General features: G+C 68.2%; 56 protein-coding genes (2 of these 56 cut by a window edge). 27 read left to right on the plus strand and 29 right to left on the minus strand.

Going from position 1 to position 55409, the window contains the following annotated elements; all coding sequences use genetic code 11:
• Both A3ES_RS0124515 and A3ES_RS51500 read right to left on the minus strand, forming a co-directional pair.
• Nucleotides 1-3, minus strand: partial view of a Crp/Fnr family transcriptional regulator gene (locus tag A3ES_RS0124515; RefSeq protein ID WP_020389490.1) — the 5' end (the start) only. The gene continues 645 nt to the left of window position 1, outside the view; 3 of the gene's 648 nt are visible here — the first part of the coding sequence; the start codon lies at nucleotides 1-3; the stop codon falls past the left edge of the window.
• 4 nt (nucleotides 4-7) lie between these two features.
• Nucleotides 8-2071, minus strand: a complete 2064-nt coding sequence (locus tag A3ES_RS51500; protein ID WP_051084791.1) for an adenylate/guanylate cyclase domain-containing protein — start codon at nucleotides 2069-2071, stop codon at nucleotides 8-10.
• A gap of 102 nt (nucleotides 2072-2173) precedes the next feature.
• On the opposite strand from A3ES_RS51500, the gene A3ES_RS0124530 reads away from it, so the two are divergent.
• The 3 genes from A3ES_RS0124530 to A3ES_RS0124545 all read left to right on the plus strand — a co-directional run bounded on the left by A3ES_RS0124530 (nucleotide 2174) and on the right by A3ES_RS0124545 (nucleotide 5485).
• Nucleotides 2174-3670, plus strand: coding sequence for a flavin monoamine oxidase family protein (locus tag A3ES_RS0124530; RefSeq protein WP_020389492.1), 1497 nt, complete (start codon nucleotides 2174-2176; stop codon nucleotides 3668-3670).
• A 437-nt stretch (nucleotides 3671-4107) separates the two neighbouring features.
• Nucleotides 4108-4890 (plus strand): alpha/beta hydrolase, encoded by a 783-nt coding sequence (locus A3ES_RS0124540; RefSeq protein WP_020389494.1) that lies wholly within the window; start codon nucleotides 4108-4110, stop codon nucleotides 4888-4890.
• 7 nt (nucleotides 4891-4897) lie between these two features.
• Nucleotides 4898-5485, plus strand: a complete 588-nt coding sequence (locus A3ES_RS0124545; RefSeq protein WP_020389495.1) for a dihydrofolate reductase family protein — start codon at nucleotides 4898-4900, stop codon at nucleotides 5483-5485.
• Between the two features lie 57 nt (nucleotides 5486-5542).
• Here the strand turns inward: A3ES_RS0124545 and A3ES_RS0124550 are convergent, their stop codons facing one another.
• From A3ES_RS0124550 to A3ES_RS0124560, 3 genes are all read right to left on the minus strand, one after another.
• Nucleotides 5543-6754, minus strand: a complete 1212-nt coding sequence (locus A3ES_RS0124550; protein WP_020389496.1) for an alpha/beta hydrolase fold domain-containing protein — start codon at nucleotides 6752-6754, stop codon at nucleotides 5543-5545.
• Nucleotides 6755-6929: 175 nt separating this feature from the next.
• Nucleotides 6930-7316, minus strand: coding sequence for a hypothetical protein (locus tag A3ES_RS0124555; RefSeq protein ID WP_020389497.1), 387 nt, complete (start codon nucleotides 7314-7316; stop codon nucleotides 6930-6932).
• Between the two features lie 49 nt (nucleotides 7317-7365).
• Nucleotides 7366-7779, minus strand: a complete 414-nt coding sequence (locus A3ES_RS0124560) for a discoidin domain-containing protein (protein ID WP_083933653.1) — start codon at nucleotides 7777-7779, stop codon at nucleotides 7366-7368.
• A 26-nt stretch (nucleotides 7780-7805) separates the two neighbouring features.
• On the opposite strand from A3ES_RS0124560, the gene A3ES_RS57150 reads away from it, so the two are divergent.
• On the plus strand, nucleotides 7806-7946 hold the full coding sequence (locus A3ES_RS57150) for an FCD domain-containing protein (RefSeq protein WP_420323151.1): 141 nt from the start codon (nucleotides 7806-7808) through the stop codon (nucleotides 7944-7946).
• A gap of 53 nt (nucleotides 7947-7999) precedes the next feature.
• On the opposite strand, the gene A3ES_RS0124565 is transcribed toward A3ES_RS57150, so the two are convergent.
• From A3ES_RS0124565 to A3ES_RS0124575, 3 genes are all read right to left on the minus strand, one after another.
• Entirely contained in the window at nucleotides 8000-8275 is a 276-nt protein-coding gene (locus A3ES_RS0124565) for a DUF1876 domain-containing protein (protein WP_026163164.1), read from the minus strand.
• 273 nt (nucleotides 8276-8548) lie between these two features.
• Complete coding sequence (locus A3ES_RS0124570) at nucleotides 8549-9349, minus strand: SOS response-associated peptidase (protein ID WP_026163165.1); 801 nt, start codon at nucleotides 9347-9349, stop codon at nucleotides 8549-8551.
• Between the two features lie 179 nt (nucleotides 9350-9528).
• Entirely contained in the window at nucleotides 9529-10344 is an 816-nt protein-coding gene (locus A3ES_RS0124575; RefSeq protein WP_020389501.1) for a hypothetical protein, read from the minus strand.
• Between the two features lie 237 nt (nucleotides 10345-10581).
• On the opposite strand from A3ES_RS0124575, the gene A3ES_RS51505 reads away from it, so the two are divergent.
• The 8 genes from A3ES_RS51505 to rsgA all read left to right on the plus strand — a co-directional run bounded on the left by A3ES_RS51505 (nucleotide 10582) and on the right by rsgA (nucleotide 21069).
• Nucleotides 10582-12837 carry a sigma-70 family RNA polymerase sigma factor gene (locus A3ES_RS51505; RefSeq protein ID WP_051084792.1) on the plus strand — a complete coding sequence of 752 codons (2256 nt, stop codon included), beginning with the start codon at nucleotides 10582-10584 and terminating at the stop codon, nucleotides 12835-12837.
• 827 nt (nucleotides 12838-13664) lie between these two features.
• On the plus strand, nucleotides 13665-14954 hold the full coding sequence (gene aspS / locus A3ES_RS0124590; protein ID WP_020389503.1) for an aspartate--tRNA(Asn) ligase: 1290 nt from the start codon (nucleotides 13665-13667) through the stop codon (nucleotides 14952-14954).
• A gap of 4 nt (nucleotides 14955-14958) precedes the next feature.
• A complete protein-coding gene (locus A3ES_RS0124595; protein WP_020389504.1) occupies nucleotides 14959-15831 on the plus strand; it encodes an aminoglycoside phosphotransferase family protein in 873 nt (290 codons plus the stop codon).
• Between the two features lie 37 nt (nucleotides 15832-15868).
• Complete coding sequence (locus tag A3ES_RS0124600; protein ID WP_020389505.1) at nucleotides 15869-17128, plus strand: ArgE/DapE family deacylase; 1260 nt, start codon at nucleotides 15869-15871, stop codon at nucleotides 17126-17128.
• A gap of 103 nt (nucleotides 17129-17231) precedes the next feature.
• Nucleotides 17232-17957 carry a DsbA family oxidoreductase gene (locus A3ES_RS0124605; protein WP_020389506.1) on the plus strand — a complete coding sequence of 242 codons (726 nt, stop codon included), beginning with the start codon at nucleotides 17232-17234 and terminating at the stop codon, nucleotides 17955-17957.
• A 67-nt stretch (nucleotides 17958-18024) separates the two neighbouring features.
• Nucleotides 18025-18615 carry a DoxX family protein gene (locus tag A3ES_RS0124610; RefSeq protein WP_020389507.1) on the plus strand — a complete coding sequence of 197 codons (591 nt, stop codon included), beginning with the start codon at nucleotides 18025-18027 and terminating at the stop codon, nucleotides 18613-18615.
• Nucleotides 18616-18805: 190 nt separating this feature from the next.
• Entirely contained in the window at nucleotides 18806-20077 is a 1272-nt protein-coding gene (aroA, locus tag A3ES_RS0124615) for a 3-phosphoshikimate 1-carboxyvinyltransferase (RefSeq protein ID WP_020389508.1), read from the plus strand.
• A complete protein-coding gene (gene rsgA, locus A3ES_RS0124620; RefSeq protein ID WP_020389509.1) occupies nucleotides 20077-21069 on the plus strand; it encodes a ribosome small subunit-dependent GTPase A in 993 nt (330 codons plus the stop codon). Before aroA ends, rsgA begins: the two co-directional genes overlap by 1 nt.
• Before the next feature lie 113 nt (nucleotides 21070-21182).
• On the opposite strand, the gene A3ES_RS0124625 is transcribed toward rsgA, so the two are convergent.
• On the minus strand, nucleotides 21183-21677 hold the full coding sequence (locus A3ES_RS0124625) for a DUF2231 domain-containing protein (protein WP_020389510.1): 495 nt from the start codon (nucleotides 21675-21677) through the stop codon (nucleotides 21183-21185).
• A gap of 150 nt (nucleotides 21678-21827) precedes the next feature.
• Here A3ES_RS0124625 and hisN point away from each other — a divergent pair, with 150 nt between their 5' ends.
• The gene (gene hisN, locus A3ES_RS0124630) at nucleotides 21828-22610 is read left to right on the plus strand and encodes a histidinol-phosphatase (RefSeq protein WP_020389511.1); all 783 of its coding nucleotides are present in this window, start codon (nucleotides 21828-21830) and stop codon (nucleotides 22608-22610) included.
• A gap of 49 nt (nucleotides 22611-22659) precedes the next feature.
• Nucleotides 22660-23466, plus strand: coding sequence for an SAM-dependent methyltransferase (locus A3ES_RS0124635; protein WP_020389512.1), 807 nt, complete (start codon nucleotides 22660-22662; stop codon nucleotides 23464-23466).
• Here A3ES_RS0124635 and A3ES_RS48265 read toward each other — a convergent pair.
• Complete coding sequence (locus tag A3ES_RS48265) at nucleotides 23456-24685, minus strand: MFS transporter (RefSeq protein WP_020389513.1); 1230 nt, start codon at nucleotides 24683-24685, stop codon at nucleotides 23456-23458. The genes A3ES_RS0124635 and A3ES_RS48265 overlap by 11 nt on opposite strands.
• Before the next feature lie 147 nt (nucleotides 24686-24832).
• On the opposite strand from A3ES_RS48265, the gene A3ES_RS0124645 reads away from it, so the two are divergent.
• From A3ES_RS0124645 to A3ES_RS0124655, 3 genes are read left to right on the plus strand one after another with little or no spacing between them, the layout of a single operon-like run.
• Complete coding sequence (locus tag A3ES_RS0124645) at nucleotides 24833-25258, plus strand: CBS domain-containing protein (protein WP_020389514.1); 426 nt, start codon at nucleotides 24833-24835, stop codon at nucleotides 25256-25258.
• A gap of 40 nt (nucleotides 25259-25298) precedes the next feature.
• The gene (locus A3ES_RS0124650) at nucleotides 25299-26111 is read left to right on the plus strand and encodes a DUF4190 domain-containing protein (protein WP_085955577.1); all 813 of its coding nucleotides are present in this window, start codon (nucleotides 25299-25301) and stop codon (nucleotides 26109-26111) included.
• A gap of 4 nt (nucleotides 26112-26115) precedes the next feature.
• Nucleotides 26116-27096, plus strand: a complete 981-nt coding sequence (locus A3ES_RS0124655) for a serine hydrolase domain-containing protein (RefSeq protein ID WP_020389516.1) — start codon at nucleotides 26116-26118, stop codon at nucleotides 27094-27096.
• Between the two features lie 52 nt (nucleotides 27097-27148).
• Here A3ES_RS0124655 and A3ES_RS0124660 read toward each other — a convergent pair whose 3' ends face one another.
• The 4 genes from A3ES_RS0124660 to A3ES_RS0124675 form a co-directional block, all read right to left on the minus strand.
• Entirely contained in the window at nucleotides 27149-28861 is a 1713-nt protein-coding gene (locus A3ES_RS0124660) for a S8 family serine peptidase (RefSeq protein WP_051084794.1), read from the minus strand.
• A 126-nt stretch (nucleotides 28862-28987) separates the two neighbouring features.
• A complete protein-coding gene (locus A3ES_RS0124665) occupies nucleotides 28988-29380 on the minus strand; it encodes a DUF4190 domain-containing protein (protein ID WP_020389518.1) in 393 nt (130 codons plus the stop codon).
• A 64-nt stretch (nucleotides 29381-29444) separates the two neighbouring features.
• The gene (locus A3ES_RS0124670) at nucleotides 29445-30797 is read right to left on the minus strand and encodes a M16 family metallopeptidase (protein ID WP_020389519.1); all 1353 of its coding nucleotides are present in this window, start codon (nucleotides 30795-30797) and stop codon (nucleotides 29445-29447) included.
• The gene (locus tag A3ES_RS0124675) at nucleotides 30794-32113 is read right to left on the minus strand and encodes a M16 family metallopeptidase (RefSeq protein ID WP_020389520.1); all 1320 of its coding nucleotides are present in this window, start codon (nucleotides 32111-32113) and stop codon (nucleotides 30794-30796) included. The genes A3ES_RS0124670 and A3ES_RS0124675 overlap by 4 nt, the downstream gene beginning before the upstream one ends.
• Before the next feature lie 29 nt (nucleotides 32114-32142).
• Here A3ES_RS0124675 and A3ES_RS51510 point away from each other — a divergent pair, with 29 nt between their 5' ends.
• A complete protein-coding gene (locus tag A3ES_RS51510; protein WP_020389521.1) occupies nucleotides 32143-33183 on the plus strand; it encodes a DUF1398 family protein in 1041 nt (346 codons plus the stop codon).
• 69 nt (nucleotides 33184-33252) lie between these two features.
• Here the strand turns inward: A3ES_RS51510 and A3ES_RS0124685 are convergent, their stop codons facing one another.
• From A3ES_RS0124685 to A3ES_RS0124700, 4 genes are all read right to left on the minus strand, one after another.
• Complete coding sequence (locus tag A3ES_RS0124685; protein WP_020389522.1) at nucleotides 33253-34080, minus strand: carbohydrate ABC transporter permease; 828 nt, start codon at nucleotides 34078-34080, stop codon at nucleotides 33253-33255.
• Complete coding sequence (locus tag A3ES_RS0124690; RefSeq protein ID WP_157630729.1) at nucleotides 34077-35009, minus strand: carbohydrate ABC transporter permease; 933 nt, start codon at nucleotides 35007-35009, stop codon at nucleotides 34077-34079. The genes A3ES_RS0124685 and A3ES_RS0124690 overlap by 4 nt, the downstream gene beginning before the upstream one ends.
• A 26-nt stretch (nucleotides 35010-35035) precedes the next feature.
• Nucleotides 35036-36430 carry an extracellular solute-binding protein gene (locus A3ES_RS0124695; RefSeq protein WP_040455422.1) on the minus strand — a complete coding sequence of 465 codons (1395 nt, stop codon included), beginning with the start codon at nucleotides 36428-36430 and terminating at the stop codon, nucleotides 35036-35038.
• Nucleotides 36431-36610: 180 nt separating this feature from the next.
• On the minus strand, nucleotides 36611-37630 hold the full coding sequence (locus tag A3ES_RS0124700) for a hypothetical protein (protein WP_020389525.1): 1020 nt from the start codon (nucleotides 37628-37630) through the stop codon (nucleotides 36611-36613).
• Between the two features lie 109 nt (nucleotides 37631-37739).
• Here A3ES_RS0124700 and A3ES_RS0124705 point away from each other — a divergent pair, with 109 nt between their 5' ends.
• From A3ES_RS0124705 to A3ES_RS0124720, 4 genes are all read left to right on the plus strand, one after another.
• Complete coding sequence (locus tag A3ES_RS0124705; protein WP_020389526.1) at nucleotides 37740-38357, plus strand: TetR/AcrR family transcriptional regulator; 618 nt, start codon at nucleotides 37740-37742, stop codon at nucleotides 38355-38357.
• 158 nt (nucleotides 38358-38515) lie between these two features.
• Nucleotides 38516-38704 carry a hypothetical protein gene (locus tag A3ES_RS0124710; protein WP_157630733.1) on the plus strand — a complete coding sequence of 63 codons (189 nt, stop codon included), beginning with the start codon at nucleotides 38516-38518 and terminating at the stop codon, nucleotides 38702-38704.
• Between the two features lie 267 nt (nucleotides 38705-38971).
• The gene (locus A3ES_RS0124715) at nucleotides 38972-39796 is read left to right on the plus strand and encodes an ABC transporter ATP-binding protein (protein WP_020389528.1); all 825 of its coding nucleotides are present in this window, start codon (nucleotides 38972-38974) and stop codon (nucleotides 39794-39796) included.
• Nucleotides 39793-42297: an ABC transporter permease gene (locus A3ES_RS0124720; protein WP_026163167.1), complete on the plus strand. Its 2505-nt coding sequence runs from the start codon at nucleotides 39793-39795 to the stop codon at nucleotides 42295-42297. The genes A3ES_RS0124715 and A3ES_RS0124720 overlap by 4 nt, the downstream gene beginning before the upstream one ends.
• Nucleotides 42298-42458: 161 nt before the next feature.
• Here A3ES_RS0124720 and A3ES_RS0124730 read toward each other — a convergent pair whose 3' ends face one another.
• Together A3ES_RS0124730 and A3ES_RS0124735 are read right to left on the minus strand one after the other, a co-directional pair.
• Entirely contained in the window at nucleotides 42459-43073 is a 615-nt protein-coding gene (locus tag A3ES_RS0124730) for an NADPH-dependent FMN reductase (RefSeq protein ID WP_020389530.1), read from the minus strand.
• 60 nt (nucleotides 43074-43133) lie between these two features.
• Nucleotides 43134-43814, minus strand: coding sequence for a DedA family protein (locus A3ES_RS0124735; RefSeq protein WP_020389531.1), 681 nt, complete (start codon nucleotides 43812-43814; stop codon nucleotides 43134-43136).
• A 132-nt stretch (nucleotides 43815-43946) separates the two neighbouring features.
• Here A3ES_RS0124735 and A3ES_RS0124740 point away from each other — a divergent pair, with 132 nt between their 5' ends.
• Together A3ES_RS0124740 and A3ES_RS0124745 are read left to right on the plus strand one after the other, a co-directional pair.
• Entirely contained in the window at nucleotides 43947-45116 is a 1170-nt protein-coding gene (locus A3ES_RS0124740) for a sensor histidine kinase (RefSeq protein WP_051084795.1), read from the plus strand.
• Nucleotides 45107-45847, plus strand: a complete 741-nt coding sequence (locus A3ES_RS0124745; protein WP_020389533.1) for a response regulator transcription factor — start codon at nucleotides 45107-45109, stop codon at nucleotides 45845-45847. The genes A3ES_RS0124740 and A3ES_RS0124745 overlap by 10 nt, the downstream gene beginning before the upstream one ends.
• Nucleotides 45848-45884: 37 nt before the next feature.
• On the opposite strand, the gene A3ES_RS0124750 is transcribed toward A3ES_RS0124745, so the two are convergent.
• Nucleotides 45885-46493, minus strand: a complete 609-nt coding sequence (locus A3ES_RS0124750; protein WP_020389534.1) for a maleylpyruvate isomerase family mycothiol-dependent enzyme — start codon at nucleotides 46491-46493, stop codon at nucleotides 45885-45887.
• Nucleotides 46494-46566: 73 nt separating this feature from the next.
• On the opposite strand from A3ES_RS0124750, the gene A3ES_RS0124755 reads away from it, so the two are divergent.
• Entirely contained in the window at nucleotides 46567-47004 is a 438-nt protein-coding gene (locus tag A3ES_RS0124755; RefSeq protein WP_020389535.1) for a MarR family winged helix-turn-helix transcriptional regulator, read from the plus strand.
• A gap of 34 nt (nucleotides 47005-47038) precedes the next feature.
• Complete coding sequence (locus A3ES_RS0124760; protein WP_020389536.1) at nucleotides 47039-47347, plus strand: ArsR/SmtB family transcription factor; 309 nt, start codon at nucleotides 47039-47041, stop codon at nucleotides 47345-47347.
• Between the two features lie 8 nt (nucleotides 47348-47355).
• Here A3ES_RS0124760 and A3ES_RS0124765 read toward each other — a convergent pair whose 3' ends face one another.
• From A3ES_RS0124765 to A3ES_RS0124790, 6 genes are all read right to left on the minus strand, one after another.
• A complete protein-coding gene (locus tag A3ES_RS0124765) occupies nucleotides 47356-48360 on the minus strand; it encodes a LacI family DNA-binding transcriptional regulator (RefSeq protein ID WP_020389537.1) in 1005 nt (334 codons plus the stop codon).
• A complete protein-coding gene (locus tag A3ES_RS0124770) occupies nucleotides 48357-49772 on the minus strand; it encodes a GH1 family beta-glucosidase (RefSeq protein WP_020389538.1) in 1416 nt (471 codons plus the stop codon). The genes A3ES_RS0124765 and A3ES_RS0124770 overlap by 4 nt, the downstream gene beginning before the upstream one ends.
• A complete protein-coding gene (locus A3ES_RS0124775) occupies nucleotides 49769-50611 on the minus strand; it encodes a carbohydrate ABC transporter permease (RefSeq protein ID WP_020389539.1) in 843 nt (280 codons plus the stop codon). The genes A3ES_RS0124770 and A3ES_RS0124775 overlap by 4 nt, the downstream gene beginning before the upstream one ends.
• Entirely contained in the window at nucleotides 50608-51561 is a 954-nt protein-coding gene (locus A3ES_RS0124780) for a carbohydrate ABC transporter permease (RefSeq protein WP_020389540.1), read from the minus strand. Before A3ES_RS0124780 ends, A3ES_RS0124775 begins: the two co-directional genes overlap by 4 nt.
• Entirely contained in the window at nucleotides 51558-52856 is a 1299-nt protein-coding gene (locus A3ES_RS0124785; protein ID WP_020389541.1) for an ABC transporter substrate-binding protein, read from the minus strand. The genes A3ES_RS0124780 and A3ES_RS0124785 overlap by 4 nt, the downstream gene beginning before the upstream one ends.
• A 209-nt stretch (nucleotides 52857-53065) precedes the next feature.
• Entirely contained in the window at nucleotides 53066-53656 is a 591-nt protein-coding gene (locus A3ES_RS0124790) for a putative quinol monooxygenase (RefSeq protein ID WP_020389542.1), read from the minus strand.
• Between the two features lie 171 nt (nucleotides 53657-53827).
• Here A3ES_RS0124790 and A3ES_RS48275 point away from each other — a divergent pair, with 171 nt between their 5' ends.
• Complete coding sequence (locus tag A3ES_RS48275; protein ID WP_063745996.1) at nucleotides 53828-54565, plus strand: AlkZ-related protein; 738 nt, start codon at nucleotides 53828-53830, stop codon at nucleotides 54563-54565.
• 5 nt (nucleotides 54566-54570) lie between these two features.
• Here the strand turns inward: A3ES_RS48275 and A3ES_RS0124800 are convergent, their stop codons facing one another.
• Together A3ES_RS0124800 and A3ES_RS0124805 are read right to left on the minus strand one after the other, a co-directional pair.
• Nucleotides 54571-54921: a VOC family protein gene (locus A3ES_RS0124800; protein ID WP_020389544.1), complete on the minus strand. Its 351-nt coding sequence runs from the start codon at nucleotides 54919-54921 to the stop codon at nucleotides 54571-54573.
• Between the two features lie 6 nt (nucleotides 54922-54927).
• Nucleotides 54928-55409: the 3' portion of a MerR family transcriptional regulator gene (locus tag A3ES_RS0124805; RefSeq protein ID WP_020389545.1), read on the minus strand. The gene runs 340 nt beyond the window's last position; only the last 482 of its 822 coding nucleotides appear in the window; the start codon falls outside the window, past its right edge; it ends in the stop codon at nucleotides 54928-54930.

The raw sequence follows: 55409 nt of genomic DNA on the forward strand, positions 1-55409 counted from the left end.
CATCAGGTCACCCCCGCAACGCTTCGAGGACAAACGCAGCGACCGGCTCGCTCTTTCCTTTCACACCGACCAGGCCGAGCGGGCGCAGATCGGCACGATCGCCGAGCAGCTCCCGCGTCATCGGCCCGATCACGACTTCGCCGGGCTCGGCCAGGGCTTGCAGGCGGGCGGCCAGGTTCGTCGTGTCCCCGATGGCGGTGAAGTTGCGCATCTCGGCGCTGCCGATGTTGCCGACCAGGGCCGGCCCGCTGTTGACCCCGGCCCGGAACGGCGGCCAGTCCCGCCCGGCCGCCACCTGCGCGGTCGCCTGCTGCAGCCGCAGCCCCGCCCGGGCCGCACGGGCGGCGTGGTCGGCCTGGCGGACCGGGGCGTTGAAGACCGCCATCACCTCGTCGCCGACGAACTGCACGATCGTGCCGCCCTGTTCGAGGATGACCGGAACCGCGGCACCGAAGTACGCGTTGAGCATGGCAACGACCTGGTCCGGAGCGGTCCGCTCGGCGTACGGGGTGAATCCGCGCAGGTCTGCCATCAGCACGCTCACCTCGGCGATCGAGCCGCCCAGGCCGGCCTGGCTCGGATCCGCCAGCAGCGCCGTGGCCACGTCGGGTGACATGTACGAGCGGAACAGCCCGTCGAGCTGGTGATAGAGCCGCGCGTTCTCGAGCACGATCGACAGTTGGCTGCCGAGTGAGCGGAGCAAGGAGCGATCGACCTCACCAAAGGCGGCGTACGTCCGCTTTGCCTCCAGCACTCCGGCCGCATGGCCTTTCACGTCCAGCGGCACCAGATACCGGTGACCGTCCGGGCTTTCGACCGGCTCGAGGGACCTCAGCGCCTCGTCGCGTTCGACATCAGGAGCACCGGAAGGGCCCAGGTCGCGGCCGACGAGGGCGAGCGTGAGCCGATCGGGGGCGAAGGCGTCGGCCACGATGTCCATGGCGCGAGTCAGCAACTCGGCCTCGTCGCGGATGACGCGGGCATCGCGGCCGATCCGGACCAGTCCCCCGAGGCGCTGGCGTTGGGTCCGTTCCGAGCCGAGCGCGCCGGCGCCGCGTTCGAGCACCTCCAGTTGCCGTTCGGTGAGGTTGAATCGGGCCGCCAACCGGGTCGCCACCCGCGACACCGGCTCACCTTCTTGCCCCTCGGCCTGGCGCTGCATCGCGGTCGCCATCTCCTCCAGGGCCGCGGCGTGGTCCTCCCGGATCTGCTCGATCGTGCGGTCGAGGGCGACGCCGTGGAACAGCCCGGCCGGCGATCCTTCCCGGACGTACTGGACATAGGCGCTATAGGCAACGAACGCGAAGGCCGCGGTCATCAGCAGGTGCCACTCCCACCACGACGCCTGCCAGTTCCGCCCGTACGCCACCGAGATCATCGCCTCGGCGAGCAGCACGAAGGCGGTCGTGATGCTGATCAGCATCACCGCGGGACGGCGGCGATGGAGACCGAAGTACCGCAGCGCGGCGTACAAATACAGCGCCGTGCCACCGAAGGCGGCGTACCGCAGCGGCCCGGCCGTCTCCTGTGGTGAAATCGCCCGGTCGAGCGGGGGCAGGCCGGCCAGCGACAGGACTCCCCAGGCGGCGAGCAGGGCCGACACCACCACTCGCAGCGGTGTCCTGAGCCGCCGTACCCGCGCGGCGCCGGTCTGACCGAGCTCGAGCGAGGAGGCGGCCGCGAGAACCGAGGCCAAGGCCAGCCCCACCGGGGTGGCGAACACGAACCCGGCATTCGGACCCGACAGGATCACCTGCGGCGTCGCCAGCGCGTGCAGACCAAGGAATCCCGCGCTGATCATGAAGGCGATCGAGACCAGGAACAGCCGGGCGTCGTCTCGGCGAGCCGCGGCCCGGCTGATCACCACGGCGAGAACGACGTTGACAACGGCGGTCACCAGTACGAGGGCGAAATGGGCTCCGTGGTGCTCCCAGTGCACGTCGAACCGCGGTCGGCTGACCAGCAACCACAGGGCCAGTAGGGGAATCACCAGGTGCAACGCCCAGACGGCGACGCGAATCCACGCGGCGCTCGCACCGCGCGTCGTCGCTGACCGCTCGATCCCCGTCACAGCTTGCCCCGTTCCGACTCCTCCTTTGGATCGTACGACGACCTGCGGCGGTCGGCTGGTTCGTCATTGCGATCGGCCGCACACGAGCCGATCATCAGAGCCATGGGGGATGCGACGATCGGCTCCTTGCCGGGCATGCCGTCCCCGGCGCTGGCACCGCCGATACCGGCGACGGTGCTGCGAACGGTGCCCGCCGGCCTCGAGCCGCGCCCCGGCCTGCGTAAGCGAGTGGTCATCATCGGCGCGGGGATGGCCGGCCTGGTCGCCGGGTTCGAACTGGCCCGGCAAGGGCACGAGCCGGTGATCCTCGAGGCCCAGAACCGGGTGGGTGGCCGGATCTACACCCTGCGCAGCTTCGCACCCGGTCTGTACGCCGAGGCGGGCGCGATGCGGATCCCGCGGGTCCATCGGCTCACCCTGGAGTACTGCCACCTGTTCGGGCTGCAGCTCCGGCCGTTCGTGATGGACAACCCCAGGGCCCCGGTCTATCTCGCCGGCCGCAGGATGACGCTGGAGCAACTCGACCGCGATCCGTCGCTGATCCCGTTCGAACTCGCCGCGCACGAGCGCGGTCGGACCTACGCCGAGCTCTGGGCGGAGGCGACCCGCGAGGTCCGCGAGCTGTACGAACAGAAGGGCGAGGCAGCACATACGATCCTCGGCCGGCTGTACGACCAGTACTCGATCCGCGATTTCCTGAAACAGCAGGGCTTCTCGGAAGGTGCCGTAGAGCTGTTCGGAGTACTGAGCTACCGCGAGGCCAACCTGGGCGCCTCAGTGGTCGAGCAACTGCGGGAGATCCTCGGCCGCGCCTTCGAGGACATGCAGGAGATTGCCGGCGGCATGGATCTGCTGCCGAACGCCTTCTACCAAAGGCTTCGCCGGCAAGTACGACTAGGCGCCCAGGTCGTCGCCGTCGATCAGAATGCCGACCACGTCACCGTCCACTACAAGACAGCCTCCGGAACGTACGCCGAGTCCGGCGACTACTGCATCTGCACGGTGCCCTTCGGCGTACTGCGTCACCTGGACTTCGTGCCGCATCTGTCCAAGGGCAAGTACCGGGCCATCCGCTCGCTCAACTACAACCCGTCGACGAAGATCCTGCTGCAGGTTCGCCACCGGTTCTGGGAGCAGCACCACGGCACCGGCGGCGCCACACCCACCGATCTGCCCATCCGGCGCATTGTCTACCCGTCGCATGCACCTGCCGACGAGGAGCGCGGCGTCCTGCTGGCGAGCTACACCTGGGGCCAGGACGCCGCCCGGTGGGGAGCCCTCGGCCCGGCCGAACGGATAGCGCTGGCGCTGAAAGACGTCGCGAAGATCCACCCCGAGGTCTTGCGGGAGGTCGAGGGCGGCGCCTCGCACGCCTGGTACAACGACCCCTACGCGGTCGGAGCCTTCGCCCTGTTCGAGCCCGGCCAGGAGACTGCCCTGCACGGCGACATCGTGAGACCCGAGGGCCGTATCCACTTCGCCGGCGAACACACGTCGCTGTGGCACGCGTGGATCCAGGGCGCCCTCGAATCAGGGACCCGCGCCGCCGCCGCGATCCACGAAGCCCCCGAGCCCTCCGCGGCACATGGCAGCCGGTGAGGCCCGCACGACGTTTCAGGGCCGGAGCGTGCAACATCCGGATGGCGGCACCGGCCGCGACCCACGCCGCCGGCGACGCGGTCGACGGTTCACCGAGACCTCGACCTCCCCCACGTCGGCCATTGTCGCGGGGATACCCACCGACGTCACCGGAATGATCAAGCCCGGAACCGTCGACACGTCGCGGACACCGTTCGCGACGTCCCGCAGATCTCGGTTTCCGCGCCGAGCCAGCCGTTGAGCGGCCAACCATCGAACATCGCTTCGGTCGTCATGTCGGGGCAGCATAAGCGTGGTTCCGGAAGGGCATTTCCGTTGTTGCCGCGTGACTGCGAGCGTGGCGATATGCCTGCAGAACAAGAGATTTCACCACTCCACTGCAGGCCGGCTCTTCAGAGCTGAGGATCGTCCTCAGCCGTCAGGAAAGGACCACGCTCATGACCACGACAACCTCCACGGACGGCACGAAGCTCGAGTACGACCGGACCGGATCGGGACCCGCCGTGGTTCTGATCGGCGCTGGCCCGACAGGCCGTACTGCGAACGCCGAACTGGCCGCCCTGCTCTCCGCAAGTTGCACCGTGCTCAACTACGACCGTCGCGGCCGCGGCGGCAGCGGCGACACCGCGCCGTACAGCGTGGACCGCGAACTGGAAGACCTCGCCGCGGTCGTCGCCGCGGCAGGTGAAGACGTCTCGCTGTTCGGTACCAGCGGTGGTGCCATGCTCGCGTTCAAAGCGGTGGCGAACGGGCTCTCCGTTCGCCGGATCGCCGTCTGGGAGCCGCCCTACATCCTGCCCGGTAGTCGCCCGCCAGTACCCGCCGACTACGCCGACCAGCAGGCGGCACTGGCCGCTGCCGGCGACCGTTCCGGAATGGCCGAGCTCTTCCTCAGCCAGGCGGCCGGGCTACCGCCCGAGTTCGTCAAGCCCCTCATGGACGGGCCGTACTGGGGATTCCTCGAGGCCGCTTCCTCGCCGGCCCTGATGTACGACGCGCAACTCGCGGGCGACTTCTCGCTCGACCCAGCGCAGCAGGCGAAGATCACCTGCCCGTTGCTGATCCTCGACGGCAATACGACCGACTGGCTGACGCAGGCCGCCAACGCCGTTGCCGACGCGTCGCCGGTCCCGATCCGTCAGACGCTGCCTGGCCAGCAGCACAACGTCGAATCCTCCGCCTTGGCCGAACCCCTGATCAAGTTTCTTCACGAGGATTGAGCTCATCATGAGCGCTCTCCTGGTGATCGAATACCTGTCCGTGGACGGGGTCGCCCAGGGGCCCGGCCACGACGGCGAGGATCCCGACAACGGCTTCGCCCTCGGTGGGTGGGCCGGGCCGCACCTCCAGGACCACCGCGAGTACGGGACGGTGACGTACCAGGACGCGAGTGCGTTCCTGTTCGGCCGTCGCACGTTCGAGCTCTGGCGGCCACACTGGTCTCAGGTCTCCGATCCTGACGACCACATCGCCGCGGCGCTGAACAGTCGCCCGAAGTACGTGGTCTCGACGACGATGGAGGAGCCCGCCTGGTCCGGCACCACCGTGCTCGCCGGTGACATCCCGGCACAGATCGGCGAGCTGAAACTGAAGCACGGCCCCGGACCCATCGTGCTGGCCGGCAGCACGCAGGTGGCGCACACACTGATCGTCAACGACCTGGTCGACGTCTATCAACTGTGGATCCACCCGGTCGTTCTGGGCGGTGGCAAGCGCCTCTTCGAACCACCGTTGCCCCCACAGCACGACCTGCGTCTTGTCACCAACTGCACCACCCGGACGGGTCTGGCCATCCTCACCTTCGAACGGACCTGACCATCCCACTCACCGAGTGCTCGACCAACTCCCCTTGAATTGGTCGAGCACTCGGCATCAGCCCGCTTCGGTCCGGTCGGCCGCGGATGCCGAGTTCACCCATTGGCCGACGCGTTCGATGGCCTTGGCTGCTTCGGGCAGGAACGACCAGAACAGCTGGAACACGTGTGTGTTCACCGGGTAGAGCTCGAGGTCGGCCGGCACCCCGGCGGCCTGGGCGGCCGTAGCGAGTTCGCGTGCCTCGTGGACAACGAAGTCGCCGGTCCCGACCTGGATGAGCATGGCCGGGTAGCCGGTCAGGTCGGCTTCGAGCGCGTTCACGGCCGGATCGTTGCGCGGCGTCTGACCGAGGTACGTCGGAACGCACATGTCCACCGAATCCCGGACTGCGCGGGCCTGCGGCGACGCTTCGGTCTCGCGGTCGAGGAAGCGGCACTGCGGGTCGACCCACGGGCTCAGCAGCACCACCCTCCCCGGCATCGGCTCGCCGTTCACCCGAAGCCTGTGCAGCAGGGACATCACCAGGCCGGCGCCGGACGAGTCGCCGATCAGGGTGATGTCTTTCGGAGCCAACTTGGCGCTCAGCCACCGAAAGGCGATCTCGACGTCTTCGACCGCCGCCGGGTACCGGTGCTCCGGGGCCAGTCGGAAGTCAGGAACCAGGACTGCGGCGTCGCAGGCGACCGCGAGGATCCCGGCCAACGGCCTCGAACCGTAGGCGGATCCAGCCAGATTCCCGCCGCCGTGCGCGTAGACGACGGTTGGAGTCCTGCCGGGCTCGGTCCCATACACCAAGCACGGGACACCGGCGGCGTTGACCGGCCGGGCCGTGACCCCCGCCGGCGTGGGGAACGGGGCGTTCATCACCTCGAAGGCCTCCCGGTACGAATCGAGTCCTTCAAGCATCCGATCGATGACGGGCTGAGTCAGCCTGGCCAGGCGCTGCTGGTTCTCACCACCTACCGACTGGGTCGTGGCCAGTGCCTCGTCCAGGTCGCCGAGCAGCGGCCGGGTCCGTACCAGCAGCGCTTCCCCTGCCACGGTCAGCTCGACCCGATGAGTGGAACGAGTCAGCAGGTCGACGCTGAGGAGCCGCTCGAGGTGGCGGATCTGGCGCGACAAAGCGGGCTGCGTGATGAACATCCGTTCCGCGGCACGGCTGAAGTTCAGCTCCTCCGCGACGGCGACGAAGGCACGCAAGTGCCGCAACTCAATGGCATCAGGCGCCTTCGGCAACGCCAGCAGCCGGCCGGCCGCCTCGCTGTTCATGGTGGCCAGTATGACCCGCGTTGCCGGTTGATGGTCTGAGCAGTCGCCCTTGAGGTCGACGGCACGGTTCAGAGCATCGCGATCGCCGCGGTGAAGTTCAGGTCGGCTACGAACAGGTGGTACCCGCGCCGAGGCCCGCGCCGAGGACGGCGAGCTGCTCCAGCCCCGTCACGGTCTAGTTGGCGATCGCCGTACGCCTGGCATCGCGGTATCCCAGGATCGCGAGCAGGGTCAGCAGGTTCGCGGGGACCGCGAGGATCAGGAGGAACGCCAGGTAGGTGTCGCGTCGTTCCGAGCAGTCGCGAGCGAATCCGAGCCGGCCGGCGGTTCCGACGCTCTCGTCCGTCGTGACGTGGTCGCCCCACGAGGTCGATGACTCGGTGTCGACGTACGAGTGGTCGCTTGGCCAGCCGACTGCGATCAGCGAGCCGCAACGCACGCTGACCACCTCCTCGCCGGACGAGCTGGTGGTGAAGCTCGGTCCCTTGAACAGCAACACCACCATCCCGACGTACAGCAGGCAGGCGACGATGCCGACGACTTTGTACGCACCTCGCGCCACGTGATTCCCCTAGCTCCTACGACGGCCGGACAGTCGGCAGTCTAGGTAGTCAGGGGTGCTTGTAGACGCAGACTTCGGCGAGGGAGAGGGGGCCGCTTTGGTTCTCGAGTTGGATGCGGACGTAGCGGCCGGGGGCGCCGGCGAAGTTGACCGTCGTGGGGGTTCCGGCCTCGTCGGGCTGGCGCTTGGCGGTGACTCCGGGGCCGGTGCGTGCGGTCGCGAGGTCCTGCGCGGTGATGGGGTTTTCGGAGACGATCACCCAGTAGTTGGTCAGCCGGTCGCCGAATCCTCCGGTGCGGTTGTAGACCTCGATGTCGCCGATAGCGGCCGAGGCGCCAAGGTCGACCTGCCACCAGGCCTCCTTGGCGTCGACCGCGGTGTGCGTGACCGAGTTGTTGTTGTAGTCGCCGTCGGTGTTGCCGTCCACCGCGCGGGCCGCGTCGCCGCCATAGTCCGTCGAGATCTGGGTGGCTGCACTTCCGGCACGGCATCGCCGATGTCACGGCCGCCGAACACCAGGCCATCCGGGACGCCGTCCTCGACCGCGACCCGATCGGCGCCGAGCAGGCCATGCGAGCCCACCTGGAGAACTCCAGCACCCGGCTACTCAGCGCCTACGACCAGACGTAGCGCGCGAACCTGCGAACACTGAGGGCGCCTAGCCGACCAACCCAATCGAGGGCTCAGCCGCGCAGGTGAGCCCGTTGGTGCGTGATCTGCTCGATGTCCTCCGCGGCCGCGAGCACCAGCCGGTGCGACAACTCCGAGAGCGCCCGCGCGACGGCGAGCTCATCGCCAATCCTGGGTACGTCGGCGTCGTCCGGGTGCCGGTACGCGGTGCCATGCCCGAACATGTACTCCTCACCGTCCGCGTGCAACCGTGCCTCCGCGCGAGTCGTCCCTTCCTGCTCCAATTCGTCGATCTCGATGTCGACCGTCCAACGCCGCATTGTCGTCATCGTTCCCACCTCGCCTCAACGTTGTCCCCGTCTCTTTACAGCGTCGTACGACGAGACCGTTTGCGCCATGGATCGAGGTTGCTCACCGGATATCGGGGTACGCGGTGCTTGGCGGACGGAGTTTCGGCGCTCCGCCATGCTCGTATGTACCGAGTCAGGGAGCGGCCTATGCTGTGGTGGCGACTCGAACTGCTCTTAAAGCCATGCATTCCTCCAGTGCCCCCGGAGCCTGTTCATAGGCTCCCGGAGAGAGGCGCTCCGGGAAGGTGGTCATCAGAACAGAGTGATCTCCTCGGGGTCCTCGGGTTTGTCGATGGGGTCGGTGCCGTCGGGTGGGAGGGGGTCTACGAGGTGGGGGCCGTTGTTCTTGACTGAGCTGACGGCCTTGGAGACGGCGTACGCCTCCAGCCGGCCGGGGGCGGCTGGGACGAGGAGGTCGAGGAGCTCGTCGGGGTCGGAGCTGAGGGGATCGAGCCAGGCGTTGTAGCGGTCGGGCTCGACCAGGAGGGGCATCCGGTCGTGGATGCGGCCGAGCTCGTCGGTGGCCGTGGTGGTGAGGACCGTGCAGGTCCACAGCCAGGCCTCGTCCTTGTCGGCATCGGCGACGGCTTTGTTGCGCCAGATCTCGTACAGGCCGGCCATCGCGAGCACTCCGCCGTCCGACGGGCGGATGAAGTACGGCTGCTTCACGGGCTTGCCGTTGACCTTCTGCTCCGAGGCGTACCACTCGTAGTACCCGTCGGCCGGCAGGATGCAGCGGCGTACGGCGAAGGCCTTCTTGAACGCGGGCTTCTCGGCGACCGTCTCCATCCGGGCGTTGATCAGCCGGCTGCCGATCGAGGTGTCCTTGGCCCAGGACGGGACCAGACCCCACTTCACCGTGGTGAGTTTGCGGATCACCTCGTCCGGATTCTCCCGGTTCTTGCGCTCGACGACGGCGATCACCTCGTCGGTGGGCGCGACGTTGTAGTTGTCCGGCAACTCCTGCACGGACTCCTTCACGTTGCCGGCCTCGATCTCGAACTCCACCACCAGATCAGCCGGATCCCGGCTCGACGCGTATCTCCCACACATGCAACCCACCCTAGCCAGCTCCACGGACAGATTCCGGTACTCCGGTCCGCTCGGCGGGCGTAGTACAGACGGCGCCGTAAAGGAAGGACAGCGACGACGGATCGCCTACCCCGTGATAGGCGATCCGCCGCCGGTTTGCTGCGCCCGGTCGTCCCCCTGTTGGCGACCGGACGCAAGTCCTATGCGGGTCTTGCCAGTTCGTCCAGGACGCGGCCGGCCCAGCGCTCGGCCGCGGGAAGTCCTTCGATCCAGACCCGGGCGAGCTGCGGCTCGTCGGTGTCCAGTCGCCACTGGGTGATCAGGGCTCGTGCCGTCTCGACCTGGTCCGGCAGGTTCGGCTCGCGGCCGACGAGCGCCGCCGCGCGGCGTGCGCCGAGACGGCCCAGTACGTCGCCGCCCGCGAACACGATCCGGAGGCATTCCGCGACGTCGATGAGCCGGAGCTCGCGTTCGACGGGCGTGATCCCGGCCGGGTAGAGCGGCTCAACCACCACCAGTGCGTGGGTCGCCGGTACGGAAGTTCCACGGAGTTCAGCCTCCCGGTAGATCTCGCCGAGCCGGGACCGCAGATGCGCCAGGCTGGACAGCCCGGTCAGCGGGTCCTCACAGGACAGCGAGTGCAGATAGATCAGTGAAGCCTCGGCCCAGCTGGAACTGAGTGCGCGTACCGCTTCGAAGGCCGGCTCGCCCCCGGCGATCGAGCGGTACAGCGCACCCAGCCCATCCAGTGCCTCGAGCAACGAGACTCCGTCTTCCGCCAACCGGCGGCCGACCTCGTCACTCGCGGGCACAACATCGGCACCGTCCTGCAGCGCTTCTGCGATCGCGAGATAGGCGCTGCGGTCGATGCCAGCCGTGCCGTGCGGCTCCCTCCTTCCGCACGGTTGCTCAGATGACGACGCTTCCGGCCGGTCCCGGGCGGGCGACCCCGCCAGGTTCAGGGACCGGCTGGGACGCAGGTCGAGCCGTCTGCGGATGTCCGCGAACAGCGACATGTCCCCTCCTCAAGTGGCCCCGTCGTCTCCCGACCGGGTGGCCGGAAGCGTCGTTCTGGAGGTGAGACAGCCCGAGGACACGTTCATGACGCAGATTTCGGGACTTTTTTTGGCGTAACCTCAGCCCAGCTCCTGTCGTCATGAAAGGTGCGCGGATCCGTCCATCATGGGAACCTTGATCCCGGCAACCACGTGACAGACGGTGACGATGTAGTGACAAACCCAGGGGGACCTCGGATGGAGACGCCGGAAGGGCCGAGCGACGCGGAGCTGATCGCGCGCGTCCGCAACGGCGACCTCGAGGCGTACGGCGAACTCTTCGCCCGGCACCACCACGCCGCCGAGCGGATGGCGCGCCAGCTGGTACCGGCCAACGACGCCGACGACCTGGCCAGCGACGCCTTCGCGAAGGTGCTCGACGCGCTGCGCAACGGCGGCGGCCCGGACATCTCCTTCCGTGCTTACCTGCTGACCACCGTCCGGCGGGTGCACGTCGACCGGATCCGCTCAGGCCGCAAGGTCCAGACCACCGACGACATCGCGGCGTACGAGCGTGAGCCGCAGGGCTTCGACGACCCGACCGTGACCGGGTTCGAGAGCGGCGCGGCGGCCAAGGCCTTCGCCTCGCTGCCCGAGCGCTGGCAGGCCGTGCTCTGGCACACCGAGGTGGAGGGCGAGAAGCCCGCCGCCATCGCGCCACTGCTCGGTCTGACCGCCAACGGCGTGTCCGCACTCGCGTACCGGGCCCGTGAGGGTCTACGGCAGGCGTACCTGCAGCAGCATCTGGCAGACGTCGCCGGGGACCGTTGCCGCTGGACTACAGAGCGCCTGGGCGCCTACGTGCGCGGCGGCCTCACCAAGCGGGAGAACAAGAACGTCCGCGAGCACCTGGACGACTGCGCCAAGTGCACGGCGGTCTACCTCGAGCTCGTCGAGGTCAACAGCGCACTGCCGGCACTGCTCGCCCCGGCCCTGCTCGGTACTGCGGGCCTCGGCTACCTGGCCGCCGCGACTGGCGCCAAGGTCGGCTTCGTCGGCTTCCTGGCCACCGGCTGGAGCAAGGCAACCGAGAACAGCACCCGTACTGCGGTCGGCGCGGGCACCGTCGTAGCGGTGGTCGCAGCGGTGATAGCCGCGCTGGCCCTGACCGGCAACGAGACTCCCCCGGCAGCCATCGACAAACCGCCGACCCAGCAGCCGACCCAACCGCCGGTGAAGCCGCCCGTGAAGCCACCTGTCCAGCCGCCGACGGCCAAACCGACGGTGAAGCCCCCGGTGGTTCCACCGACTACCAAGCCGGAGCCGTCGGCCGAGCCCACGACGGCGCCGACCACCACCGCTCCCACGCCGACTGCGCCTACTCCGACGCCGCCCGAGCCGACCACGCCGATCCTCGACGAGGGGTTGCTGACGATCAGCGCGCCCCGCGGCGGCGGTGCGCCGTACGGTCCGGGGGATCGCGCGGAGGCGACGGCGAGTGCGCAGTGGCTGATCACGATCAAGGTGCCGGCGCGGAACACGAAGCCGGTGATGATCGGAATCAAGTACGGCTCCGCCCTGCAGTGGCCGCTGAGTGGCAACCCGGCCGGCTGGACCTGCACGAAGGCGGCCGACGGCAGGAGCGGCATGTGTACGGCGGCCAATCCGGGCGCGCCGTCGACGATGCCAGTGACTTTCACGAACCCGACGGGCGGGACGGCTGCAGACCGCACGTTCAGGGTGTCGGCCAAGTCCGGTCGCCTTTACGACGACGACTCCGCGACCCTGGCCGCGCCGCCCACTCCCCCGCCTCCCCCGGCCAAGCCCCGCCTCGACGAGAATCTGCTGCGAATCAGCACCACGAAGACGGACCCCGAGGCGTACTTCCGCACCATCACGATCGCCCCGGGCAGCCGGACCAGCGTCACCGTGAAGATCCAGTACGGCGCCGCGCTGTCCTGGCCGATCGCGGCGAGCCCGACTGGCTGGAAGTGCACGCCGTCCGCACGCACTTGCACCGCGACGAACCCTGCGCGACCTGCTCCGCTTTACGCCGAGTTCGACGTACCGGAGGGCGGGTCGTCAGCACGCACGTACTCCGTGTCGGCGACGGCGGGCCTGCTCTACGACACGGACTCCGAGACGCTGCCTGGTCCGCATCTGGATGAGGGATTGCTACGGATCCTCACGCCGGACCCGCACAACGACCCGAATCCGTTCGTGTACAACCGCTTCCTGGACATCCGCGGAACCAGCGGGCGCGTCACGGTCGACATCTCGTGGGGACGCAACCTGTCGCTGCTCTCGTACTTCGATCGCGGCTGGACGTGCTCGCGCTCCACGGATGTGCGACGGGCGACTTGCACAACCCAGAACTACAAGAAGCCCCTGAACACCGAGTGGGCCGCTTGGCCGGGCACCGGTGCGTCCAACACGGTCACGGTGACGGCACGCACGACGGCTCGCTTCGACACCGATGCGGTTGTCATCCCACCAGCTAAGAGCAAGCGGTAAGGGAAGCGCGGCTTCCACCTCGCCGCGTGCCGGACGGCCATCACACACCAACCTCGCCAACAGATGGATCCTGAGACGCCTCCAGGCGTGAGCGCCCACTCGAGCGGGACCTTGGTGTGTGGTGGCGGTCCGGTGTCGCCGGCCAGAGCAGCGGCCGGCACATCGTCCAGCCACCTCATCCACTCGTTGGCGACCGACCACTTTCGTGCCATGCCAAGCGGCGAGCCGCGACCCGGCTGAACGAGGGGAGGCGGACCGCCACCACTACCGAACCCGGCTCGGGGCCGCGACACGCTGAGGGAAAGCGTTTGCGCGGGAGATTCGGTAGTGGTGGCCGTCCGGGTCGCTGCAGCAATTGCCCCACGGAACTGGTCGCACCGGCTGCCGGGCCCTTCAGCCCCGCGGCAGAAGACAAAGTCGCCCGTAGGCACCCCAGCCACCACCGCCCACCATTCGCAGGCGACCGACCACCACGCTTTCACCGAGCGGCGACGCAGGAGCCGCGGTGGGGTACGGCGGGCGGGAGCGGCGACGCAGGAGCCGCGTGGGGGTCGGCGTACGGGAATTGGTTTTGCAAGGACGTGAGTTGGCGAACTACTCTTCGGGTGTTCGTGTTGAAGGAACCAAGTAGCAGTCATCACTCACGCAAGAGAGAGTCGCCGGTAGCTGGGAAGGCGATGTGTGGGCTGGTTGTGAAGACACTCCTGAGCGGATGAAACGCAAGAGGCCGGGCCCGTCACGGGAGCCGGTGAAGGTGTGGTGGCACCGCGAGATTCCCCTTCGCCCACACCTCCGGGGTTCGAGTACGACCGGAGGTGACAACAGCGATGCGCATTCTCAACCACGAGATCCCCTCAGCAGTAGGCCAGACCGTCACGGTGGCCGGCTGGGTCCACCGAAGACGACGGCTGGCGGCGGTCAGTTTCCTCGTCCTGCGGGACCGTTCAGGCCTGAGCCAGATCGTCGTCAAGACACCGGAAACCCAAGCCCAGCTGGACGAACTCGGCGAGGAGACCGTCGTCCAGGTGACCGGCCAGGTCGCCGCCAACCCACAGGCACCGGACGGGGCCGAGATCGTCGACCCGGTCATCGAGCCGCTGACTGAGCCGGCCCAGACGCCGCCGATCGAGCTGTGGCGCCCGTCCGTCAACGCAGGCCTGCCGGTGATCCTCGACAACGCCGCCGTTGCGCTCAGGCACCCGGCTGTTCGCGCCGGCTGGGAGGTCGCCGCGGCCGCGTTGCACGGCTATCGCAGCTCGCTCGACGGCCAGGGCTTCACCGAGATCCAGACGCCGAAGATCGTCGGTACCGCGACAGAGTCCGGCGCTAACGTGTTCGCCCTGGACTATTTCGGCGGACCGGCATACCTGGCGCAGTCGCCGCAGTTCTACAAGCAGACGATGGTCGGCGTGTTCGAGCGCGTCTACGAGGTCGGCCCGGTCTTCCGCGCCGAGCCGCACGACACGGTCCGGCACCTGGCCGAGTACGTCTCGCTCGACGCCGAACTGGGCTTCGTCCAGGACCACCGCGACGTTCTCGCCGTACTGCGGAACGTCATCTCCGACATGCTCGCAGCAGTTGGCGAACGGGCCGGTACTGCGCTCGAGCGGCTCGGCGTCGAGCTGCCGGAAATCCCCACGGAGGTGCCCGTCCTGCACTTCAGCGAGGCACTGAAGCTGGCCGGGGCCAATCCTGACGAGCCCGACCTCGCGCCGGCCGACGAGCGTGCGATCGGTGAGTGGGCGTTGCGCGAGCACGGCAGCGTGTTCGTCGCGGTCGAAGGCTATCCGATGGTGAAGCGGCCGTTCTACACGCACCCGCAGCCGTCGGACCCGCGCTGGTCCAACTCGTTCGACCTTCTTTTCAAGGGGGTTGAGCTCGTCACCGGCGGCCAGCGACTGCACCGCTACAGCGACTACGTGGCGGCACTCGAGGCACGCGGCGAATCGGCCGACGCACCGGCGTACAGCGCGTACCTGCAGGCCTTCAAGCACGGCATGCCCCCGCACGGCGGCTTCGCAATCGGCCTCGAACGCTTCGTGGCCAGGCTGACCGGCGCAGAGAACGTCCGCGAGGTCACCCTGTTCCCTCGTGACCTCCACCGGCTGACACCCTGAGCCGATGGACCAGACCGCCGCTGTAGTTGCCGAGATCAACGTTGCCCTAGGCACCGATTACGAGACGGTCAGACGCTTGACGGGCGGTCTGCAAGAGGGCGCGTTCGAACTGAAGAGCAAGCAAGCCCGGGTCGTGCTGAAGTGGAACGCCGACCCGGGCTGGGCTCCCCGCGTACGCCGGGCCGCCCAGCTGGTCGCCAGGGCAAGAGCGGTCGGCTACCCCACCCCGAAGTGGCTGGCCGTCGGCACCACCGCCTCCGGGCGGCCGTACCAGTTGCAGGAATTCGTCCTAGGCACGCCACTGTCGGACGCAGCTGCAATCGACAAGGCGCTGGCGGAGGAACTAGTAGGGATCTGCGAACTGCAGCGCGACCTGGTCGACGATGAGGAGGCGACCTGGTCCGACTACGCCCGTGGCATCGTCTTCGAAGGCTGGGGCGAGATGTGGGAGACCGTTCGCCGGTACGACGAGACGACGGCAGAGCTGATCGCCGGGTACGAACGTGCCTGCCTGCCCTATCGCGACACGGCGCTGCCTTCCAATGACCTTGTGCACGGCGACCTCAACGTCAGCAACCTCATCCTCGACGGCGGACGAGTCGCGGGCGTGATCGACATCGAGGCCGCAAGCGGCGGGTCGAGAGCGTACGACCTCGTCTCACTGGCGGCGTCGGCGGCAAGGGACGGCGCACCCGAAGGGGTGGACGAGTACTTCTTCGAGGCGGCGCTCAAGGCTAGTGGGCGGGCCGCCACCGTGGTTTGCGCGGCGTCGGCGTACGCGAACATCGCCGCCTTCGCCTGGGAGGTCGCGCCGGAATCGCTGCCGTTGATCCAGCGGGGCGGGGCACGGCTGCTGACCTTGCTCAACGACTCCTGATCCCGGCCTGCATACCGATTCATGCATGATTGGCGGCATGCTGAGTGAGGTCGAGCGGGACGTACTGGCTGCCGTGGACGACGCGCGGATCGTGGCCGATCTGCGGGAGCTGGTCCAGACACCGAGTGTGGATGGGACGGCGGCCGAGAGCGAGATCCAGGGCTGGTGTGCCGAGCGGCTCAGGAGCGTCGGGATGGAGGTCGACCACTGGCAGTTCGATCTGCCGGCGACGACCGCGGATCCTGAGTTTCCAGGCATGGAGGTCGAGCGGGCCGACGCGTGGGGTTGCGTGGGGGTGTTGCCAGGTGGCGGTACGCCCGGGCTGATCCTCAACGGGCACGTGGATGTGGTGCCGGTCGGGGAGCTGGCGCTCTGGCCCGACGGCGACCCGTTCTCTGCGCGGATCAGCGACGGCATCATGTGGGGCCGCGGCACCTGCGACATGAAGGGCGGCCTGGCGGCGATCATCGGTGCCGTCGCCGCGATCACCTCCACCGGCGTCAGGCTGAAGAAGCCGCTAGCCGTGCACACCGTGGTCGGCGAGGAGGACGGCGGGCTTGGTGCGTTCGGGACGCTCAAGCGCGGCCACACCGGCGAAGCCTGCCTGATCGCCGAACCGACCGCGGGCGGCGTGATCCCGGCGAATGCGGGCTCCCTCACCTTCCGCCTGGAGATCCCCGGCCTCGCGACGCACGGCTCGACCCGCACCCGGGGCGTCAGCGCGATCGAGAAGTTCGCGGTCGTCCAGCAGGCCCTGACCGCGCTGGAGATCGAGCGCAACCTCGACCCGCACCCGCTGCTCAAGCACCTCGACCTGGCCAACCCACTCTCGGTCGGCACCATCCACGCCGGCGACTGGGCCAGCACTGTCCCCGACCTGCTCGTCGCAGAGGGCCGGTACGGCGTACGGCTGGGTGAGCCGGTCGCCGAAGCCCGGCAAGCCCTTGAGCAGGCGATCGCCAAGGCGTGTGCCGCCGACGACTGGCTACGCGATCACCCGGTCAAGGTCAGCTGGCCCGGCGGGGTGTTCGCGTCCGGACTGCTACCGGAGGGCGACCCGCTGCTGGACGACACACTGCACGCGGCCACTGACGCCGGCGCTACCGGCGTACCGGAGGTGAAGGGTGGCCCGTATGGCTCGGATCTGCGGCAGTACACCGCTGCTGGCATCCCGACCCTGCAGTACGGGCCTGGCGACGTCCGGTACGCCCACGCCATGGACGAGCACGTGTCGCTCGCTGAGGTACTCCACTGCGCCCGCGCCTACGCCCTACTCGCACTACGCCGCTGCAGCTAACCTCACGGCGTCCAGCCCCGTATCACCCGGGGCTGCGTGGTCTTGGTTGTGGCCTCCGTCGCACTCGGGAATAGCCCTCCGGGGGCAGGAGTTCCCAATACACATGCGTATTGATATCTGGTCCGACGTCGTCTGCCCGTGGTGCTACATCGGCAAGCGCCGGCTGGAACAAGCCCTGACGGAGTCCGGCGACCAGGCCGAGATCGTCTGGCACAGCTTCCAGCTCGACCCGTCGTCCACCAACGACGACCCGCGCCCCCTCGACGTCCGGCTGGGCGAGAAGTACGGCCGCGGTCCCGAGTGGGGCAAGCAGGCCAACGCGCACGTGACCACGACGGCCGCGGAGCTCGGACTGGAGTTCCACCTGGAGGACGCCAAGTCCGCCAACACCGTCGACGCCCACCGCCTCCTGCACCTCGCTCTCGAGCTCGCCAAGGCCGGCGACGTACCGGCTGACACGCAGAGCCGCCTCAAGGAGCGCTTCCTCAAGGCCTACTTCACCGACGGCCTCCCGGTCGGCGACCACCCGACGCTCACCAAACTGGCGGTCGAGGTCGGCCTCCCAGAAGACCAGGTCGCCGACGTGCTTGCCAGTACGGCGTACGCGGACGACGTCGCCGCCGACCAGGCCCAGGCCCTCGCGTACGGCGCCAACGGGGTGCCCTTCTTCGTGATCGACCAGAAGTACGGCGTGAGCGGCGCCCAGCCGGTCGAGGTGTTCCAGGAGGCGATCCGGCGGGCCAACGCCGAGCGTCAGCCGGTCACCCTGATCAGCACGCCCGGGACGACTGACGACGCCGCCTGCGGGCCCGACGGCTGCGCGATTTGAGCCTGGGTACAAGACACACGGGCACTTGGTGCCTCACCGGGATTGTCGGACCAGGTAAGAAGGAGACATGACTGTCGTGCGTGCACTGGCCAGGCCGTTGCTGTCGACCATCTTCGTTGTTCAGGGCGCGAAGGCGATCCGGGACCCCGAGCCGCACGTAGCGAAGGCGAAGCCGGTCGCCGACCGGTTCGTCCCGCTGGTCCGGAAGGTGGCGCCACCGCAGATCGGCGACCGGATCCCGGAGAGTACTGCGAACCTGGTACGCCTCAACGGCGCTGCCCAGGTGCTCGCCGGGCTCGCGCTCGCGACCGGTAAGGGACGCCGCCTCGGCGCCGTCGTCCTGGCTGGGTCGCTGGTGCCGACGACGCTGGCCGGGCATTCGTTCTGGCAGGAGTCCGACAAGGGCGTCCGGGCGGCCCAGAAGGTCCAGTTCATGAAGAACCTCGGGCTGATGGGCGGCCTGCTGCTCGCGGCCGTCGACACCGAGGGCAAGCCGGGTGTCGTCTGGCGCGCCAGTCACGGCGCGAAGGCGGCGAAGCGCGAGACCAAGCGCGGAGCCCGGCTCGCGAAGCGGGAGACGAAGCAGCTCGCCCGCGCGGCCAAGCGCGAGGCGAAGCACGCGGCGCACTTCGCGAAGGCCGAGCTCCCGTTCGGCTGATCCCGGGCGAACTGTCCCGATCGACAGGACATAGTCCCCATACCGCGGGCAGGCGCCGCCCCCGTGAGCGTGACAGCCGACCGATCGGACGACTATGTCCTGTCGGTCGGGACAGCCCGGCCGCTGAGGCATGCCCTAGGCTCGTGGCGGGATGACACGCAGAGCTGGGAGTGAGATGGCAGGGAGTGGGATGGCAGGACAGCAGGGCTGGCCGGCGCCGCTGGCCGAGGGTGCGATCAGCGGTCGGGTGACCGTGCCCGGATCGAAGTCGATCAGCAACCGGGCACTCGTGCTCGCCGCGATCGCCGACGGTCCGTCCACGCTGTCCGGGCTGCTGGTGGCCCGCGACACGGACCTGATGCGCTCCGCCCTCGTCTCCCTCGGCGTAGGCATCACCGAAACCGACGGCCTGGTCACCGTGACTCCCGGCTCACTCAAGGGCCCGGCAAGCGTCGACTGCGGCCTAGCCGGCACCGTGATGCGCTTCGTCCCGCCGGTGGCCGCGCTGGCCGACGGCGAGATCGCCTTCGACGGCGACGCCTACGCCCGCGAGCGCCCGATGAACGTGATCCTCGGCGCGCTGCGCACCCTCGGCGTCCAGATCGAGGACCACGGCACCGGCCGGATGCCGTACTCCGTGAGCGGGTCCGGAGCGGTTCGCGGCGGCAAGGTGACCCTGGACGCGTCCGGGTCGAGCCAGTTCGTCTCGGCGCTGCTGCTCGCCGGCACCCGGTACGACGAAGGCGTGGACATCCTGCACGACGGCAAGCCTGTCCCGTCCCAGCCGCACCTCGACATGTCCGTCGCGATGCTCCGCGAGCGTGGCGTCCAGGTCGATGACAGCGAACCCAACCGCTGGATCGTTGCCCCCGGCCCCATCCACGCACTCGACACCGCGATCGAGCCCGACCTGTCCAACGCGGCACCCTTCCTGGCCGCCGCGGTCATCACCGGTGGCGAGGTGACCGTGACCGGCTGGCCGGAACGGACCACGCAACCGGGTGGCCAGCTGCCCGACATCTTCACCCGCTTCGGCGCCGAGGTTTCGCTCACCGACGGCGACCTGACCGTCCGCGGCACCGGCCGGGTCCAGGGCGTCGACCTCGACCTGAGCGAGGTGGGCGAGCTGACGCCGGTGCTCGCCGCTGTCGCCGCGCTCGCCGACGGACCGTCGTACCTGCGAGGGATCGCGCATCTGCGCAACCACGAGACGGACCGGCTGGCCGCGCTCGAGACCGAGCTGAACGCGCTCGGCGGCGACGTCAATCAGACTCCCGACGGGCTGGAGATCCGCCCGAAACCCTTGCACGGTGGGCTTTTCGGCACCTACCACGATCACCGGATGGCGCACGCCGCGGCCGTCCTCGGGCTCGCGGTCTCCGGTCTGGAGATCGAGAACATCGCAACGACGGCCAAAACGCTGCCGGAGTTCCCGGATCTCTGGTCGGCGCTGGTGAGCTGATGTCGCGGTACGACGAAGAAGCCAAGTACGACCGTCCCAAGCGCCGGACCCGGCCGCGGACCAAGGACCGGCCGACCTACGACGACGCCGTGATCGGGTTCGTCATCACCCGCGACCGCGGCCGCTACACCTGCTGGGTCGGGGAATCGGACCGGGTCGTGACGGCGATGAAGGCGCGTCAGCTCGGCCGTAAGGGCGTCATCGTCGGCGACATGGTCAAGCTCGATGGCGATTCCACCGGCGACAAGGACACCCTGGCCCGGATCGTCGAGGTCCTCCCCCGCAAGACGCTGCTGCGCCGGTCCGCCGATGACGACGACCCGATCGAGCGGCCGCTGGTCGCCAACGCGGACCAACTCGTCATCGTCGTCTCCGTGGCGAACCCGGAACCGCGGACCCGCCTGATCGACCGGTTCCTGGTCGCGGCGTACGACGCCGGCATGCGGCCTCTGCTGTGTCTGACCAAGACCGATCTGGCCGACCCGGATCCGCTACTTTCGATCTACCGGCCGCTCGGCGTCGAGTCTGTCGCCACCCAGCGCGACGGCGATCTCAGCGAACTGGCCGAGCAGTTGCGCGACCGGACCAGCATGATGGTGGGCCACTCGGGCGTGGGGAAGTCGACGCTGGTCAACGCGTTGGTGCCTGGTACGAACCGCGCGATCGGCGTGGTGAACGACAACACCGGTCGCGGCCGGCACACGTCGACCAGCGCGCTGCTGCTTCGGTTGCCCGACGGTGGCTGGATCGTGGACACGCCGGGAATCCGGTCGTTCGGGCTGGCGCACGTCCAGCCGGACCAGCTGATCAACGCGTTCGGCGACCTGGCCGACGAGACCCGCGACTGCCCGCGCGGCTGCACGCACTCCGAGACCGAGCCGAACTGCGCCCTGGACGAAGCAGTCACCGCGGGCCGCGTCGACGCCGAACGGGTCGCCTCCTTCCGCCGCCTCCTGGCCAGCCGCGAGGGCCGCGATCTAGAGACGGGTTAGCCGGACCGCCACCACTCATAAACCTCGTCCAGAGCCGCTGCACCGAGCGCCTCCAGGCGGCGCACTGCCTGCCCGAGCTGGGTTTGTGAGTGGTGGCGGTCCGGGCACTCGGGCTACTTCGGTGGGAGCTGACCGTCCCAGACAGCCCTGGCGCCGGCGTCACCCGTGCGAATCGTCTGAATGATCACCAGGACGCCGACCACCACGATCGCCGCGCTGACCACCAGTTCCAGCGGGCGGCTCTTGGTTGGCTTGGCACCCTTTCCGCTCGCCAGCGCGGACGGCCCGCCGAGCAGCAGGTACGCCGCCACCGCGATGACCGCGAAGGCCAGCACGAACCAGAACAGCAGATTGCCACGATCCTGGTGGACCTTGACCAGTGGCTGCAGTTGCGGGACCGCGGCAACGAACGCCTCGCCGCTCTCCTTCGCGACGTAGGCGCAGACCAGTGCCCCGAGCCCGAGTAGCAGCGTCGGCCAGCGCAGCAGCCAGCGCCACTTGGGCACCAGCGCGAACACGATCGCGGTGACCGCGGCGACCGGCAGCACCAGGACCGTCAGGTGAATCACCAGAACGTGTAGTGGAAGATCCCCGAAGCGCTCGAACATGACGCCTCCAGCAGTCGATGTGTCCTAACACTAGTGTCACGTTCAACCACCCCGGATGGTTCAACCCACCCCGATACCGACCCGCAACCTTGACGCCCGCGGTACGGGCTCACCTGTTGAGTGGTCAGGCGGCAGGTTAGCCTTCCGGCTATGCCCTCGCACACCGACGACTTGCGGCTCGCCCACATCCTGGCGGACGACGCCGACTCCACCACGATGGACCGTTACAAGGCGCTCGACCTCCACGTCGCCACCAAGCCGGACCTCACCCCGGTGAGCGAGTCCGACCGCAAGGTCGAGGACGTGATGCGCAAGACGCTGGCCCGGGCCCGGCCGCGGGACGCGTTCGTCGGCGAGGAGGAGGGCACCACCGGCTGGGGTGTCCGCCGCTGGGTGGTCGACCCGATCGACGGCACCAAGAACTACATCCGCGGCGTGCCGGTCTGGGCCACCCTGATCAGCCTGATGATCGAGGACCAGGTTGTCGTCGGAGTCGTCTCGGCGCCGGCCCTCGGCAGGCGCTGGTGGGCGTCGTACGGCGACGGCGCGTGGACCGGGCGCGCGCTGATGTCCGCCCAGCCGTGCCGGGTCAGCGACGTCTCGTCGATCGATGATGCCTCGCTGTCCTACTCCTCGCTCAAGGGCTGGGAGAAGCTCGGCAAGTTGGACCAGTTCGCCGACCTGATGGAGTCGGCCTGGCGGACCCGCGCGTACGGCGACTTCTGGTCCTACATGCTCGTCGCGGAAGGCGCCGTCGACATCGCGGCCGAGCCCGAGCTCAACCTGTACGACATGGCCGCGCTGGCGATCATCGTCGACGAGGCCGGCGGCAAGTTCACCTCGCTCGACGGCGTCCCCGGCCCCAACGGCGCCAACGCCGTAGCCACCAACGGCCGCCTGCACGCCGAGGTACTCGAACGCCTGCAACGCTGATCGCCTAGAGTAGTCAGGGTCGGACTAGCCGTATCGGAAGGACTGCAGCGTGGCCGAAGAAGGCGTTGTCATTCCCGGCGTCGACACGACCAAGCCGAGTATCGCGCGGACCTACGACTACCTGCTCGGCGGCAAGGACAACTTCGCCGTCGACCGGGCGCTCGGGGACCGCTTCATCACCGGTCTGCCAGGCTCGCAGGCGATCGCGTTCGACAACCGCGGCGCACTGATCCGCGCGGTTCGCGAGATCGTCCGGACCACCAGGGTGCGCCAGTTCCTCGACCTGGGCAGCGGGCTGCCGACGGCTGACAACGTGCACCAGGTCGCCCAGCGGCACGCGCCCGAGACCAAGGTCGTGTACGTCGACAACGATCCGGTCGTGCTCGCGCACGGCCGGGCGCTGCTCGCCGAGAACGAGAACACCGCCGTCGTCCAGGCCGACCTGCGCGAGCCGAAGACGATCTACGACAACCCCGGCACGAACGCGCTGATCGACTTCGGCAAGCCCGTCGCGATCATCCTGAGCGCGGTGCTGCATCACCTCAACGACAACGAGGACCCGGCTGCCGTCGTGCGGTTCTGGTACGACCGGGTGCCGTCCGGCAGCTACTTCTTCATCAGCCACTTCCGCAGCGAGAACGATCCGCGCAGCGCCGAGATGCAGGAGATGCTGCAGGGCTCGCTCGGCCGCGGCCGGTGGCGTACCGACGAGGAGATCCTGGCGCTGTTCGGTGACGGCCTGACCGTGGCCGAGCCGGGCATCGTGCCGGCCGTCGAGTGGCGTCCGGAGCAGCCGGTCGACGACCTCAGCGACTGGTCCCGGCTGATCGCGGCGGCCCTGGCCGTCAAGCCTTGACGGCCGGCTCGGTGTCATGGCGCTGGAGCCGCCAGACCGCCGGCACGAGCAGGACCGCGATGACGACCAGCACGTGCACGGCAGCGCCGTACAGCTCGACCGCCTTCGCACTCGTCACCGCGGCCAGGTAGCCGACCGACAGTTGCCCGATCGGCCCGGCGACGAACGACCCGAGCATGTCGTACGACGAGACCCGCGACAGCTTGTCAAGGGGGATGTGCTGACCGAGCGCCGTCTCCCAGCCGATCCCGAACAGCTCGAACCCGAGTCCCACCAGGAACGCGACCGCGGCGACCGCGACGGTGTACGGCGCCAGCGCGAGGCACAGGTACATCGGCACGATCGAGAACATGCCGAACATCCCGAGCCGGACCGGGTACTGCGGCTTCAGCCGGATCATGACGATGCCTCCGGCAATCAATCCGGCGCCGAAGGACGCGCTCACCGCACCCCAGCCGACCCGGCCGAAGGTGTCGTCAGCGATCACCGGTCCGAGCGTCGAGAAGCACGCCGTGAACACCATGTTCAGCACCAGGAACCCGGCCACGACAGTCCAGACCCACTGCCGGGAGACGAACTCCGTCCAGCCGACCCGGAGGTCGTGCAACACCGAGGAGGCCGACCGCTCGATCCGCGGCACGGTCAGCAGGGACAGCAGGAACGCGCCCAGGCCGAACGTCACGGCGTCGACGGCCAGCCCGATCCCCGGACTGGTCAGGCCGACGATCACCCCCGCCACGGCGCCGCCGCCGATCATCGCGGTCGACCGGGCGAAGCCCGACACCGCGTTCGCCTGCGGCAGCTCGGACCGGTCCAGGATCGACGGCAGGATGCCGACCATCGCCGGCAGCACGAACGCCGACGCGATGCCGTTGACCGCCTGTATCACGGCCAGTTGCCAGATCTGGGCGTGCCCGGACAGCACCAGCACCGCCGCCAGGGCCTGGGTCAGGGCGCTGACCGAGTTGGCCACGATCAGTACCAGTTTGCGCGGCAACCGGTCGGAGATGACCCCGCCGACCAGCAGGAAGACGACGTTCGGAATGCTCCGGGCGGCCAGCACGATGCCGACCGCACTGGCCGCGCCGGACACGTCCAGGACGGCGAAGACGAGCGCGATCGGGGCGATCGACGAGCCCAGCATCGAGACGAACCGGGCGCTGACGAAGATCCGGACGTCGCGATGACGCAGTACGGCGAGGTCCTCGCGCCAGCTCATCCGGTCACCGGGCGTGACGACTTCGGGCCGCGGCTCCAGCGGGCGGGACAGGCGACGGTCACCCGCCGCATTCTGTCAGACCTGCCGTTCACTGGTTTCATTCGCTACCTTTGGGTATTGGGCTCCGCTCCATCACCAGGAGGCTCCGTGAAGATCAACGACGTACTGCGCGGCAAAGGCAATCAGGTCGTCACCATCTCCCCAGAGGCCACCGTCACCGAGCTGCTCGCGCTCCTGGCCGAGCACAACGTCGGCGCGCTGGTCGTCAGCCCCGACGGCACCTCGGTGACCGGCATCGTCTCCGAGCGCGACATAGTCAGGCTGATGAACGGCACACCCGACGCGGGTGAGGTGCGGGTCAGCGCGATCATGACCGAGCAGGTGCACACCTGTGGGCCGGACGACCACGTCGACAGCTTGATGCGGCTGATGACGGACCGCCGGATCCGGCACGTGCCAGTTGTCGTCGACGGCGCCCTGGCCGGCATCGTCAGCATCGGTGACGTGGTCAAGACCCGGATCGGCGAGCTGGAGTTCGAACGCGAGCAACTTTCCAACTACATCTCCGGCTGAGGTCCGCCGGTTTGCTCCTGGGCAGGTCTAGATTCCGTTCATGGAGCCGACACCACCGAACGTTCCGCCCGGACCGGGCCAGCCCCAGCCAGGCGGTTATCCACCGCCTGGCCAAGGCATGCCTCCGGCTCAGGGCGGGCCGCCCGGATACCCACCCGCTCAGGGTGGTTATCCGCAAGGTGGTTACCCGCCGCCCGGCCAAGGTGGGTATCCGCCTGGCCAGGGCGGCTACCCGCCTGGGCAGGGGTTCCCGCCGTACCAGGGTGGTAACCAGCAGCCGCCGCCCGGCTCCGGCGGGACGAGTGTTCCGGCCGTGCTCGGGTTCATCTTCAGCCTGATCTCAGCGATCCCCGTCGCCGTCATCTTGTGCATCGTCGCGCTCAGCCGGATCGGCAAGCTCGGCCAGAAGGGCAAAGGGCTGGCGATCGCCGGCCTGGTGATCTCCGGGCTCTGGGTCGTCGGCTTCGCCATCCTCGCCGTCTTGTTCGGTACTGGCGACGAGCCCGACCGGGACGCCTCCGGCCAGGTGACCACCACGCAGAACACCCGTCCCGACAAGCTCCGCGTCGGCGACTGCGTGACCGAACTCAAGGAGGGTGAGGTCAAGGACATCAAGGTCCAGCCGTGCGACCAGCCCAACGGCGGCAAGGTCTTCGCCGTCTTCGACCTCCCGGCCGGCAAGTGGCCCGGTCTCGCCACGGTCCAGTCCGCCGCCGAGAAGGGCTGCACGGACCGCTTCAACGCCGCCAAACTGAAGGCCGAGTCCCCGTCGGACATCTTCTACCTGCACCCGATCGAGGAAGGCTGGGCGCTCGGCGACCGCGGCACCACCTGCCTGCTCGCCCCGAAGTAAGCCAATGACACCAGGAGATATCGACAAGATCGCTGAGGAAACCGGATTCTCCGGCGTGGTCTGGATCGACCGGGCCGGCCAGATCGAGTTCGCGAAGGCGTACGGGCTGGCCAACCGCGCCTACCAGGTACCCAACTCCGTGGACACCAGATTCGGCATCGCCAGCGGGAGCAAGGGGTTCACCGCCCTGGCCGTGCTCTCGCTGGTGCAGGACGGTGTACTGGAGCTGAGCAGCACCGCCCGATCCCTGCTCGGCAAGGATCTACCGCTGATCGCGGACGACGTGACCGTCGAACATCTCCTCACGCACACCTCTGGCATCGGTGACTACCTGGACGAAGAGGCCGACGGCGAGATCACCGACTACTTCGTCGGCGCGGCGCACGAGCTGACTACTACCGAGGCGTTCCTGCCCCTGCTGGACGGGCATCCCACCAAGTACCGGGCCGGTGAGCGGTTCGGCTACTGCAATGGTGGTATCGTGGTCCTCGCCCTGCTGGCGGAGCGGGCCAGCGGCGTCGGCTACCACGACCTGGTACGAGACCGGGTGCTCCGCCCCGCCGGCATGACCAGAACCGACTTCCTCCGCTCCGACGAGCTACCCGCTGACGCCGCCGTGGGCTACCTGCCCTTGGACGGGGTGGACCGCTCCAACGTCTTCCACCTTCCGGTGCTGGCCACCGGCGATGGCGGCATCCACACCACCGCCCCCGACATCTCCACCTTCTGGCGCGCGTTCTTCGCCGGCGACATCGTGGATTCCGTCGCAGAGGTCGTCCGGCCACGCCGCGACGTACCCGAGGACTCCAGGCGCTACGGTCTCGGCTTCTGGCTGCACGAGAGCACTGACACGGCGATGCTGCTCGGGTACGACGCCGGCGCGTCGTTCAAGTCCACGCACGACCCACACACCGGCACCACCTGCACCGTGCTTTCCAACACCTCCCCCGGCGCCTGGCCCATCGCCCGCGCCTTCACAGCTTAAGGAACAAGCCAACGGGCCCGGTACGTCGTACCGGGCCCGCAGCTTCATCGAATCAGTACCGGGTCACCGCGGCGTAGGCATCGACGATGCCGTGGCCGTAGAACCCGTTGAAGTTCCGCCCGCCCTCACAGAGCGCGTCGAACTCCGCCGAACGTCCTTCGTTCGCATAGGTCTGCAAGCGCGGTGTCGGGCAGGCCCGGCTCTGCGCGCTGTCCAGCAGGATCTTCCGCACCTTGTCCGGCTTCATCCCGAACGATTTGCGCGGTCCCTTCTTCCCGTACTCGCTGACGATCAGCGCAGCGACACCAGTCACGTGCGGCGACGCCATCGACGTCCCCTGCAGCCAGTGGTAGTAGCCACACTTGGTGTAGTCCGTGACACCGGCCGCACACTGCTTCTGTACGCCGCCGGTCACGCCGGCCGGTGTGATCGCACCAGCCGCGTCGACCAGGCCGAGCGCCTGCAGCCTGTTCACCGGGTAGGTGGACAGGATGAGGTTCTCGTTCACCCGGTGGTTCGGAGTACCGAAGAAGTCGCGGAACCAGCCACCCGGTGCGGACACGTCGATCTGCTCGAGCCCGTAGTTGGAGTAGTCCGATTTCTTGGCCGACGGTCCGAGCGCGGACACGCCGATCACGTGCGGGCCCTCGATCGGCAGGTCGACGCAGGTCGCGTTGTCGATCGGCCGCGGGTACGGCGGCACGTCACCGAAGTCCGGGCTGCTGGTGTCGACACGCGGCTTACCGAGATCCTCGTGGTTGTTCCCGAGCGATCCGACCAGCGTGACACCCTTGTCGTGCGCGTAGTTCAAGGCCCGCCGCATGGTGGCGATGATGGTCCGCTGCTCGGCCTGTGCCTCCGCGCTGTCGGCCGGGTTGGCCGTGCAGTTGTAGAGCCACGGGTCGACGTAGAAGGACATGTTGACCACGTCAAGCCCGACGTCGCCGGCGTAGGTGAGCGCGTCCGCCACCGGGCCGAGGAAGACGAAGCCGCTGTCCTGACCGCCGCGGATCTCTACCAGCGATACGTTCGGCGCGACACCGGAGACACCGAGGCCGTTGAGCGCGGCACCGATCGTGCCGGCCACGTGCGTGCCGTGACCGCTGTCGTCCCAGCCGACCGGGTCGACACAGCCTGCGAACTCACACGCCCCATCGATCTCCGGAATGTCGGGAGCGAAGTTGCGAGACAGGTTCCAGTCGAAGTTCGGCGCCAGGTCGGGGTTGCGCGCGTCGATGCCGGAGTCGAGGACACCGACCTTGACCACCTTCTTGCCCGGGTGCTTGGCGTGCGCCAGGTCCGCGCGGACCATCCGCAAGCCCCAGAGCTTGGCGTCGAGCGGATCGGCAGTGTTGCTCGCGGCAACCGCCTTGCCGGGCACGCTCTTGCCCTTGGCAACGGCGTTCAGGTGCTCCTGCTCGACCACGTTGGGCCGGGCCTGCGGCAACTGGCCGATCGGCCGGCTGTGCGCCGCACCCTCGATGGCCGGTGACGCGGACACGCGGCTGACGAAGCCTGACTCGGCCGCGCGCACCGTCATCGTGCCGAGGTTCGTGTTCTCCTTGACCACCGAGCCGCCGGCCGCCTGCACCGCGGCGAGCGCCTGGGCGTGGTCGGCCCCCGCTTCCAGCAGCACAAGGTACTCCGTGGTTCCCCCTGCAACCGCCGTCGTACCGGCACCGGCGGTGGCCGGAACTGCCAGTGCACCGGCAAGCAGCGCGATGGCGCCAGTGGCCGCACACAACGATCTACGGACGTCTCTCACGAGCGGATCCCTCCCTGAAGTGAGTCTGACCGCACACGCTAAGTCCGTGCGGGCCAGTCCACCAGAGGTCGCCGAGGGGCCGACGTTGTCAGGATCGCATTCAAACGACTGACCGGATCGGTCCGGTCAGGTTCTCGACAAGGCGACCAGGAAGACAATCGCCATCACCACGGCGAAAAGCACGCCCAGGCCGAGGATGATGGTTCCGATGATGCCGGTGATCTGACCGGCCAGCGCCATCCCGCGGTTGTTGTACACACCGGGTGCCGCGTCGATCTCTCTGAGTGCCTGGTGGCCCTTCCACCACGCGACCGGCGACACCACCACGAACATGGTGGCCAGTCCGATCAGGCCGAGCACCATCGCCAGGGTCGCGGCCGAGTTGTCCCGCAATACGCCGTACGCCGGCTGCGGGTACACGTACCCCGGCTGCAGCGGGTACTGCGTCGGGTCCGGGTGCTGCCGCGCATGACCGGAGTACTGCGGAAGGCCGTCCTGGGGTCGCTCGTCGAACGACATGCGTGCTGCTCCTCTGCTCAGGGCCGGGGGTGCCACCGCCAGCCCTGAGCAGGATGCCAGAAGCTCAGCTCAGCTCGGTGATGTCGTCGATGCCCAGCTCGGCGAGCTGGGAGCGAACCTCCTTCGCCTCCCCTACGACGACGACCAGCAGCCCGTTGGTTCCGACGTACCGGCGGTAGGCCTCGGTCGCCGACTCGGCGGTGGTGGCGGCGATCTGGGCCAGGTACGTGTCGGCGAAGTCGAGCGGTACGCCGGCGGCGATGTTGCTGCCGACCTGCTGCGCGATGGAGTCGGCCTGCTCGTAGCGCAGCGGCGCAGTACGGATGAGGCTGTCCTGCGCCTCCTGCACCTCCCGCGCAGTCAGGCCGTCGCGAGCCTCCCGCAGGATCCGCAGGGCGTCACCGATCGCGGCGCCGGTCACCTCGGTGCGGACAGCGCCACCCAGGCTGAACGTGCCGCCCTTGCGAGGCGAGGTGAAGCTGGTGCGGGTGCCGTAGGTGTAGCCCTTCTCCTCGCGCAGCACGGTGTCGACGCGGGAGGTGATGGTGCCGCCGACAACGTGGTTGGCGACCGCGGCCGCGCCCCAGATGTCCTCGCGACGGTCCGGCCCCGGGCAGCCGATCAGCAGCTGACTCTGCACCGAGCCGGGCCGATCCACGAGCACCAGTCGGTCGCCCGTGCGGTAGAGCGGCTCGGGCGTCTCCATGGCCGGGCTGGTGTCCGCGGTCCACTCACCGAACGCGTCGTCGATCAGCGCGGCCACGTCGATCCCGGTCGCGTCGCCCGCGAACAGGATCTCGGCCCGCGCCGGACCGATGTTCTTGCGGTAGAAGTCGGCCACCTGGACGTTCGTCAGCGGCCGGATGGTGGCCGGCGTACCGGCGGTCGGGCGGGATCGGCGCGACGACGGGTCGAACAGGTTCGCCGCGAACGCCTCACGGGCCCGGTAGCCCGCGTTCGCGCGCTCCTGGTTGATCTCGCCCAGCCGGATCGTCACGTGCCGCCCGACGTCGGCCTGGGTGAAGGCCGGCCGGGTGACCGCCTCGGCCAGCAGCTTGACGGCCGGAGCCAGCTGCGAGGTCGGCACCGAGATCTCCACGTGCAACGCGTCCGAGCTGACATCCACCCCGTACGCCGCGCCGTGCCGCTCCAGTGCCGCGGCGAACTCATTGGCGGACTTGAGCTCGGTGCCCTCGTCCATCGTACGCGACATGATCGTCGCGACGCCCTCCAGCTCGCGTGGCTCGACGGCGAGCGGCATGGCGACGGTCACGCGCACCGTGGCGACGTACTGACCGGGGCGGTCGAACACGTGGACCGGCGTACCGGTGCGGGTGGTAGTACTGGCTGCGAGCGGGAACCGCCACGGCCGCGGTGGTGCTACTGAAGGCGGTGTGGTCAAGGCCTGGCTGCTCATTCCTGCTCCCCTGCTGCGTCGCCTGCCGGCTGGTCTGCTGCCGTGGCTTCTGTCTGGCGTCGGTAGGTCACCTGGGCGCGGGATCCGGCGCGGATCCACTTGCTGGCGGCCGCCTGGACCTGGTCGGCCGTCACCGCGCGGATCTCGTCGATCCTGGTGTTGATCCGGTTCGGGTCGCCGAACAGCAACGCGTGGTGCGAGATCTCGTCGGCACGCCCTCCGCAGGTCGCCAGTTGCTCGAGCCAGTCCCGCTCGGCCTGCGCCTGCGCGGTCGCCAGCTCGTCGGCGGTGATGCCGTCCTTCGCGAGCTTCTCGACCTCCTCGACCAGCGCGTCCTCGACCTGCTGCAGCTCGATGCCGTCGGAAGCGATACCGGTCAGTGTGCCGAACGAGACGCCGCCGATCAGCGGCAGCGCACCCCCGGACACCGACTGCGCGATCTCCTCGTCACGGACCAGCCGGCGGTTGAGCCGGCCGCTCTGTCCACCGGCCAGTACGTCGAGCGCGAGCGCCGCGGCGTCGAGCTCCTGCGTCCCGTCGACCGGCAGCCGGAACATCATCGTGATCAGGTCCGACGGCACGTCCTCGACGACGTCGTCGCGGTACACGCCATCCAGCGGGCCGATCGTGCCGTCCGGCGCGGGCGGCGGTGCCGGGATGGCCGGCAGGTGGCCGAAGTACCGCTTGACGGCGTCGAACGCGTCCTCCTCGGAGACATCGCCGACGATCGTCAGGACGGCGTTGTTCGGGCCGTAGTACTTGCGGAAGAACGCGTGCACGTCCTCGACGTCGGCCGCGTCCAGGTCGGCCATCGAGCCGATCGTCATGTGCGCGTACGGGTGGCCTTCGGGGAACAGCAGCCGGACCAGCCGCTCGTACGAGTCGCCGTACGGCCGGTTGTCGTAGCTCTGCCGCTTCTCCTCCTTGACCACGTCGCGCTGGTTGTCGAGGTTCTCCTGGTTGACCGCGTCGAGCAGGTAACCCATCCGGTCCGCCTCGAGCCAGAGCGCGAGATCGAGGCCGCCGCTCGGCAGCGACTCGAAGTAGTTGGTCCGGTCGAAGAACGTGCTCGCGTTGAGGCTCGCGCCGACGCTCTCCAGGAACGAGAAGTGCTGCCCCGACCGGACGTTGCGCGACCCCTGGAACATCAGGTGCTCGAACAGGTGCGCGAACCCGGTCAGCCCCGGCGGCTCGTGCCGCGATCCCACGTCGTACCAGAGGTTCACCGACACGATCGGCACGGCCCGGTCGGAACTCACGACGACCCGGAGACCGTTGTCCAACGTCTGCTCAGCAAGCGGATAGTTCAGCGGCATTCCCCTACCCTACGTGCCATCCTGAACTGATGCGGATCCTGTTCGTCGGCAACAGCTTCACCTCCCGGAACAACCTGCCCGGCCTGCTGGCGAGCCTGGCCGCGGCGCGCGGCATCACCGTCGAGCACCGGCTGATCTCCGCCGGCGGGGCCTCGCTGCGTCAGCACCTGAACGCAGGCAAGGCTCTTGCCGAGATTGCCACTGGCAACTACGACACCGTCGTACTGCAGGAACAGAGCACTCTCCCGGCCAAGAACCCGGCGCGGATGCACGACAACATCCGCGACTTCCACACCGCGATCACCGAAGCCGGCGCACAGACCGCGCTGTACCTGACCTGGTCCCGCAAAGGCACTCCCCAAGAGCCCCTGACCACCGCCTACGCCACCATCGCCGCGGAGCTCGGGGCAACGCTCGTCCCCGCCGGCCTGATCTGGCAGCACTTCCAGGCCACGCACCCGGCGCCGGTGCTGCACGCGCCCGACAACTCCCATCCCGCCCTCGCCGGTAGCTACCTGACGGCCTGCGTCTTCCTGATCGCCCTGCTCCACGAAGACCCGACCGCGGTCGACGTCCCGGTCAAAGGCCTCGACCCGGCGATCGCTGCCCTCCTGCGCGAATCCGCCTGGAGCATCTGCGAAAGCCTCACCACCGAAGAACCTCGGGTGGAGCGAAATGGGCGCATGTTCACTCTCGCGCAAGTCGACGACATCCATGATCGCCTCGGCAGTGCTTCGACCCTGGTGGACTACCTCGAAGCCCTCCGCGAGATCGGCGTGACAACCAGCGATTCCTACCTGACCGACGGCCACACGACGTACCACGGCACCGCCGGCCACCAACTCTCGACGGCCCCCGCCCACGAGGTGTTCCCGATCGCCCCCACCAGCAACAAGCCGGCCCTACTCGAAGCCCTGAAACTCCACGAGGCGCAAACGATCTCGTACGTCGAAATGTCCAAGGCCCTCGCCGACGCAGGAATCGAGAAGTGGACCTTCGACACCCACGCCCTGACCATCACCTACTACAACCAAGCCGGCTCCGCTCTCCTCTCGGAACAAGTCACCTAACCCCGGCACCATCGCACGCCGATCCCCCAACTCGCCGTGGCGAGCGATGGAGCTGGGCGGGTAAGAGATCTAGCCCTTGATGGCGCCGCCCAGGGCGAAGGCTCCGCCTAGCTTCTTGCTGAGGAGGAGGTAGAGGACCAGGACGGGGAAGGTGTAGATCAGCGAGTACGCCGCCAGCTGGCCGTAGTTCGGTTCGCCGTACTGGCCGAAGAAGGTGAAGATGCTCACCGAGGCCGGCAGGCGTTCCGGGGACAGCAGCAGCATGAAGGGGACGAAGAAGTTGCCCCACATGCCGATGAAGGTGAAGATCAGGACGACCGCGATCCCCGGCCACATCAGCGGCAGGACGATCCGGTAGAGCGCCTGCATGCTGCCGGCGCCGTCGACCCAGGCGGCTTCCTCCAGCGAGATCGGTACGCCGTCCATGAACGTCTTGGTCAGCCAGATCGCGAACGGCAGCGACGCCGTCGCCATGAACATGATCGTGCCGCCGAGCGTGTCGACCAGGTTGAGCTGCACGAACAACCCGTAGACCGGCACCATCACCGCGGTGATCGGCAACCCGGTGCAGAACAGCACGGTCAACAGGAACGGCCGGTTGAACTTCGTCTTGAACCGCGACAGCGGATAGGCCGCCAGCACCGCACAGATCATCGTCAGCAACGCCGATCCACCGCACAGCACGATCCCGTTCAGGACCGGCCGGTACGTCGTATCGGTGTTCAGCACCGCGCGGAAGTTCTCGAACGTCGGGCTGGTCGGCAACTCGACCCGCAGCCCGGCCGTCCGGTTGACCGAGGCGAACAGCACCCAGAGCAACGGCAGGACGAACAGCACGCCGATCGCGGCCAGGATCAGGTTCGCGGTCAGCTTGCTGACGCGGTCGCGGGCGATCATGCGGCCTCCGAGTTCAGTCCACGTAGGTAGATCAGCGAGAAGACGGCACCGATCAGCAACATCACCAGGGCGATCGCGGTGCCGTAGCCGATCTGGGAGAAGCTGAACGCCTGCTCGTACATGTACAGCGGCAGCGTCTGGCTCTTGGTGCCGGGCCCGCCGCGCGTCATCGCGTAGATCAGGCCGAACACGCTCAGCGTCTGCAGCGTGATCAGCATCAGGTTGGTCAAGATGGCGCGCGAGATCATCGGCAGCGTGACGAACAGCAGCCGCTTGTAGCCGACCGCGCCGTCCATCTCGGCCGACTCCTCGATCTCCTTGGGTACTTCGCTCAGCGCCGCGGAGTACACCAGCATCGAGAACGCCGTACCGCGCCAGATGTTGGCCAGCGAGACCGCGATGATCGGTGCCGCGTACAACCAGTCCTGGCCGGGCAGGCCGACCTTGTGCAGGATCACGTTGAGCGTGCCGTCGTCGTTGAAGAACGCGCTGAGCAGGTACGCCGCGACCACCTCGGGCAGCACCCACGCGCCGATCACCGCGGTCCCGACGAAGTTGCGGACGATCCGGTTGGACCAGCGCATCAGCAGCGCCAGGCCGAGCCCGAGGGTGTTCTGCCCGATGATCGCGGAGATCAGGGTGAACACCAGGGTCAGCCAGATCGAGTTGGTGAAAGCGCTGCTGCCGAAGGCTTTGCGGAAGTTGTCCAGCCCGACGAACTGCACGTTCGCCGCTCCGGTCCCGGTCAGCGCCATGTTGGTGAACGCGGCATAGATGCAGTACAGGATCGGGCCGGCCAGGAAGACCAGCATCAGCCCGATGGCCGGGGCCAACGGGAACATCTTCACGATCTTGGCGCCGCGCGGCGGCCCGTTCCGGCCGGCGCGCTTGCCGGTCGGAACGGGCACGGCGGAAGCAGATGTCGTCACAGGGGAAACCCTTTCGGAGGCTCTGCTTACTGGCCTGTGGTCGTCTTGTCCTTGCCTACGATGCCTTCGACGGCCTCGTCATAGTTCTTCGCCGCCTCTTCGGGCGAGGACTGACCGGTCATCACGGCTTCCATCGCGGTGATGATCTCGTTCGAGACCTTCGGGTACTCCGGCAGCGCCGGGCGGTAGACGGTGACCGAGACCAGGTCGGTGAAGAACTGGGTGCTCTTCGCCGAGTTCTTGTAGCCGGCGTCGGAGGCGACGTCCTTGCGGACCGCGATCTGGGCGCCGTCGGTGGCGTACTTCGTCGCGTTCTTCTGCGTCTGCAGGGTCTTGATGAAGTTCCACGCGGCGTCCGGGGCCTTCGACTTGGCCGGGATCGCCCAGGTCCAGCCGCCGGACAGGCTGACCTTGCCCTTGCCGCTGCCGTCCTGGGTCGGCATCGCGGTCTGGCCGAGCACCTCGGTCCACTGCGGCCACGGCTTCGCGCCGGTCTTCAGCCAGTTGCTGTAGACCCACGAGCCGTCCAGCGCGATCGCCAGTTTGTTGCCCGGCAGCAGTTCGGTACCGACCTTGCTGCCCATGTTCGGGTCGAGTGCCTGCTTGGGCTGCGGCGCCAGACCTTCGGTGTAGATCGTCTTGATGAAGTTCAGCGAGTCCTTGAAGCCCTGGCTGCCGACGACCCACTTGCTCTGGTCGAAGTTGTACAGGGTGTCCTTGGTGCCATAGAGCAGCATCTCGAAGCCCTGCATGGCCGAGGCCTCACCCATCGGCTTGCCGGAGTACACGTTCATCGGGATGACGCCGGGGAGCTTCTGCTTCAGCGTCCGTGCGGTGGTCAGCACGTCGTCCCAGGTCTTCGGCTGCCAGTCCTCCGGCAGCCCGGCCTGCTTGAAGAGTTGCTTGTTGTACCACAGGGCCCTGGTGTCGGTGCCGTCCGGAATGCCGTATGTCTTGCCGTCCTGGCCCTTCGCGGCGCCCTTGGCGGTGTCTTCGAACTGGCTCCAGTCGCCCCAGTTCTTGATGTAGTCGTCGAGCGGCTTCAGGTACCCCGCCGTGATGTCGGAGTTGATCAGGAAGGTGTCCTCGTAGACGATGTCCGGCGCCGTGTTCGGCGAGCGCATCATCAGCTGGAGCTTGGTGTAGTAGTCGTTCTCACTCGCCACGATCGGCAGGATCTCGACCTTCGAGCCAGGGTTGGCAGCCTCGTACTCCGCCTTCGCGCCGGTGAGGAAGGTCTTCATCACCGTGCCGGGCCCCCATTGCTGGTAGGCGATCTTGATGTTCGCCGGGCCGGCGCTCTGGCTGCCGCCCGCATCCGGCGTTTTGGTCGTCGACCCCTGACCGCAGGCCGAGACCCCCAGCAGGAGCGTTCCGACGGCGAGTACACCCGCTCGCTTGAAACCGTTCTTCATGGCCATCACGTCCACCTTCGGGCAATCGTTGTCATCCCGGTATCACCGCTCAAACCCCCTGGGCTTTCCGTGACCGTAGGAGGCCAGGACCCGGGAAGTCAATGGTTGAGAGACAACGTTGTCGCTGCCGTGACGCCGTCGCGCGGAGACCGGCCCGTAACGATCCGGTCACCGCGCCGTCAACTGTCAGACGGTAACCAGCGACGCTTCGTGACGACCGTGTACGACGCTCCGGCTCCGGTCGCGCAGCGCTCCGAGCCCACAGAGCCCCAGACCCAGTACCAGCCAGCAGCCGAGCACCAGGAACGACCCGCCCGAGCCCGCGCCGTCGAAGAAACTCACCGAGCGCAGCGCAGTACCGGCTGCTCCCGGCGGCAGCAGTTGGCCGAGCGCGCCCCAGCCGCTGGGCAGCATCTCCGGCGCGCTGGTCAGCCCGGATAGCGGGTTGCCGAGCAGCATCATGATGGCCGCCCCGAGCCCGAGACCCGCGGTACCCAGCAACCACTCCAGGCCCAGCAGGGTCAGCGAGATTGCACCGATCGACAGCGCGATCACGCTCGCGTTGGCGACGTAGCTGCCTTCGAACGAGCCGAGCCAGAACTGCAGAACCGCAGCCAGCGCCAGTGCGCCGGTGATCGCAGAGGTGATCGCCCCGGCGACTCGGCGCGCGCCACCCTTCACCAGCTGGGTCAGCAGTGCGGCGCCGAGGATGCCGCCGAGTACGAGCGGCAGAGCACCCGCCGCAAGGCCTGCGCCACGTGGGTCATCGGCCGGCAACGGAACCACGTCAGTCACCTTCGGGGGCTGCATGCCGGGATTCGCGGCCGCGAGCCGCGCCGACAGTTGGGTCAGGACCTGCGCGACCGCCGGACCGCCGGCCGATGCCGTGAGCAGCTCGGGAGCCTGCTGGTCGAGCACTAGTGCGCCATACACCTCGCGGTCCTCGATCGCCTTGACGGCCGCGGCCCGGTCCGGCACCGCGGTGATCTCGAATCCACCGGGCATCGCTTGCTCGAGACTGCTCTGCGCCGTGGCGACCGCCTGGGCCGGTCCGGCCAGAGCCAGCGGCAGATCGCGCGGCTCCGAGCGGGCGGCCGGCCAGGCGAACGCGATCAGCAGGACCGTCAGCACCGCGGTCAGCAGGGCGACGACGACCAGCACCGGGGGACTGCGGTGACCCTCGGCGGAGGGTTGGTCAGTGGACATCTCGGGTCAGCTCCTCGTTGTGGAAACCGAATGATCGTTCTTTATTGATCCGAGCCTGCAGGGTGGGCTTCGAGTTGTCAAGAACGGACATTCGTTTTATGTTCACAGCATGCCCAAGGTTTCGGACCAGCATCGCGCCAACCGCCGCCGCCAGATCATCGTGGCCGCGCGCCGGTGCGTGATCGAGCAGGGTTTCCACAAGACGACGATGGCCGACGTGATCCGGGAGTCCGGGCTGTCGGCCGGCGCGGTCTACGGCTACTTCAAGAGCAAGGACGAGATCGTCGCGGCGATCGCCGACGACGCGCTGAGCACGATCGACGAGCTCTTCGACCGGATCCTGGCGGTCGAGGAGCCGCTCAGCCCGGCGACGGCGATCCGGGCCGCCCTGGAACACATCATCCGGCTCGCCGAGCAACCCGAAGGTGACATCACCCGGGTGGGGATCCAGGCCTGGGCCGAGGCGTTGCACAACGAGACGATCATGGCGATCGCTTCATCGAAGTACCGGTTGGTGCGTGGGAGATTCGTCGAGGTGGTCGAGCGGGCGCAGAAGGACGGCACGATCGACCCGGGCACGGATCCGCAGTACGTCGCGCAGGTTCTGTTCGGACTGCTGCCCGGATTCTTGGTGCAGCGGCTGATCCTCGGCGACGTAACCGTGGAGAGCTACTCGGCCGGCCTGGCGGCGCTGCTACCGCCGCAGCCTGATCGCAAACCGATCTAGGGCAGGTCTACTCCCCCGGCTGCGGCGGGCGGCGGGCGGCGGGCGGCGGGCGGCGGGCGGCGGGCGGCGGGCGGCGGGCGGGGAACGATTGCCTGCCTGCCGACGTCTTTCGGGTGGAGGTGAGACCGATCGGCGACATCTGGATTCTGTTGGTGAGCATGGGCTTGGTGGTCGGCTTTCTCGGCCTGCTCGCCTGGGCCTCGGCCCGCTCCCGGCGGCGCGGTATCGGCGCCTCGATGATGGGCCCGTTCGAGGAGATGTACCACCCGGCGGCGGCTCAATCACACGTCGAACTCCGGCTCCAGACCGAACGCAAGAAGCCGTTGCCGTCGCCCGAGGATCTCTGATCCGCGAAAACTGAGGGCTTGTGCGACTTCGCGACTGCGCGCGATTCAGGATGTGACCGAAGGCTTGAGACTCGCGGCCTACCTTCAGCACCGACGACTGGACGGAGCCGCTGGTGCACCAGGTGCGGGCCGGCTTCCGTAGCTACCTCCTCCGCGAAGAGGGGACTTAGCACTACCCCTTGAGGCTGCCCAGCTCCCTGGGGGCGGCGTCTGCGTCTCCGTAGCGTCTGTCTCGTCAGTCGGGAAAGAAACTTCAAGGGGCGAACCATGGGGCGCAAGCGGGAACAAATCAGCAGGTCGAACGACTCGGTCGTCCTGCAGGACGTACGCCGGGTCTACGGCCGCGGCGGCAACGCGGTCACGGCGTTGGACGGCATCAGCATCAGCTTCGCGCGGGGCACCTTCACCGCCGTGATGGGCCCGTCGGGCTCCGGCAAGAGCACCTTCCTGCACTGCGCTGCAGGACTCGACCGGCCGACCTCCGGCACGGTGGCGATCGACGACGTACCGCTGGCCGGCCTGAACGAGCGGCAGCTAACCGAGCTGCGCCGGGAGCGGATCGGCTTCGTCTTCCAGTCGTTCAACCTGCTGCCCGCGCTGACGGTCTGGCAGAACGTCACGCTGCCGCAGGAGCTCGACGGGCGCCGCACGAACAAGGCCGCCGTCCGCGAGGTGCTGGACCGCGTCGGCCTCGGCGGCAAGCACAAGAGCCGCCCGGGCGAACTGTCCGGCGGCCAGCAGCAGCGCGTCGCGATCGCCCGCGCCCTGGTCGCGCGGCCCGCGGTCATCTTCGCCGACGAACCGACCGGTGCACTGGACACCCAGACCGCCGCCGATGTGCTCGACCTGCTCCGCGAGCCCGTCCGTACTCAGGGCCAGACCGTGGTGATGGTGACCCACGACCCGGTCGCGGCGTCGTACGCCGACCAGGTGGTCTTCCTCGCTGACGGCGTCCTGGCCGGCAGCATGCTCGCGCCGACCGCCGAGCAGGTCGCCGACCGCCTCACCCATCTCGGCGCCCGCGCCGCCCGCGCTGCTCGGGCAGCATCCGCGGCCGGGGATGCCTTCGCAGCCGGGGCGGTCGCCCGATGATGCGCCTCGCCGTCCGCACCTTGCGCTACCGCAAGAGCGGCTTCCTCGCGACCTTCGTCGCGGTTGTCTTCGGTACTGCGATCGTGCTCGCCTGCGGTGGCCTGATGGAGACCGGGATCCGCTCCAATGTTCCGGCCGAGCGGCTGGCGGCGGCGCCGATCGTTGTCACCGGCAAGCTCACACATCTGCGCCCGGGCCACGAGGACGCCACGCCGCTCACCGAGCAGGTCGGCGTCGCCGATTCGGTGGCAGCAAAGATCCGTTCCCTGGAAGGCGTTACGGGCGTCGTCGGCGACCAGACCTTCCCCGCACCCGTTGCCCAAGGCCCCGGCTTCAGCAAAGGCGAAGGCCACAACTGGGCGTCCGCAGTGCTGGCACCCTTCAACCTAACTTCCGGTACTGCGCCTCGCCACGGCGAGGTCGTACTCGACTCGACAACCGCGCAACAGCTCGGCGCGAAGCCCGGCGGCAAGGTGGACCTGCTGGTCGGTGGCCAGCAGACCTCCTTCGCCGTAAGCGGTATCGCCTCCGGGCCGGCCGGGCACACGTTCTTCGCGGAGGAAGAGGCGAGCCGTTTCGCCAACCGCCCTGGACAGTACGCGGCGCTCGGCGTACTGGTTGCTCCTGGCACCGACCTGAAGTCCTTGCAGAAGAAGATCGAGGCGTCTGCCGACGTGTCCGCACTGTCAGGTCTCGATCGCGGGCTGGTCGAGCACCCGGGCGCGGCGACCAGCAAGGTCACGCTGATCTCGGTCGCGGGCTCGTTCGGTGGCATCGCGGCGCTGACGATGATGTTCGTGGTCGCGTCGACCCTGGCGCTCGCCGCCCAGCACCGGCAGCGCGAGTTCGCGTTGCTCCGCAGCATCGGGACGACGCCCGGTCAGGTCCGGCGGATGATCTTGGGCGAGGCGATGATGGTGTCGCTGCCCGCGGTTCTCGTCGGCGTGATCCCTGGGGCATTGCTCGGCCGTTTCCTCTTCGATCGGCTGTCCTCGAACGGCGTCGCGTCGCCCGACGTGACCTTTTATCAAGGTCTGATCCCGTTCGCGGCCGGCGCGGGAGCCGCAGTACTGGCTGCTGTCGGTGCCGCACTGCTCGCAGGCCGCCGATCGGCGAAGATCCGGCCGGTCGAGGCGTTGGTCGAGGCTTCGCTGCAGAACAAGTGGTTCAGCTGGACGCGGCTCGTGATCGGGCTTCTCTTCCTCGGCGGCGGTGTGGCGCTGATGATCGTGACGGCCGCCGTGATGACCGGGCCGCTGGCCGGTGCGACCGCAGGCCCAGCGGTGCTCTGCTGGGCGATCGGCCTCGCACTACTCGGACCGGTGGCCACCAAGCTCGTACTCGCCATCATCCGCTGGCCCCTGTACGCCGTGAGCCGGGTGAACGGCCGACTCGCGATCCTCAACGTGACGGCGCGATCGGTAGCGATGTCGGCCGCGGTGATGCCGGTCATGCTCGCCGTCGGGATCGCCACCGCCAACATCTACATGCAGACGACCCAGGTGGATGCGGCCGAGAAGGCCTTCACCAAGGAGCTTCGTGCCGACGCAGTACTCGTCTCGACCGCCGCTGGCCTGTCCCCGTCGCTGCTCCCCCAGGTGCAAGCGCTGCCGGGTGTGGCGAGCGCCTCCGCCTACATCACCAGCACGGGCGTCATCGACGAACCACGCAACGCACCCTTCGACGAGGACGGCGCTCTGCTGCAAGGCATCACGGCCCAGGGTCCGGACGGCGCCGCGCCGGTGCGCCTGACCTCGGGCTCACTCGAAGGGCTGAGCGGCAACACGGTCGCTCTGCCGGATCGGGTGGCGGAGAAGATCCAGCGTGGCATCGGGACTTCGATCAAGATGACGTTGGGCGATGGGGCTTCGGTGGACCTGCGAGTGGTCGCGACGTTCGCTGCCGAACCCGGCTACGAGAGCATCGTGCTTCCGGCCGAACTGCTCGCCGCTCATACAACCAACCGGTTGGTACCGCAGATCCTGGTGCGGGCCGAGCCCGGCGCATCGATCGGCCCCGCGCTGGCCAAGCTCGCGGCGGCGACTCCCGGCGTACAGGTTGCTGATCGGGAGGCGTTGATCGCGGGCAACGGCGAGGACCTGCAGACGCAGGCCTGGGTGAACTATCTGCTGGTGGGCATGCTGATCGCCTATACCGCGGTCTCGGTGGTCAACACGTTGGCCTCGGCAACGGTCCGGCGGCGGCGCGAGTTCGGTCTGCAGCGACTGACCGGCTCGACCCGCGGACAGGTACTACGGATGCTGAGCACCGAAGGCGTACTAGTAGCGCTGGCCGGCATCGTGCTCGGCACTCTGGTGGCGCTGGCGACCCTGCTCCCCTTCGCATCGGCCGTCTCCACCTCAGCACGTCCCTCGGGCCCGATCTGGATCTACTTGGTCATCATCGCGATCGCCTTCGCCCTGACCATGCTCTCCACCCTGATCCCCGCCACCAGCACCCTCACCACCCGCCCCGCCGAAGCCGCCGCCCGCGCGGACTGACCCCCACCCCACCACCCAACCCGCCGAGGCAGCCGCGCGCGCCAACTGACCCACCGTCCACCACCCGACCCGCCGAGGCCGCCAGTTGCGCCGACTGACCTCCGCGACGGCACCTCGGCGAACAACCAGCCGGATCGCGCACAGCGTGATCCGGCTGGTTCTTACTTGGCGGGTGTCGGTTCGGCGACCGGCTGGAGGGCGATGGTGGTTGCTTGCACCAAGCCGGCGTTATGACGAAGCCAAGCTGAGACGGGCAACTGGAGATCTTCGAAGTCCTTCTCCTCCAGCGCGACCGGTGGCGTCGGAACGCTCGCACCAAGTTCGGCAAGTACCGGCCGAAGGTGCAGATCCGCCAGCAGCCGATGGCTCGGCGCGGCCGACACCGTCACCGGCACCACCACCGACCCGGCCAGCGCCTGATGCGGCAGCACATCGAGGAAGCTCTTCAGCAACCCCGTATAGCTGCCCTTGTAAACCGGCGTGGCCAGCACCAGCACCGAGGCCGACGAGACCAGCTCGACCGCACTCTCCAACGCCTCCCGATCCTCCTCGGCCGCGTTCTCCCCCTGGAAGATGGCCGGCGCGAACGTGACCAGATCCACCAGCTCGTCGATCCGGTACGGCGTACCGAGCTCGGAGGCGAGCAGCTCCGCGACGGACGCGGCAGCCGCCGCCGTACGGGAGCCCGGTTTCGGGTTCCCCACCACGGTGACGACGGATTGCGGCCAGACCGGCGGGTCGGGCACGATCCGGGGCTCGAAGGCGACTATGGGCATCGGGACACAGCTCCCAAGGGTTCGGCAGTGAGGTCTCGAGCCTAACCAAAGTCGAGCGGGCTACTTGACTTTCTCAGCTGGTGAACTCTTGGCCCTGACCTTGACAACCACGAACCAGGTCACCGCGGCCACCGCACCGGCCAGCACCACCCACTGCAGCACCCCGACCGACGACTCGACGACGTGCCATTTCTCACCCAGCGCGTAGCCCGCGATGATCAGTGCCGAGTTCCAGATCAGGCTGCCGAACGCCGTCAGCGCGAGGAACATCGGCACCGCCATCCGCTCCACGCCGGCCGGGACGGAGATCAGGCTGCGCACCACGGGCACGAGCCGGCCGATCAGCACCGCCTTCGCGCCGTGCTTGGTGAACCACTCCTCCGCCTTGTCGATGTCCTCCACCTTGATCAGTGGGAGGCGTGCGGCCAGCGCTCGCGTCCGCTCGCGGCCGAGCGCGGCGCCGACGCCGTACAGGGCGAGGGCGCCGACCACGGAACCGAGCGTCGTGAAGATGATCGCGCTGAGCAGGCCGAGATCACCGCGGTTGGCCGCGAAACCCGCCAGTGGCAGGATGACCTCGCTCGGCAGTGGCGGAAAGAGATTCTCCAGTGCCACGGCGAGGCCGGCACCTGGAGCGCCCAGCTTCTCCATCATTTCGATGGCCCATCCGGCCACCCCCGTGGTCGGTTGTTGCGTCGTCTGCGCCAGTGCGCTCATCATCACCTGGTTGGTCGGGGTCATGGCGTCGACGCTAGGTCTGCGCACACCTCGCGCACCCTGCGGTCGACCGTCGTGTTTCCTCGGCTTTTCCACAGTACAGACATGTGGAAAACCACAGTCCGCTTCGGTCCTGTGCCCATTAGCCTTGCCCACATGCGGAATCGCGTCGTAGTGCGAACGGGGACGGCCCTCACCGGGGTCGTGCTCGGCGCACTGCTGGCCGGGGTCGAGCTCGGCTTCCTGCTGGTCTCCGGCCTCGGCCTCATCCCCGTCGTCGCGGTGCCCCGCTCGCGACCGCACGTCGTCGGGTTCGTCCATCGTTGCGCACGGCAACTGGCAGTTCTGGAGCAGCGGCGACTGAGCCGCTTCCACCAGATCCGCGACCTCGGCCCGTACTCCGACCGCGCAGCGTTCCAGTACGTCGCCAGGCGCTGGCCGATCGGCCTGCTCGGCGGATTCGTGCTGCTGCTCCTGCTGCTCGGCGTGGTGGTGGCCATCTCCATGATCACGGCTTGGCTCTTCGGCGGGCACTGGTCCTTCATCGAGGAGCAAGGCGAAGTCAGTATCGCGTCGCTGATGGCCGTCGCCCTGCCCGGCCTGCTGCTGCTCTACCTGAACGTGATGGGCATCATCGGCGTACCGGTTCTGGACGCCCGTCTCGCCCAGCGATACCTGGCGCCCTCGACCGAGGAGCTGCTCGCCCGGCGGGTGTCCGAGCTGACACTGAGCCGGGCCGAGGTGGTCGAGGTGGTCAACGACGAACGCCGCCGAATCGAGCGAGACCTGCATGACGGCGTACAGCAACGGCTGGTCGCGCTCGGGTTGCTGCTCAGCCGCGCCCGGCGGACCGAGGATCCGGCCCGGGCGGCCGAGTTGGTTCGGCAGGCGCACGAGGCCTCCGAGCAGGCGCTCGACGATCTGCGCGAGGTCGCCTGGCGGGTCTACCCGACCGTGCTCGACCAGCTCGGCCTGCGTGACGTCATCGCCGTACTGGCCGAGCGATCCAGCATCCCCGTCAGCCTGTACTACGACCTGCCGGACCGGCCGCCCGTCACGGTCGAGACCGTCGCCTACTTCGTCATCTCCGAAGCGGTCACGAACGCAGCCAAGCACTCCGGCGCCGACAAGATCGCGATCAGCATGACCCAAACCGCCGGCCGGGTGACGGTCCTGGTCACCGACGACGGCCGTGGCGGAGCCGACCCGGCGGGCCGTGGCCTCAGCGGCCTGGCCGGACGAGTCGCCGCCGGCGACGGACAATTCACCGTGGACAGCCCTGTCGGCGGCCCGACGATCGTGAAAGCAGAACTGCCATGCGGGTGATGCTCGCCGAAGACAACGTCCTGCTCCGGGAAGGGATGGCCCGCCTCCTGCTGGAGGAAGGCCACGAGGTCGTCGCCTCGGTCGGCGACGCCGACTCCCTCCTGACCGCGATCAAAACCGCCGCCACAGCCACCGACACAGGCACAGGCACAGGCACCGCAGCCGCAGCCGCAGCCGCCGACGGCGACGGCGACGACGACGACGACGACGACGACAAGCTGCCGGACGTCGTCGTCGTGGACGTCCGGATGCCGCCGACGCACACCGACGAAGGCATCCGGGCGGCACTCGCGATCCGGGAGCAGTGGTCGTCGATCGGCGTCCTCGTGCTGTCGCAGTACGTGGAGAAGGCCTATGCGACCGAGCTGATCGTCTCCGAGCAGGACGGCGTCGGCTACCTATTGAAGGACCGGGTGATGCGCGTCGAAGAGTTCCTGCACGCCCTCGAACGCGTCGGCACCGGCGGAGTCGCCTTCGACCCCAGCATGGTTCGCCAGCTACTCGCGCGCACCACCCACACCGATCCACTCAGCCGGCTGACCCCCCGCGAGCGCGACGTCCTGGCAAAGATGGCGGAAGGCCACATCAACTCAGCCATCGCGGACCAGCTGTACATCTCCCAGAGCGCCGTCGAGAAGCACATCAACTTGATCTTCGACAAGTTCGAACTGAACCACGTCGCCGGCTACAGCCGCCGAGTCCTCGCCATCCTTCACTACCTCGGCACCTAGTACGCCAGTAGCACAGCGCGACAACCCACACGGCGCACTAGTGCGGCACGGGCCCGGACAACCGCGACGCCTTTCGCCCACTGAGTAAGAGCAGCAGTTCGGCGACCGGACCGCGGATCTCCTCGCCCTGCCCGGCGGACCAGTCGATGTCGGAGGCAACCAATCGCAACCCTGCCAGGCGTTTCTGAGCCTTGAACGGGAACGACTTCGACCAGATCCGGTCAGCCGCGGCTGCGGCCGCCTCGGGTGGCATCTCGTGGGACAGGCCGAGCGGTACGACGATGTCCTGGGTGTGGACGAGCACGTCGAGCAGCGGGTCGGCGGGCGTAGTACCGATGGGGTGTCGTCGCGAGCCGGCGAATCGCCGGTACTGCGCGACGATCTCCTCCCCCGAGTACTGCGCACCAGCCCGCTGGCCCTCCTCGAGCACGAACCGGTTGAAGTCTCCGCGCGCCCGGATCATCCCGGTCAGCACCGGCAGCATGCGAGCCTGCGGCGACGAGATCACGTGCGCGGCGACGTCACGCACCGTCCACCCCGGGCAGACCGAAGGCGTCGACCACTCGGCCTCGGTCAGCCCGGACAGCAGGTCGGCCAGCGCGGCGCGCTCGGCATCGACGTACCGCCAGATCTGTTCGGTCTCCATTACCCCACCCCGGAACTAGTAAGGCTCTCTGACCAGATTAGACAGCCTCTCTGACTACCGTCAAGATGGCAGAGTGCCGGACGACGACCTGAACCTCGGACTGCTGCTGTTCATCCCGTACCGCGCCCTGGAGACCCGGGTCTTCGAGCGGCTCGCCGAGGCCGGTTTCGACGACATCACCCCGGCGCAGTCGCGGGTGTTCCAGCGGATCAGCGCGACCGGCACCCGGCTCACCGAACTGGCCGAGCAGGCCCAGGTGACCAAGCAGACCGCCGGCTTCCTGGTCGACCAACTGGAGCGAGCCGGCTACGTCCGCCGCGTGCCGGACCCGACCGACGCCCGCGCGCGGCTGGTCCAGATCGCCGAGCGCGGCGCCCGCACCATCCCGCTGGCCGCGGCGGTCGTCGCCGAGATCGAAGCCGAATGGACCGCACACCTCGGCGACACCCAGGCCGCCCAGCTCCGGCGCGCACTCCTGTCACTGCGGGAGATCACCGACCCCTACGCCTGATCTGTCAGACATCAAGGCCGCGTATATTCCTGGTATGGCAACTACGTTCGAGGTGCTGGCCGAGCCGCGGCGACGGCAGATCCTCGATCTGCTCCGCGACGGCGAGCGGCCGGTGGGTGACCTCGTCGACGCACTCGCGCTGAGCCAGCCGGCCGTCTCCAAACACCTGAAGGTACTGCGGGACGCGGGGCTGGTCGAAGTCCGCCAGGACGCCCAGCGCCGCTGGTACCGCCTCCGCCCGGCCCCGCTCCTCGAGATCGACGCCTGGCTCGAGCCTTATCGCGACCTGTGGCGCAACCGCCTGGACGCCCTCGAGGCCCACCTCGACCGAATGGACAGCTGACCAAAAGATCAGGCGCTGCCGCGAATCTCCAGCCTGGTCTCAACAATGACCTGAGCCTCCACCGGCTGATCGCCAGCCAGCTGGGCGAGCAGCAGCCGAGTCATCTCCCGCCCCATCTCCTCGGTCGGCTGAAAGACCGACGTCAGCGGCGGATCCGAGTGCCGTCCACCCGGCGACCCATCGAAGCCAACAACGGCAACATCCTCAGGAATCCGCCGACCGGCCGCCTTCAGTACCCGCATCGCCCCGAAGGCCATCGGGTCGGAAGCAGCGAAGACAGCATCCAGCCCAGGCTCCCGATCCAGCAGAGCCACCATCGCCTTCGCTCCACTCTCCTCGCTGAAGTCGCCGTACTCGACCAACTCGTCACCGACCACCTCGCGGAACCCCTCCAACCGCGCCACCCCGGCAGCCATGTCCTGCGGACCGGCAACACACGCGATCCGGCGGCGTCCCAGATCCCGCAGGTACTGCGCCGCCTGCCGCCCGCCCGTCGCGTTGTCGGCGTCGACGAAAGGCATCTCCCCAGCGTCCGGGTCCGACGCCAGCGGCTGTCCACACAGGACCAGCGGCAGTCCCCTGGCCCGGACCTGGGCCGGCAAGGGGTCGTCGGCGTGCTGAGAAAGCATCAACACCCCGTCGACATGCTCGCGAGTCAGGAAGCGACCAGTCCGCTCGCGCTCGGCCGAACTGGAGACCATCGACAACCACAACTGCAACTGGGTCTGGGCCATGGCCGAGCTGATGCCGCGCACGATCCCGGCGAAGTACGGCTCACTGAAAAGCCGGTCCCCCGGCTCCGAGATCACCAGCGCCACACAGTCGGTACGCCTGGTCACCAGATTGCGAGCGGCCCGGTTCGGTACGTAGCCCAACTCGTCGATGGCCTTCAGTACGGCGGCCCGGGCGGCGGGGCTGACTTGGGACGATCCGTTCACCACTCGCGAAGCGGTGCCCCGCCCCACCCCCGCCCTGGCCGCGACGGTTTCGATGGTGGGGCGGGATTCGGTCATGTCGCTAGCCTGCCCCGGATCAGATCCCCGTACCAATACGCGCTGCTTTTCGGCGTTCGTGTCTGCGTCTCGTAGTCGACGTAAACCAGGCCGAAGCGCCGCGAGTACCCCCAGGACCACTCGAAGTTGTCGAACAGCGACCAGCAGAAGTACCCGCGCAACGGCACTCCCAGATCGATCGCCGCCTGGCAGGCCCGCAGATGGCCGTCCAGGTAGCTGATCCGGTCCGGATCCCGGACCAGACCGTCAGCATCCGGAGCGTCGGGGAAGGCCGCGCCGTTCTCGGTGACGTACAACGGCACCGACGGATACTCCCGGGCGATCCGCTCGAGGACGCTGGTGAGCCCGTCGGCATGGATCTCCCAGCCCATCGCGGTGACCGGCAAGTCGCCCTTCAGGAAGCCCACCTGCTCGCTCCCGGGCCAGGGCGACGCTCCGCTGCCGACCCCTCCCCCATGCCCGTCGTCACCGTCGGTCACCTCGCCCGTCACGACGTGCCGGCTGTAGTAGTTCACGCCCAGGATGTCGAGCGGAGTCGAGATGACAGCCAAGTCGCCATCCCGGACATGCGAGAAGTCGGTCACCGACGCGAGATCCGCCACCAGGTCGGCCGGGTAGGACCCCAGCAGAACGGGGTCGAGGAAGAAGCGGTTCTGCAGTCCGTCGATCCGCCTCGCCGCCTCGAGGTCGATCTCCCGCTCGCTCGCCGGCATCACGTCGTACAGGTTGATGGTGACGCCGATCTGGTGTCCGCCGGATCTGAGCAAACCGGCGGCGAGACCGTGGCCGAGCATCAGGTGGTGACCAGCGCGGACCGCCGCGGCCGGATCCTGGCGACCTGGCGCGTGCACACCCGAGCCGTAGCCCAGGAAGGCCGAGCACCAGGGCTCGTTCAGCGTCGTCCACTGCCGGACCCGGTCACCCAGTACGGCGCTGATCGCGCCCGCGTAGTCCGCGAACCGCTCCGCCGTGTCGCGCTCGGGCCAGCCGCCGGCGTCTTCCAGCGGCTGCGGGAGATCCCAGTGGTACAGCGTCGGCCACGGCTCGATGCCGGCGGCAAGCAGTTCGTCGATCAGCTTCGAGTAGAAGTCGACGCCTGCCTGGTTGAGCGCGCCGCGACCGTTCGGCTGGACTCGCGACCAGGAGATCGAGAAGCGATAGGCCTGGAGGCCGAGGTCGGCCATCAACGCGACGTCATCGCGGTACCGCTGGTAGTGCTCGATCGCGACATCGCCGGTCTCGCCGCCGAGCACCCGGCCCGGCGTGTGCGAGAAGGTGTCCCAGATCGAGGGCCCGCGCCCATCGGTGGCCGCCGCGCCTTCTACCTGGTAGGCGGCAGTGGCCGCGCCGAACAGGAACCCGGTGGGGAACTCCAGTCCGGTGCCGGGCGCGGTCTGGCTCTCGGTTGTCACGACTTGATCGAACCTTCCATGATGCCGCCGATGATCTGGCGGCCGAACAGGATGAACACCGCGAACAGGGGCAGCGTGGCCAGAGCCGTCGCTGCGAAGACCTGCGCGTAGTCGGTGTAGTACGCCGTCGCCAGCAGGCTGAGCGACAGCTGGACAGTGGGGGTGTTGGCGTCGAGTACGGCGTACGGCCAGATGAACTCGTTCCAGGTCTGCATGAACGTCAGCAGACCGAGGACGGCCGCGGCGGGGCGCAGTACGGGCAGGACGACGTTCCAGTAGATCCGGAAGGTCGAGCAGCCGTCCACGCGGGCGGCCTCGACGAGCTCGTCCGAGATCGCCTCGGCGGCGTACTGACGCATCATGAAGACGCCGAAGCCGCTGACCAGGAACGGCACGATCACCGCTTGCAGACTGCCGTTCCAGCCGATCTTCACCATCAGCATGTACAGCGGGATCAGGCCGAGCTGGACCGGCACCATCATGGTCGCGACGATGATCAGCAGCATGGCGTTGCGGCCGCGGAAGCGCAGCTTGGCGAACGCGAACCCGGCCAGGGTGGAGAAGAACACCACCGACAGGGTCACCACGCTGGAGACCACCAGCGAGTTCACCAGCCCGTAGGCGAAGGCGGCGTGCTCGTTGGCGAAGACCCGGCCGACGTTCGCGCCGAGCTCACCACCAGGCAGCAGCGGCGGCGGTACGTCGTTGATCACGTCGTTGGACCGGGTGGCCACGACGACCATCCAGTAGATCGGGAAGATCGAGATCACACAGCCCACGACCAGGGCCAGGTACGTCGCCGGGCTGGTGCGCCACAACCGGATCGAGGCAGCTCTCATCGCGCTGCCCTCCGGACGATCAGCAGGTTGACCAGCGAGAACACCACGATCAGGCCGAACAGCGACCAGGCGATCGCGGCACCGTAGCCGTACTGGAAGCGCTGGAACGCCGTCTCGTACATGTACATGGTGACCGTCTGGAACTGACCGAGCGTGCCGCCGAGCATCCGGCCGTTGCCGAAGATGACCGGCTCGGTGAACAACTGCAGGCCGCCGATCGTGGAGATGATCACGGTGAAGACCAGGGTCGGGCGCAGCAGCGGCACGGTGATCCGCCAGAACTGCTGCCGGGGCGCCGCGCCGTCCAGCTCAGCGGCCTCGAACAGGTCCTTGGAGATCGCCTGCATCGCGCCGAGCAGGATCAGTGTGTTGTAGCCGGTCCAGCGCCAGTCGACCATCACGGCGATCGCGATCCAGCTGGACCAGGTGTTGGCCTGCCAGTCCACCGCGTCCAGGCCGAGGGCAGTGACCAGGTAGTTGACCAGGCCGACGTCGCGGGCGAACAGCTGCCCGAAGACGATGCCGACGGCCGCAACCGAGGTGACGTTGGGGATGAGCACGCCCATCCGGAAGAACGTCCGCCCGCGGATCTTGCGGTTCAGCAGGTTCGCCATCATCAGCGCCAGCAGCAGTTGCGGCACGGTCGCGATCACGAAGATGCCGACGGTGTTCTTCAGCGCGTTCCAGAAGTCCGGGTCCGCGAAGAGCGCGGTGTAGTTGCCGAGTCCGACGAAGGTGTGCTCACCGATCAGGTGCCAGTCGTGCAACGACACCCAGCCGGTGTAGACCAGCGGGAACGCCCCGAAGATCGCGAACAGGACGAAGAACGGCGCGATGAAGAAGTACGGCGCGAACTTCACATCCGCGCGCGTCAGCCGGGAGCGCCAGGGAACCCGGTCGCCGGCGGCACGTGCTGCCGCCGACGACCGGACGACGCTGGAAGAGGTCACTTCGCCTCTTTGACAGCGGTCTTCAGTGCCTGCTGCCAAGCCTTGTCGGAGGTGAGCTTGCCCTGTTCGACGGCCTGCATGGCCGGCTCGAAGGCCCGCTCCTTGACCGCCTGGTGCTTCGGGCCGAGGACGACCGGCTTCAGCGACTTCGCGCCTTCACCGAAGATCTTGCCGACCGGAGCGTTGGAGAAGTAGTCGTTGGTCAGCGCCAGGAACGCCGGGTCGTCGAGCGCCTTCGGCGACGACGGCAGCGGTCCGGCCTCCTTGAAGGCGCCAACATGACTTTCAGGAGTGGTCAGGAACTTGGCCAGCTCGTAGGCCTCCTTCGGGTGCTTGCTCTGAGCCGGTACTGCGAGCCACGAGCCACCCCAGTTGCCACCGCCACCAGGCACCGCGGCAACGTCCCACTTGCCGGTGTTCGCGGCGCCGGAGTTGGTCTTGATGATGCCGAGCATCCACGACGGGCACATGGTGACCGCGAAGCTGCCGTTCTTGAAGCCCGCCTCCCAGTCCTTCGACCAGGTGGGAACCTTGGCGCTGATACCCTCCGAGACCATCTTCATCGAGGTGTCCCAGGCCTGCTTGACGACCGGGTTCGAGTCCGCGATCAGCTTGTTGTCCCGGTCGTAGAAGTTGGTCTCGCCGGCCTGCGACAGCATCGCGCTGAAGCTGGTGGTGACCGAGTCGACGAAGCCCTTGGCGCCGGTGCTGGCCGCGGTGAACTTCTTGCCGGTGCTGATGAACTCGTCCCAGCCCGGCCACAACTTCGAGACGGCGTCGCGGTCGGTCGGCAGGCCGGCCTTGGCGAACAGGTCCTTGCGATAGCAGACGGCCAGGCCGCCCACGTCGGTACCGAGCCCGATCAGCGGCCCGTCGGCGCCGGCCTTGCCGAGCTCCCACTTCCACGGCAGGAAGTTGGCCTGCTGGTCGGCCGCGCCGTGGTCGAGCAGGTTGACGAAGTTCTGCGGCTGGGTCTTGAACTCGTTGAGGATGCCCTCCTCGAGCGCCACCACGTCCCCGGCGCCGGTGCCGGCCGCCAGGTACTGGGTCAGCTTGGGCTTGTAGTCGTCGAGCTTCTGCACACTGCGCAGCTCGACCTTCACGTTCGGATGGTCCTTCTGGTACTGCGCGACCAGCGCCTTGTAGCCGAAGTCGCCGAACGTGTCGACCACCAGGTTGATCTGGCCGTCCGCGGCGGGCTTGGTGCCGGCCGTTTCCTTGCTGCATGCCCCGACCATGCCCAGGGCTGTCACGGCAGCCACCGTGACCGCCAGGAACCGCTTCGTCTGGCTCATCGCCTGACCCTCCTCGATATTCTGAGCACTCCATCTGGGAGCGCTCCCAAGAGCATCGAGGGGCCTGTAGTGACTGTCAAGAGCTCAGTGGGAGCGTTCCCAAATCGATACTGGGCGAGAATCGGGAACAGCAGTTGCTACCTCGGACAAGAAGCGGGGGACCTCGGACACGTCCTGCCTTGTCCGAGGTCCCCAGTGATTGCCCGAGATCAGGTCAGCTCGGGTACGCGCAAGTGGGCCAGCGCGAGTTCGAACTCGCCCACATCGAGCAACTCTGCCCCGGCGTCCTTCGAACCCGCCGATCGCAGCGCTGCGGCCGCCTCCCGGTTGCTCTCCATCGCCTGCACGCTGTCGTACGTCACCGAGGAGACGGCACGACCGGAGCTGCGGTCGACCAGCAGACTGGCGCTGCAGAAGCCGGCCAGTTCCTCGGCCTTCGGCAGGGATGCCAGCCGGTAGACATCGATCGCCCGGTCCAGGTCCGCGGAATCGACCTGCATCCAAGTGACGCGGACGCAGGCACCCTGCGTGGACTGGTGGTCGCGGTGCAGGACGGCGATCTCCCACTCGTCGATCTGGGGGCTGCCACCGAGCATCTCACCGATGCGTTCCCGGATCGGCTGGAGTTCTTCGTCGGTGGCCCGCATCGCCTCCTCGGACCGCCACGCGCTGGTGACGATGCACCGCCCGGACGACCGGTCGACCAGCATGGACAGACCGATACAGCCCTCCATCTGCGTGATCATGGGCATCACGCTGTCGCGCACTTCAGCCATGCCCGCGTCGATGGACTCCGGCATAGCCATGATCGTGGTGGAACGCGCGTACACGGTCCACCCCCTTCGGATCTGGGTAGCACCCCGCTGGCGCCACCGGTCGTCCTCCACATTCCTCCGGTCGCCGTCGGCTGGCAATGCCTCTCACCGGCCTCTCGCTGCCTAACTGTCGGCGCCCGGTGATTGACTGTCCGGATGGCACGTACAAGTACTCCGGACGACGAACTCGCACAGGCCAGAGCCACTCGATGGTGGGTGCGCGGCCGCCGGGTCGGGTCGGTGGAGCGAGCCGGGAAGTTCATCGACGACGTCGGCTTCGCGCTGCTGTTTCCGGCGCCCCGACCGCTCGGGCCGTCGCTGTGGGAGGCCGTCGCCGGTGAGGACGCCGAGCCGTTCGCCGACGGCATGGGCGAGAACGAGCAGAAGGTCTGGGGTTGGAAGGACGAGCTCCCCCGCCGCGGCCTCGCCTGGTACGGCGCCTTCATCGGCGGGCGTGGCACCTTGCTGTCCCCCACGCTCCTCGCCGCTCTCTATCCAGGCGACGGCGAACTGGACGACCACGAGCGACTGGAGCTCTCACCCGCGGCCCACGAGCTCGCCGCCGCCCTGGCCCTGGAGCCGATGTCCAGCGCCTCGCTCCGGGTCCTGCTCGGCGACAAGAACAAGTACCAGCGGGCGATCGGTGAGCTCCAGAAGAACCTGCTCGTGACCACCGCCGGCGTCGAGGAGCAGGGCAACGGCTGGCCCGCCACCCTGCTCACCCTCACCTGCGAGCAGTTCGACGTCGGCGGCCGCGCCGATCACCGCGAGGCGGCCGAGCAGTACCTCGACACCATGCTGGACGCCACCCCAGCAGAGCTGGCGCGTGCCTTCCGTTGGCCTACCGCCAAGGCTCGTGACCTTCTGAACGAGCTAGGCCCGTCGATGAGCTGAGTTGGTCAGTGCTCTTCGGCCAGGTCGAAGACATTGCCTTCGGGGTCGGCCAGGGTGACCCAGTGGGCGCCGTACTCGTCGAACTCGCCGACCCGCTTGGCGCCCAGACCGACGATCCGGTCGACTTCGGCGGCCCAGTCGGCGGTGGCGAGATCGATGTGCAGGCGGTTCTTGCCGGCCCGCGCCTCGGGTACCTGGATGAACATCAGCGCGACGCCCTCGCCGCCCTTGTTCACGGTCGCGAAGAACTCGTTGCCTTCAGCATCGACCTTGGACTGCAGGACACCGGCCCAGAAGCCCGCCAGCTCGCCGGCGTTGGCGCAGTCGAAGACGACGTGTTCGAGGGTGATGGTCATGGTGGTTCAGCCTTTCAGAGTGGGGATCCGCTGGATCGGCCAGCAGATCTCGGTACGGAACTGGGATTCGTCGACGACGTCGCCCGGGCCGACGACGTACAGCTCGCGGATCGGCCCGGGTGCGACCTCGCAGTACTCCGCGACGTGGCTGCCGAGCGCGCCGTAGACGCGGTCGAAGTCCGTGAACGGCCCTTCGTACATCGTGATCGCGAAGAAGCCGGCCGGCAGATCCACCAGCCCGACGCGATCGATCGCGGGCTGGTCCGGCGCGACCGGCAGGAACCCGACCACTTCGCCGACCTCTTCGGTGAAGAACTCGTCGCTGTACGTCGCGCCGGCGGTGGCAGTGATGCCGTGCATGCCGGCGATCTCGCCGAGCAGGCCGAAGGTCGACTCGCACCACTCGCTGATCGTGTCGCGCTCGACCCGGTCGGTGACGGAGTACGCCCGGAACGCGGGCATGAACCGGTATTCGACCGCGAGCTCGG

Source organism: Kribbella catacumbae DSM 19601 (genome assembly GCF_000372465.1).
GTDB classification, from domain to species: domain Bacteria; phylum Actinomycetota; class Actinomycetes; order Propionibacteriales; family Kribbellaceae; genus Kribbella; species Kribbella catacumbae.

Coding starts and splice junctions, on each gene's coding strand:
- A3ES_RS0124530 (WP_020389492.1), top strand. CDS start 2,174: ATGGGGGATGCGACGATCGGCTCCTTGCCGGGCATGCCGTCCCCGGCG.
- A3ES_RS0124540 (WP_020389494.1), top strand. CDS start 4,108: ATGACCACGACAACCTCCACGGACGGCACGAAGCTCGAGTACGACCGG.
- A3ES_RS0124545 (WP_020389495.1), top strand. CDS start 4,898: ATGAGCGCTCTCCTGGTGATCGAATACCTGTCCGTGGACGGGGTCGCC.
- A3ES_RS0124550 (WP_020389496.1), bottom strand. CDS start 6,754: ATGAACAGCGAGGCGGCCGGCCGGCTGCTGGCGTTGCCGAAGGCGCCT.
- A3ES_RS0124565 (WP_026163164.1), bottom strand. CDS start 8,275: ATGACGACAATGCGGCGTTGGACGGTCGACATCGAGATCGACGAATTG.
- A3ES_RS0124570 (WP_026163165.1), bottom strand. CDS start 9,349: ATGTGTGGGAGATACGCGTCGAGCCGGGATCCGGCTGATCTGGTGGTG.
- A3ES_RS0124575 (WP_020389501.1), bottom strand. CDS start 10,344: ATGTCGCTGTTCGCGGACATCCGCAGACGGCTCGACCTGCGTCCCAGC.
- A3ES_RS51505 (WP_051084792.1), top strand. CDS start 10,582: ATGGAGACGCCGGAAGGGCCGAGCGACGCGGAGCTGATCGCGCGCGTC.
- aspS (WP_020389503.1), top strand. CDS start 13,665: ATGCGCATTCTCAACCACGAGATCCCCTCAGCAGTAGGCCAGACCGTC.
- A3ES_RS0124595 (WP_020389504.1), top strand. CDS start 14,959: ATGGACCAGACCGCCGCTGTAGTTGCCGAGATCAACGTTGCCCTAGGC.
- A3ES_RS0124600 (WP_020389505.1), top strand. CDS start 15,869: ATGCTGAGTGAGGTCGAGCGGGACGTACTGGCTGCCGTGGACGACGCG.
- A3ES_RS0124605 (WP_020389506.1), top strand. CDS start 17,232: ATGCGTATTGATATCTGGTCCGACGTCGTCTGCCCGTGGTGCTACATC.
- A3ES_RS0124610 (WP_020389507.1), top strand. CDS start 18,025: ATGACTGTCGTGCGTGCACTGGCCAGGCCGTTGCTGTCGACCATCTTC.
- aroA (WP_020389508.1), top strand. CDS start 18,806: ATGGCAGGACAGCAGGGCTGGCCGGCGCCGCTGGCCGAGGGTGCGATC.
- rsgA (WP_020389509.1), top strand. CDS start 20,077: ATGTCGCGGTACGACGAAGAAGCCAAGTACGACCGTCCCAAGCGCCGG.
- A3ES_RS0124625 (WP_020389510.1), bottom strand. CDS start 21,677: ATGTTCGAGCGCTTCGGGGATCTTCCACTACACGTTCTGGTGATTCAC.
- hisN (WP_020389511.1), top strand. CDS start 21,828: ATGCCCTCGCACACCGACGACTTGCGGCTCGCCCACATCCTGGCGGAC.
- A3ES_RS48265 (WP_020389513.1), bottom strand. CDS start 24,685: ATGAGCTGGCGCGAGGACCTCGCCGTACTGCGTCATCGCGACGTCCGG.
- A3ES_RS0124650 (WP_085955577.1), top strand. CDS start 25,299: ATGGAGCCGACACCACCGAACGTTCCGCCCGGACCGGGCCAGCCCCAG.
- A3ES_RS0124655 (WP_020389516.1), top strand. CDS start 26,116: ATGACACCAGGAGATATCGACAAGATCGCTGAGGAAACCGGATTCTCC.
- A3ES_RS0124665 (WP_020389518.1), bottom strand. CDS start 29,380: ATGTCGTTCGACGAGCGACCCCAGGACGGCCTTCCGCAGTACTCCGGT.
- A3ES_RS0124670 (WP_020389519.1), bottom strand. CDS start 30,797: ATGAGCAGCCAGGCCTTGACCACACCGCCTTCAGTAGCACCACCGCGG.
- A3ES_RS0124675 (WP_020389520.1), bottom strand. CDS start 32,113: ATGCCGCTGAACTATCCGCTTGCTGAGCAGACGTTGGACAACGGTCTC.
- A3ES_RS51510 (WP_020389521.1), top strand. CDS start 32,143: ATGCGGATCCTGTTCGTCGGCAACAGCTTCACCTCCCGGAACAACCTG.
- A3ES_RS0124685 (WP_020389522.1), bottom strand. CDS start 34,080: ATGATCGCCCGCGACCGCGTCAGCAAGCTGACCGCGAACCTGATCCTG.
- A3ES_RS0124695 (WP_040455422.1), bottom strand. CDS start 36,430: ATGGCCATGAAGAACGGTTTCAAGCGAGCGGGTGTACTCGCCGTCGGA.
- A3ES_RS0124700 (WP_020389525.1), bottom strand. CDS start 37,630: ATGTCCACTGACCAACCCTCCGCCGAGGGTCACCGCAGTCCCCCGGTG.
- A3ES_RS0124705 (WP_020389526.1), top strand. CDS start 37,740: ATGCCCAAGGTTTCGGACCAGCATCGCGCCAACCGCCGCCGCCAGATC.
- A3ES_RS0124710 (WP_157630733.1), top strand. CDS start 38,516: ATGGGCTTGGTGGTCGGCTTTCTCGGCCTGCTCGCCTGGGCCTCGGCC.
- A3ES_RS0124715 (WP_020389528.1), top strand. CDS start 38,972: ATGGGGCGCAAGCGGGAACAAATCAGCAGGTCGAACGACTCGGTCGTC.
- A3ES_RS0124720 (WP_026163167.1), top strand. CDS start 39,793: ATGATGCGCCTCGCCGTCCGCACCTTGCGCTACCGCAAGAGCGGCTTC.
- A3ES_RS0124730 (WP_020389530.1), bottom strand. CDS start 43,073: ATGCCCATAGTCGCCTTCGAGCCCCGGATCGTGCCCGACCCGCCGGTC.
- A3ES_RS0124735 (WP_020389531.1), bottom strand. CDS start 43,814: ATGACCCCGACCAACCAGGTGATGATGAGCGCACTGGCGCAGACGACG.
- A3ES_RS0124740 (WP_051084795.1), top strand. CDS start 43,947: ATGCGGAATCGCGTCGTAGTGCGAACGGGGACGGCCCTCACCGGGGTC.
- A3ES_RS0124745 (WP_020389533.1), top strand. CDS start 45,107: ATGCGGGTGATGCTCGCCGAAGACAACGTCCTGCTCCGGGAAGGGATG.
- A3ES_RS0124750 (WP_020389534.1), bottom strand. CDS start 46,493: ATGGAGACCGAACAGATCTGGCGGTACGTCGATGCCGAGCGCGCCGCG.
- A3ES_RS0124760 (WP_020389536.1), top strand. CDS start 47,039: ATGGCAACTACGTTCGAGGTGCTGGCCGAGCCGCGGCGACGGCAGATC.
- A3ES_RS0124765 (WP_020389537.1), bottom strand. CDS start 48,360: ATGACCGAATCCCGCCCCACCATCGAAACCGTCGCGGCCAGGGCGGGG.
- A3ES_RS0124775 (WP_020389539.1), bottom strand. CDS start 50,611: ATGAGAGCTGCCTCGATCCGGTTGTGGCGCACCAGCCCGGCGACGTAC.
- A3ES_RS0124785 (WP_020389541.1), bottom strand. CDS start 52,856: ATGAGCCAGACGAAGCGGTTCCTGGCGGTCACGGTGGCTGCCGTGACA.
- A3ES_RS0124790 (WP_020389542.1), bottom strand. CDS start 53,656: ATGCCGGAGTCCATCGACGCGGGCATGGCTGAAGTGCGCGACAGCGTG.
- A3ES_RS48275 (WP_063745996.1), top strand. CDS start 53,828: ATGGCACGTACAAGTACTCCGGACGACGAACTCGCACAGGCCAGAGCC.
- A3ES_RS0124800 (WP_020389544.1), bottom strand. CDS start 54,921: ATGACCATCACCCTCGAACACGTCGTCTTCGACTGCGCCAACGCCGGC.